This is a genomic window from Candidatus Margulisiibacteriota bacterium (genome assembly GCA_003242895.1).
Taxonomy (GTDB): domain Bacteria; phylum Margulisbacteria; class Riflemargulisbacteria; order GWF2-39-127; family GWF2-39-127; genus GWF2-39-127.
In genome coordinates this window covers 57,672-115,342 of record QKMY01000019.1, presented here as the reverse complement: position 1 = coordinate 115,342, position 57,671 = coordinate 57,672, and the positions used below count along the sequence as shown (strand labels likewise).

Here is a 57,671-nt window from a genome sequence, read left to right as displayed (position 1 = left end):
CCTCAAACTGCCGAGATTGCTTTTCCCGGAGCAGAAGGTTTCGGCGCTAAAACCAGAGGTGCATTCTCTGGTCCAACTCAACCCGAAATCTATCATGTAACCAATTTAAATGACAGAGGACCAGGAAGCTTCAGGAACGCTTTTAAAATTACCGGGCCCCTTCTTATAGTATTTGAAACCGGAGGCATTATTACATTAACAGAAGAGATCAGCATAGACACGCCATATATTACAATTGCCGGGCAAACTGCCCCAGGAGGAGGTATCTGCATTAAAGGAGCACCCATCAGAATAAAAAGCCATGACATAATTGTAAGAGGCCTTCGCATTAGGAACGGAAATGCACGCACCAGCAGCAACGACGAAAATGGAGACGGGCTTGCAATCAATGCCTTTGGAGGACATACCTGTCCTCACGGTCCGCCATACAATATTATAATTGACCACTGTTCAATATCCTGGTGTTCGAATGAAAACACAGAAATATGGTATGCCGCTCACAATATAACCTGGCAATGGAATATAATTTCAGAGCCTATTTGGGATCAGAATTATCGTGCATTAACAGGATATCCATTACTTATCGGTGACAGCGCAAGTAATATCAGCATTCACCACAACCTCTTTGCCCATTACAAACAAAGAGGTCCCGAATGTAACGACGGAACTTCCGGAGAAATCGTCAATAACATTATGTATCACTGGACACATAAGGGGACTAATTTCATAGGTGCTCCCCTGGAAAATCCGGATTCGGGTTTCTATGAATTTCAGCCATCATATTGGAACATTATCAAAAACTACTACAAACGAAAAGGAACAGAGGGTCCGAAGCAGCCTATCCAGATATTCAATTATCCTGGATGGAATAATGAATATTATATTCAAGACACCTCAAGGTTCTACCTATATGGGAATATTGGCCCTGACAAAACTATCGGCAGTAACGGCAGCGACTTAAGCCTGGTTGCATTTTTGGGAGGAGGCGACGGATCGTCCTTCATTTCATACAGCCATGTTGTTATGCCATCAGGGATAAGCGAGGATACGGCAGAACATGCATACAATGAAGTACTCGGTAAAGCAGGTGCAAGAACACCACAACTTGATACAGCGGATGAAAGGGTTATTAATGACGTTATACATTCAACCGGAGCATTGAAAACCAGTATTTCTGCAAGCGACTATCCAGTCTATGAATCCGGAACAAAACCTGCTGATTCCGATAATGACAGCCTTCCCGACAGTTTCGAGAAGCAATATGGAACTGACGACACAAGCCTCACCCCATATTCCCTGGCACCAAGCGGATATACTTGGATTGAAGAATATATCAACTCATTAATCAAATAATTACTCAAAAACGGGGCCGCGGTTTTCGCGGCTCTGCTCTATCTCATTATCCGGGTTAAACCAGCTAAACAAACATATATAGAAAATAGCAGCCATCCCATAGGATAGAAAACCAACTATCATATCCTTGTAATTACCTGGCTTCGAGGCGGTAATTGATTTCAGCACAGTTAATAATCCAGGCGCTTACAGTGCCGGGCTATTGCTGTTGAGTAATGAGCATTTTACTGATGGGCAGTTAAATATCGGACAAGTCCCTCATGACGATTCTCGAAGGAATGATATTTTATCAATTACCAAGCATGAGCATCCGATCTCCGCTTTTTATTTCTCTACAGGATGTCTGTGGGTAGTTCCGGCATTCCCAGAGCAAAGCAGTTAATCAGGAACCCACACACAAAAAACACTCATGCTATGGGTAAAGTTACAGTAGAAATGAACCAAGTTAAAACCTCAATAATTATAGTTATAATAATTATAATAATATCCGGAATCTTCCCTGCGCATTTTGTTGAAAACCATACCTAAAATTGGCAGTTGTTTATTTTTCAATAAGGCATCCATCCCCTTAAGAGCCTTACGTGCAGTATTTTTACTATCAACAACCAGAATAATGCCGTCAACCTTTCTGGCAAATTCCAATGTCTGGGCAACAAGAGTAATTGGAGGAGAATCAAAGAAAACAAAATCATATGATGCTTTTAAATATATTAACAAATCTGACATTCTGCTATTCTCTAATTCGGATTGATTAAGTAATGTTTTGCCAGCAGTAACCACAGTAACTCCACTTTCCGAATCGAGATTGAGAATATCTTTTAATTCAGCTTCATTAGCAAGATAATCAGTAATTCCTTTCTCATTGGGTAATTGAAAATTGGTTTTCATTTTTGGGCGTTGTAAATCTATATCCACGACAGCTACTTTTTTCCCGCTATTGGCAAAAGATATTGCTAAATTTGAAGTTAACAGCGTTTTTCCTTCCTGAGGCAAAGCGCTTGTTATCAGAATGCTCATTGATTTTTTATCCATAGTTTCCTTAAACTTCAAATTAGCACAGATCAATCTGACCGCTTCAGTATTTACCGAATTTGCAGTTGTCCTCATAAATAAAGGATTGACATTATCCTGATAAGCAAGCTGCCCAAGCATATCATATGGCATTATATCCTGCACTTCTTCAAGTGTTCTAGGTACATCCTTCAAATATTCCCTGATTAATGCAAAACCAAAACTCAAAATCATACCAATCATAACAGTAGAAAACAGCAGTTTTTTCTTGTCAGGTGCTACAGGTGCATCAGGGGTAACTGCCGACTCCATAATCTTTATATTGCTTATTATACTAGCCTCGTTAATGCGGACTTCATCATAACGAATCAGCAATCGATTGTATACCTCGTTAGCAATAGTTTGATCACGAACAACCCGGGCCAGTTCAACTTCTTTTGGCGGTAGTTGGCTAAGACTGCCATTAACTCTATTAACATTATTATTGACGCTATTCAACTGAGCCCTAAGCCCTGTAATGCCCTGATTAACTGATTCCAACGACTGCATCCAGCCAGAAACAAATGGATTAGTTTGTGATGAATTGTTGTTTATTTTATTTTCCAGTTCCTGTTTTTGTGCCAGCATTCCTTTCATTCGCGTATCCAGTTCCATTCTGTTCGCCTCTATTTCCCCAAGTTCCTTTAATTTACCTATAGTTTCTTCTTTCAAGGCAACTGTCCGGGCATTTTTTTTATAAGATAACACCAAGTTTTCCGCTTGCTCTAATTTTTCTTTTTGTTCTTTTAACTGATTTTCGATGAACATCCTAGCAGAAGAAAACTTCTCCTGATTCATCTCCTGATCCTGAATAACCAGGTTTTTAGAAAGAACATTGACAACATGGGCAGATAACTCAGGATCTTTATCCCTGTAGCTAATAGAAATCAGATTAGTACCTTTTATTACATTTACCTTTATAGAATTACTAAGCGAATTCAAGCTTAATGAGGAAATAGCCTGTCCTTTATAATACGATTTTATCTCATTTATAGATTTCGTAAGTATGTAGCGTTTCTTAATCAATTCCGACTGAGTATTTATATAATTAGCCCTATCTGCCGATTCAAATAAATAACCGGCATTACCCTTTTCTCCTAAGATACCCATATTTCCCGAGAACTCAGTAATTAACAGAGAACAATTTGCCTCATATACCGGACGGGATGTAAAAATATATATCAAACCGATTACAAGCACCGCAACAAACATACTGATAATTATCTTTTTTTGACGAAAAAATAGATTCCAATAATCACGCAACTCCATTTCAAGCAACTCCATAAAGAGTACCCCTTTCTATTAAACAAACCCCGCTATCAATCATTACATAACAAGATACGGATATAATGCTGTATTACTTTGCAATATTATTTTCTAACTTTTCCTTCAATAATAAATATATAAATTTCAAGTTATCAAGAGTATACCGCTTCCACATCCTGCCAGGCTCCTGCATTAAACGAAAAAACCATTCCATGCCAATTTTCTGCATCCACAAAGGCGCCCGCTTCACTTTCCCTGCAACCACATCAAAGCTCCCCCCGACACCCATAATAAAGTTTACATTTTTCAATAATTTTCTATATTTATATAAGAATTTTTCTTTAAACGGCGAAGTCATTGCTACAAACAATATATTTGCTTTACTTATATTTATCTGCCTGGCAATCTTAGATTCTTCCTCTTCACTGAAATACCCGTTTCTGTATCCGGCAATAATATCAGGGGAATATTTTCTAGAGTATATTTCAACCACCTTTGTTACTACATATTCTTTTGCGCCAAAGAGAAAAATCGTATAGTTTTTCTCTTTGGCTAATCTAGCAATATTTTCCATCAAATCAATACCGGCCACTCTTTCAGGCAATGGGTTACCCAGAATTCTGGAAGCCCAGACAACAGACTGCCCATCTGCATTAATGATGTCGGAACTAATTATGCTCGTATGAAGTTCATTGTCTTTATACATTTTAACTATTTTACCTGCGTTAATTGCAGTATGGTGTAATTGCTTATTGCACGCTATTGACCTGACAATCAAATCCAGAGTTTGTTTCATCGTAATAGCATCAATAGGAATATTAAATATATTAATTTTATTATAATGTTTTTTTATCTTCACCTGTATCCTGCATAAGTACAGGCTTAAAGCATAAAACATCCATCCCTGCGCCCATCTTATATAAGGGATTCGACAAGAAAACCTTTTACGCAGCTGATAATAAAAAAAACCTTTCTTATCCTGCATATTTTCTACAGCCCATCCTGCTACGTTATTTATTAGGTCAATATTTTTTTCAAATCCATTAAGTCTGACAAGTGTCGTTATCAATTGAGCAGGTGCATGTATATCTATCGGATATAAGGAGTTGTGATAGTATTTAGGCTCCCCCTTTGAGGTGAAAAAAGTTTTTAAATAATAATTCAACCCTTTTTCCAGATTTTCCTGGCATGTTGCATCTCCGGAGTATTTCTGGTATTCCGATATGCATTCCAAATTATAGCCGGAATGGAAATTATCTATCCACTGGTGAAAAGGCAGAATACCATAAGTCCATGATCCATCCTCTTTCTGATGGCTGCAGCAAAATTCTACAGACTTTCTGGCTTCGCTTATAAGATTATTTTCTTTTGTATAGGAATAAACCCTCGACAATAACTTTGATCCCAAAAGGGAAGCATTAAATATAGAAGATTTATCCAGAGGTGAATAAGAGAATACATAATTCCCATTTTTATCATATGTCCGGTTCAGATCTTTTAATATAAATTCACATATTGAACGCGACGTATTTAATAATCTATCTTCTTTCAGTATCTCGTAAGCATCCAGCAATGCATAACCAACAAAGACAGAAGCTACAACCGTAGGTGTATTCTTCGGATGAAAAAATGCCCTCGCCTGCCAATCAAAATTATATCCCCAACAACTTCCCGACCATCCCTTAACTTCTAAGCTCATGATTTTTTCAATAAAATATCTTATTTTTTCCAGATATTCTTCATCCCGATTAATCCGGTACAAGTTACAATAACCAGATAAAAACAATCCGAGGCCTTTAGGATTATAGCCTTTTTCAATCAGGACAAGCTTGCGCAGATTAATCGGACATTTTTTGAAAAGCTGGATCCAGGCAAGTCTTGCATAATTATTTTTGTTGATATAAGGGAATCGACGAAACAACCTGCTGTTCAACCCATCAAAAGGATCCCAGCCCATAAAATTTTCAGCTTCACAATACGACTTGAGTTTACAGAAGCTTGTAACTATTTTATCTTGCATAGAGTTCAACCTTTTGTGGCAAAGCAGTCCTCAAACTATCTATAATTCTAAAAGTAGTTAAGGTAGTAAGACAGATAGACTCAAAGCTTATCGGAACAGGACTACCCCCCCTAATAGAACCCAGAAATGCTGTCACTTCCTCCTTGTGTCCTTTCCCAACCATCTTTATTGAAGAATTCTTATTATTCTTATATATCAGACCTTCTTTAAAATCATTTATCACAAAAATTTTTTTTCCGCCAAAAATCTCTATATTCTCTTTTGGCAAAGCTTTATCTCCATTAGCAAGATATGTGAGATTACCTACAGACCCATCGGAAAACTTGATTACCACGACCATATTATCATCATTTTTTATACTATCATTGGCAGTATCTATACATTCGGCATATACCCTGACAGGATCTGCCGCAGTAAAATATTGCATTAAATCAATGAAATGGCAGATTTCGCCAATAATTCTTCCTCCACCGATATTTTCATTCTGGGTCCAATGTTCTCTTGGTATGAATCCGGCATTTATTCTAAAGTTCATAACCAGCGGCTCACCAATTTTTCTGAACTCTTCTTTTGCTCTGACGGACAACGGCGCAAAGCGGCGGTTAAAACCCACCATCAGCCGCGGATTGTCCGATTCCTGATAAACATTTATTATATCTGCCAACTCTTCGATATTAATTGCCAGTGGCTTCTCCACAAAAACATTTTTTCCTGCTTTGAGTCCCTGTATCACGTACCTTGAGTGCGAATTATGTCTGGTCGCAATAAAAACAGTATTAATCCTTTTACTGCAAAAAACATCATCAGACGTAGTAGATGCATGGTTAAAGCCGAATTTAAAAGCAGTGTTTTTTGCGTTTAGTCCACTAGTCGTTATCACAGTGTCCAAGAGGCAATCGTGAGTTTTCACATAAGGAATCAAATAGCTCTGAGCAAAACTACCTGCCCCGACAAACCCTACATTAATATCTTTGATTGGATTCATATTTATAGTATATTTGGCCACGTTTTTTTGTTTTGATTCGCAGTATCGAAGTAAAATTCCTATAAAAAATTCCTTCTCTTTTCCCAACACGAGATCATAAGCTTTTTCTGCATTTTCTATATCAAAAACATGTGTGATCAAAGGGGTAACATCGATAACCCTATTAGCCAAAAGCTTCAGAAATGCTTCCAGATTCCTCTGCTCCGACCATCTCACATATGCATAAGGGTAATCATTTCCGCCTTCTTCATAGTTACCATCGTATCTACCGGGACCATAAGAACAGGACATCCTCAGGTCAAGTTCTTTTCTATAAAAGTGAGGGTCTCTGGGTATATCCATTTTTATGGCACCGACAAGAACGACTTTTCCCTTTTTTCTCAAAATCTCTGAAGACAACACAACAGGATCATTTGTTGGTGTTGCAGCAGTTATTATTGCCGTATCAAACCCATTTCCTCCGGTAAAATTATCAACAGCAGCCTGTAGGTTATCATTATATCTGCTCACCGCTACATGAGCGCTATTCCGGCTTGCTAAATCAACGAGCGACAAGGAAATATCTATTCCGAAAACATTACAGCCATTAGCTTTCAGTATCTGGCAGGTTAACTGTCCGATAAGTCCCAGTCCAATAACGCAAACATTATCTCCAAGTTTTGGGTCCGCCTGCCTTACCCCCTGAAGAGCTATTGCACCAAGGGTCGCAAAACTGGCTTCCTCAAAAGTAACATTATCCGGTATTTTTGCTACCAGGTTTTGAGGTACGCTGACTATTTCGGCATGGGAAGCGTAATCCTGCCCTGCACAAGCCACCCTATCCCCTGGCTTAAATGCACCATTACTATCCATCGATGCAATCACCACGCCGGATGTGCTGTACCCAAGTGCCTTAAGGGAATCAAGTTTAGTCTTAACTTTTTCCAGTGTGGCTTTAAGTCCTTCTTTCCTTACATTCTGCAGTACCTGCGCTACCAGATCGGGACGTTGCTTTGCTTTGCCAAAGAGAGAAGCCTGTGCGGTTATCACCGTCCCTTTCTCTGTCCCGGGACTAATAAGGGAGAATCTGTTCTCAACAAGCACCATCCGTTCGGAAAGTGAAGGCAGCGGCACTTCATCTACATAAAGCTCTCCGCTTTTAAAATTTTGTATCAGTTGCTGCATTTTTCCCTCCAAAAAACATATTCTGTTACTAATTCATCAGGATAAAACGTAGTATTCATAGCAGAGATAAGACATTTGTGAGGTAATGAGCATTATTGGCAAATACAATAAAAAATCTCATTTTATTTAAGAATTGTTTATATCAATATAAGACAATTAATCCAGCAACTGTAATTTCCAACTTGTTTCTTAACAAAAAGCCTACTTAATGTCAACAACCATTTATTATAGTTTTAAAATATCATAATTGAAAAACCAAAAAATATTTTGTTCATGATAATTTCATATTGACAATTTCTAGTCATTAGCCTAAGCTACCAGAGGTTAACGACGTATGATTAAATTATTATATTTATATAGATATAAATGACGATAAAACAAACCAAAGGGGGATATATAAATGAAAAAGTTATTGTTCCTGATCCTGGTATTTTTTTTCATTCCGATTAATTCCCAGGCTATTGACACCAACATTAATTTCTTTACCGGTCCTGCTCATCTTGCGAACAAATTTGACGACAGTTGGACATTAGGTGTCGGAGTTGATTTCATGCTAACCGACAGCATGGCTTTAAGCCTCAAAGCCAATTATATCGAGACAAACAGGACTATCAGCCCTGGATTATTAAGATTAGTCCCCATTGAAGCAGATCTCAAATATATTTTCAATCCTTACGGACAGGTATGCCCATATTTAGCCGGGGGGATTAATGTCAATATTTTATCTTCAACCTATTCAACTCCTACGATTGGCGTTAATCTCAGGGGAGGAGCAGCGTATAAAATTGACCGCTACAATATATTTGTAGAAGCAGAAAAAATCCTCATGCACGATAATAAAAACGACACAGATATTACCCCCTTTATAATCAACTTTGGAGTAGGCATTCTGGGTGCATTTAATTTATTGAATTAATTTTGATTCTCTGACTGAATTTATTGCCTTTCATTATTGGTTCCTTCCATTGCTAAAATATTTATCCAAATGCTGAACGATCCGCGCAGCTGTCCTTCCATCCCAGTATCGGGGAACGGAAGACTGCTTATATACTCCACTCATTATTTGTTCGTAAGTTGTTAAGATTAATTGAGGATCAGTACCCACAATAACATTTGATCCCACCGTTACTGTTACGGGGCGCTCAGTATTTTCTCGTAACGTCAGACAAGGGATGCCCAGAGCTGTTGTTTCTTCCTGAAGTCCACCGCTGTCAGTAAGCACAAGACGGGCATTCAAAGTCAGATTCAGCATTTCGTTATACCCTATCGGATTAATAGCATTTATACAACTTGGAATAATTTTATCAAAAGACAACATAGCGGCCATATTATATGATTGGATCAGCTTTCTCGTTCGTGGATGCATCGGAAATATAATTGTTGTGGTTTTTGATACTTCCAATAATACGTCCATTATTCTTGTAAAAGTCTCTTTAACATCAACATTGCCGGGACGATGTAAGGTGACTAGTGCGTAAAGAGATTTATTGAGCCCCAGCTTTTCGTAATATCTGGACGCATCAGCTATGGATTTTTGAGTATGCAAAGTATCAATCATGATATTGCCGACATGGATAATCTTTTTTTGTTCAATACCTTCTTTAATCAATTGTTTATCCGCGTCCTCAGAAGGAGTATACAGAATATCAGCGATTGAATCTGTAAGTAACCGGTTAATCTCTTCTGGCATGTTACGATCAAAACTACGAAGACCAGCTTCAACATGAGCTACAAGTATTTTCATTTTTTTTGCAGCGATTGCACAGGCCATTGTTGAATTAACATCACCGACAACAATGACAATATCAGGTCGTTCCTTAATTAAAAACTGCTCAAACTTGATCATAACCTTCCCAGACTGCTCAGCATGAGTGCCTGATCCGACTTCAAGATCTATATTTGGAGCAGGTATATTTAATTGCTCAAAAAAAGCCCGGCTCATCGCATAATCGTAATGTTGCCCTGTATGAACTAGAATTGAATTAAACTTATCAGGAAATTTTTTGAGCTCTTTAATTATAGGAGCTACTTTCATGAAGTTTGGTCTGGCTGCAGCAACTAGAACAATTTTAATGCGTGTCATTTTTCAACTCCAAGCATTCTACCAAAACTAAATTGTTAGTTAAGAATACCAAAGCATTTTGTATCTCTGTTATAATACAATGGACTGAGATGTCAAGACAGTTTTTAAGGGAGGCTGAACATTCATAGATTATCGGCTATTACAAATCATATTCGAGTTTTGAAGCTAAGTTACTTTACTTATTAAATGCAAAAATTTACCATTGCTTTGCTTGATCAACTTATCGACATATACAATATTTATTTCGGTATCAGGTTTTAGCTTATATTTATAATATTCAATTATCTTTCGTTCATAATAATCATTATATTTATCAGATTTAATAATCATCACCGTTAACATGCCCTTTTCTTTCTGAACAAACTGTATACCGTTAATAACAGCATAAAGCTCGTCGTGCAAATTTAACGCAGTTGTAGTAACAAAGGTACCGTCCTTGTTATATATTTTTTCGCCACTCCATCTGCCTTTTATGTTCTTAATAACAGATAGCTCCCTACAACATGCTTCACATTTGTGTGAAACATATTCAGCATAATCATCCGTTCTATATCTTATCAATGGCATACCATAATTATCTAAAGTTGTGCCGACAATCTCCCCTACTTTACCAGGCACATCAATTACTTCACTTTTTTCATCAATTAATTCAAAATATCCATATGTTGGTTCCATATGGAAATAATCTGAATACTGACAATAGCCACCAAGAAGCAATTTTTCGCTATGCCCATACCAGTTGTAGAATTTTACTCCGAGCTTATTATTTATTAGGTTTTTTTGATAGTCTATAATATTTTCCGAACCGGATAAAAAGGCTTTGATAAAAGAACAATCCTTTTTGCTGTCGTATAAAAATCTAGAGAATTCATAGGCTGTCGAAGGATAGCAATGAATAAATTGTATATTAAATCGCTTTATTAAAGTATATATTATTTCAAAATAATCATCACAGAGCCTAAAGCCATCAAAAATCACTTCTTTCGTAATAGGATTAATCACGAAATCTTTTTCAGGTAATAGGTGATGATTCCGGATAACCGCTCTTGTCTGATATTTATAGCCTGCCTTACTCCATAAAAAATGCATAGTTCCCAATTCTTTGATATATCTGTCTTTAGGAACTAATATATTTAACGGTTTCCCACTAGTACCTCCTGTAGTAACATTATCATATTGGCATTTATTACTATTTAGAGAGATGAAATCATCATGGCAACTCATTACTATTTGTTTATCAATAAAAGAGATGCCTTTTCTGAAATCATCCAAATTATTCATTCTCAGACCTGCATATAAGTTTTTATAATAAGGGATATTTTGTATGGCATAATTAACTAAATCTATTAACTTTTTTGTGTTATCAAAACCATGATGGTTACTATCAATAAACGTTTGATATGACTTATATTTTTCCCCATAAATCCATTCAGGTTTTTTATTAAAAGCTAACAAAAAATTATTCAATTGTGGTGGAAGCTTAATAATATTTTTTAGAACATTTTTTTTAAAAGACATAAACTTTAGCCCTCATTCCAGACCTGCTATTCCGGCTGCACAAGATACAACTGCAACTTTTGCAAAATATAGAAGCTTATAATAAATTTTATTCATTGCTATCCCTCAATATAGTTTATCCAGCCAAAATGCGGCTTAAACGGAACGATAAAATAACGAGGCAGATCTGCTATCTTAAATTTGTTCTTACCAATATTTATAACAATATCATCATAAGAAAAATTACATATATGATACTGCCTGATCTTAAATGAATTCTTAATCGACAATATTTTCATCGGATTAAATCCCATAAAACGAGCACAAACCGCATCAATCGCTACAGGATTGCTTCCGCAGAAAATATAATTCATTTCCACAGGGTCAGGCGACATAGGGCCATTCCCTTCTCCGGCCAGAATGCCATCTACTATTCCAATATATTTTTTTGCATTGTTCCATTTTCCTTCACGCATGCTGCCGTCAGGATTAGCATAAAAAAGTACTTTATTAAGATCAAGTATCATACGCCAAATAGTATCATTACCATGCCAGTTCCCACTGCGTATAACCGTATTGGTATCCCCGAAAGTTTTTTTTCCGATTTTCTTTAAAGGTTTAAATAATTTAGCCATAATAAGATTTCTTATAAAATGTTGTTTAATAAAAGCCATAATAGGACCTTCCAGTCTAGCGTTCAAATTATCAGAAGGGAACTGATCTCCACCCTCCGAAGGTCCACCTTCGCAGTGATGAGGTAAATAGTTCTTATAAGTATTAATTCCGACAAGGTTTTTTAAACAGCAGGTTATGCCGCTTTTCTTATGTGTTTTTAGCTTTGGCAAGTTAATAAACACATCCCCATTTATTACCGAACGAGAAACGCTGTAAAGATTATTTTTACCGTCATGAGCCCGGTTGGTTTCTGAAATGTCATAATCTGCTCCATAATATCCTCTTTTAGACTTGATATGTTCATGGAACTCACTTTTGTTACCTAATAAATTTACTTCGATCTTACCTCGAGGGTCACCAGTGAGCTTCGTTCTCTTGACTGTCACATCTCCTTCATTAACCCACTCATCATCCCGAAGATCAATAACCTCCAGAGAAACTCCCCTTTTTTCAGCTAATTGCTCCCATTCCTTTACCGGATAATGTCCGATGAGTTTCTTAAATGAAGAATCAGTCTGAGGTCCATCAGTAATGATTACTTTTCCATTATTACCTAACCTATCAAGTACCTTCATCAAAACAGCCATTATTACTGTAGGGTGTGTAATTACATACTCCCAGTCTGCAGGACGAAAAAGGTGTGATTCTTTTACCCAATTTGGCTTCAATATCACAGTATTGTCATGTTTGATAATATCGAATATCTCATCCGGCAAACTATTATAAATTCCAGTTACATCATAGGAATCAATCCTGCTAACCTTAACTTCATTATGCATAATTAATCTCCCATAACAGAAGTGATTTGAAATATAAGAAGCTACAATTCTGCTTAAATATCATCATTCAACACCTCATCAAAAATTTTTTTCATATTTCGCTCAAAAGTTTCTAATGTGTATTTTTCCAGGAACTTTATCCTTCCAGCCCTGCCCATTTTTATACGCATATCTTTATCTTTTATAAGGATCTCTATTTTCTCAGCTAATAAAGTAACATCTCTCTGACGCACCAGAAAGCCAGTCTTACAATCATCCACAATCTCTGGAATAGCACCTTCAAAAGTAGAAACAACCGGCAACCCGAACTGCATAGCTTCTAATATTACCAGTGGAAATGCTTCATTATATGTAGGGAAAACAAATATACTGGCATTTTTTAAAATTTCGTTTTTATTATCATTATATTGGGGACCTGATATTTTGATTTTTTTTATTAACCCATTATTTGTAATATACTCTTTTAAATAATCAATAGAAATAGATTTTGTAGGCTTACCAACCAATACCGTTTCAAAATCAATATTTTTTTTATCTAATATCCTTAAAGCATCTACAAGGTCCAGAATACCTTTTGTTTTTTCATAATTAGATAAAAAAAGTATTTTAATTTTTATGTCCCGGTTATTTTTTTCTTCCTCAAAATAATTACTATCTATTATTCTTACAATACCGTTATTAACAATAAAAGGCTTTTTACCATACACATCCTGTATATCATAAGTTATCTGATCCGACAGACATATAACATTTACATTTTTAAATATAAATTTACATATTACTTTATTCAATTTATGTTTACTGATTATATTTTTGATGCCTTTTCCATGTAAGTGGTATATTATTTTTAATTTAAATATCTTTAAAATAAATACATAGATGATATCTCGATAAAAAGCATAACCTGCCGGGGCTAATGTAAAATACGCGATATCAGGCCTATCGGCTAATAATGTTCGAACAAGCTTTAATGCACAAATTAACATTTTTACAATCTTACCAACAGAAACAACCCCTATGTCACTTATATCACTGGCAAACATCAGAGGAAAAACTCTTGTATCAAAAGAACCATTGATTAATTTACTGTCGGAAATAATTTTATTCATGGTAGAGACCCCATGAACAGGAGGTGGAAGCTGGATGAGAAATAATATTTTTTTCTTATTATTCATTTTGACATCATTGCCTGATAGAAACTTAATGCACTGTTTTTATGATTTATATTATTTGCAATTGATATAGATTTTAAGGCTATTTCTTTAAATACCTCATTATTTAAATTCATCAGTTTAAATAAGGAATCCTTTATGGCATTTTTAGAATTGCTTTTAAAAACAAAGCCATTGCCCTTAACAAACTCCGGATAATTGCCAACCGCATCGGACAACAATAATATGTTACCGGCATTAATTGCTTCAACAACTGTTAATGGATTACAATCACGCAAGGAAGGCAAAACAAACACATGTGAGCTTTTGAATAATTCTCGGTATTCATCACCTTGCAAAAACCCTTTGTAATTAACATGCTGTATTTGATATTCAGGTAGATTACCGCTTCCGGCAACATTTAATTCATATGTATAAGGAAATGAATATCCGGATAAATCCTGAAATGCTTTTTGCAACAAGTGAAACCCTTTACGCTCTATCAAACTGCCCGAAAAAAGGAACCTTAAATGTTTTATATTCTCGAATTTATTTTTTACTTCATTTTCAGTCAAAAGGTATTTTTCCTGATCGATTGTATTCGGCGCAAAATATAATTTCTCCCTATTTTTAATATATTTATTTGAATTTAAATATTCTTCTGTTTTTTTACCAGGAATTATAAAATGATTAATATTTTTAAAAAAATTATATCTTAAATATTTTTTAATTAATGAGATATTTTTTTCAGTTATATTTGTAGATTCCATCCAACTGGCAATTCTATATTTAAAAATATTCTTTAAATAACAAAGAACCATACCTTCGATATTAGGTGAACATATAATCATATCAGGTTTTATTTTTATTAAAAAACGAACCAGTTCTGCAATATTCGGTATTGTAATATTTTTTTCGTAATTAAAGTGAAATATAACCGGATGCAGTTGAACTTGCTTAAACTTACAAATAGGCGTATTATTCCATTTCCTTCTTTCTTCCGTTTTGTTAAAATATAACAAATACAAATCAATATCATCAAAATTATTAATTTCATTAAATAAATTAACCCTGTATGGCGCTATATATGGTTGAAGTATTACTACTTTTTTTTTCATTTCTTTTCCAAGGCATTTGCAGCTTTTGCATTAAATACCAGAATATACTTTATCAAGTTCATTAACATATCTTTGAATACTAAACAATTTACTAGCTCTTTCATATCCCTTTATCGCGACTCTGTCTCTAAGGTTTTTATCATCCAGCAATTTCATTATTTTTTCCGCCCAATCGTAAGGATTATAAGGATCTGCCAGTATACCTGACTCATTATCGGCAATAAGTTCCGGTAACGCACCCGCATTTGACAGGATTACCGGTTTTTTCATTAACATCGCTTCTACCACAGCAATACCAAAACCTTCCTGATCAGCAGGATGAACACATAAAAGGGATTCATTCAAATAGTCAGAGACATTACTTCTATATCCCAATAAATTAATATGACTTTCAAGATTATATATTTTTATTCTATTCTCAATATTAGCCTTTTCATCTCCATCTCCTATTATATTAAGAATAATATTTCTTTTTTTTTCGTTGACTATAATATTCATACAATCTATCAAAACCGGAAGATTTTTATATTTATTCAGACCTGATATTGTCGATATTATTTGCTGATTACTCAGTTTTGTAGTATGTGACTTATATTTATTTGCACCATTATATATAATCTGTTCTTCTTTATTCTTTAACCCAGCAAACACTTGATATTTTGATTCTTTAACATATTTTGATATATATATAAACTTGTCTACTTTTCTATATGCTAATGCCAGCAATGAAATTGTCAAATATCCGGAAGGGCTCGATGAACCCTGAAAAGTAACTATTAATTTTATTTGAGGCCTTAAACATCTGATTATCCCTCCAAGAACAATACAATAATCAAAATAACAGTGAATTATTTCTATGCTGTTTTTATCTATTATTTTAAGCATCTCATATATGTGCTTAACAATATTCTTCCCATATAAACCGTCAAAGAGATTAATATTACTTTTAATGAATTCCACTCTGAATTCTTCGTATTTATCCTTACCTTCCCAACTGCTCCTACAGTAAATATAGTGCATATGTTTTGATTGTGTTACCAAATCTTTAACTATCCGGGGTGTACCCCCATACAAATTCAGACTGGGCAATATATGCAAGATATTCATTTAACCACTCTTTCTTTCAATTATAATATCTATAATCAGGATGCTTACCTTTCAATATCCTTACTGCCATTCTTAAATAGTGATTTTTCTTAAAAGGTTCTTTAATAAACATACACAATAATCTCATGTTATTTAAAGAGAGTACTCTTGCCCCATATTGTCTTTTTATCTTGAGCAACTCCCTGACAAACCGGATCTCATGACTCCCTGTTTTTGACTGCGGATACCGCCGGAACATAGCAATATCTTTATCTATCGTATAGAATCGGAATTGCTTCGATGCCCGCAAGAAGAACTCATGGTCCATTGTATAATGAAATTTATCGTTCAAGCTACCTACTTGATCAAATACGTTTTTTCTGAACACTGTAGATGGCTGCAGAACACACTGTCCATTATTCAATAATCCTTCATAGGTAACCGCCTCTGCAGTTTGTTTCCACAAAAACTGTTTATTTTCATCAACAACAAGAAGGTTACCTGTAACTACATGCCTATCACAATTATCAACAAAAAACCGGTTTATTATTTCGAACACGCCTTCGCATAACAAATCATCCGAATTTAACCAACAAACAATATCTCCTGATGCAATTTTCAGTGCCTTATTTAAGGCATGCGTTTGCCCTTTATCTTTCTCCGACTTCCATATTAAATGAGAATATTTTTTCAAAACTTTCACAGTGTCATCAGACGATCCCCCATCCATTACTATATGCTCAAAGTTAGGGTAGTTCTGATTTAGTACTGACTCGATGTTGTCGACAATATATATCCCTTGATTATATGAAGGTGTTAATACGGAGATTTTTAGTTGTTTTTTCATTTTTGATAATTCCAAACTGAATTTACTGGTTTTTTATTATGATTATTATTATCAATATATTGTCCTTGCTTAAGTTTGATAATTTCTAAAGCAAAAAGGAAGAATACAGTACTATTATAATTTTTAAATATTGCAGTTTGAGCATACATTATTATACCTGGTACAATCATTGCAATTGATATGATATTCAAAGGAATGGTATCTTCTTTTCTTATAAATAAATATTCTTTTATATTTTTTATTAATATAATTATAATCGGCAACATTCTTATAATAATCCCGAATACTCCTTCGGTATAAATAACACCTGCAAAACTGGAATCCCCTCCGAGAGTCAGATCATAATCTCCACTCTCACTAAAACGAACATAACCATTGCCAAACAGCAACGTCCCATTGATAAGGTTCGACTGTATTGCATCATCTATGAGCTTAAGCCTGAAATTATAGTTAGCAACATCTTTTAAACTGCTGCTAACAAATATTTCATTCAATCTCTCAGAAAAGAAATCCGAATAATCCTTAAAGTAATAACTAAATATAAACTGAGAAGTTACTAACATCAAAAACAGATAAATCATAGTCATTGTTTTTGTTTTTTTACCTGTAAATACATACAAAAAACTTATAATAGAAAGGTAAATAACATAACTGAACAGGACCGACCTGGTAGATATCAAAAACATAGACACAATACTTATCATTAGTGGAGCAAACCATTTTATTTTTTTGTTAAACAAAAGATTGATTACCGAAATATTAAAAACAAGAGAATTAAAAATAGGATAAGCCAGAAAATATCTAGCCTTATCCATAGTCTCATAAATACTTACTGAAAAAACCGAAAGCCCGGTAAAGTAGTACACTATAAAAAACAAACCCTGCACAGACATAGCTAAAATAATCCAGTTAAAAAACCTGTTCAATCTAACAGAATCCATCGTGGTCATATATAGCATTAAAGCCAGGCATGATATGGGTGTAAAATAATCTGCCCTAAATATCGTGAACGCTTCTTTAAACGAAACGTTATTCAACAATAACGTTGAAAGAAAAACAAAAGCAAGAAAGCAAACAACCCATAACAAGGAATTGCCGGCAGTAATATTTTTAATATATTTGATATTTCTAAAATAAAAAAATAAAAACAACAAAGATAAAAGCCAGCTTAACAAACGAAGATCAAATAAACCTGGTATATAAAAAAACTTTTCATTAACTAATCCAAAAAAGCTGGATGGCACCCCGGCTACAACCAGAAAAAATAGAAAGTCATTTATTGTTGTTTTTTGAATTGTATCATTCATTTTTCACTTTTTTTCTTCCTGTTTATAGTACTTTTTTATGTATTCTTTAAAGTTATGTATTTATTTTGATATATGTTGTACATAATCTTCCTTATCATATTTTTTATTGCAAATTTAACAACATTTTCTTTAACATAAGAGCCGGTACTACCACTAATATATTCATAATTTGGTTTACTTCGAAAAATTTTAAAATCAAGATTTGAATCTATCAGCTTTCTGTAAAGAACTTTTTCTGCGAATTCCCCTTTTTCATCATCACAATCCAAATAGAATCCAGACAGCTTTTCTTTATAACAATAACTATCGGAACAGAACAACTGAGTTAGTGCTACCTTGTTTTTTGAATTCTGGTCTATTAAGATGCAATTAGATTTTTCTGTTATATATTCCATGAATATTTTCTTGAAATTTTTAATAATATATCTTCCAGTGATTTTAATAAAACGCTTCGGCAGATTTTCATCTGTTCTTATCCATTCATCTATCATTTGAAATTCTTGATATCCTTTACCTTTTCTAAAATGTGCTGATAAAGGAAACTTTATTAAATTAACATTTTCAATTTCAGCAAAATCCGGATCACTCAATAAAGGATAAGAAGAATTTTCCAAAAAATACACTGGAGCAAAATGCTTATAAAAGCTAATCGCTCGCAAATATTCTGCCTTCCTTCTTTGTGCATCACCATACACAGTGTATATTGCATTAGGAATAATGGTTGCGGTCAAAACTATTCCTATTTCATTTGGCATTGCTATACCTTTTATTATCTAAATTTCTATTTAATATATTAAAATACTTACGCATATAATTCTCATATGACAATAGTTTTATTCTTTCATAGCCTAATTTTATTTTTTCTTTTCTCAATTCTTTATTAGCCAGCATAATCATTATTTTATCAGCAATATCCTCGGGCGAATCCGGATCAAAAAGCAAGGCTGCATCTCCAGTCTGTTCAGTTACGCCAGGTATATTTGAAATTACCGCAGGGGTACCATAATAAAAGGATTCAACAGTAGGGATATTGGTGGGACCAAAATAAGTTGGCATAACAAGCATTTGAGCATTTTTGTATAGGACCGGCATATACTTATCAGCAACATAACCATAATATTTAACATCATTTTTTAATTCCAGTCCTTTGATTAATTCAAATATTTTCTCATCACCATTTTTTCTTGAGCCCGTTAGAACAAGCTTCAAATCAGGCATTTTCATGATTATTAATTTCATAGCAAATAGCAAATTCTTATGATTTTTATGCTCCCACAGTTGCGCAGGATAAAATATATACTTTTCAGGTAATTGTTTTTTGAAGGCTATGACTTCTTCATCGCCTTTATCATCTTCATCATTCTCAATATTTTTTGACATGGTTTGCAGTAATACATCTACTTTTTTGCCATTAGCATTGTAATACTTGATAATGTCTTCTTTAAGCTGTTTTGTTTCCACCACAATTTGAGAAGCGTATTTAATACCATATTTAAAAACTAAATTGCGGTACCTAAGATTCCCATTAGCAGACACTTCGGGAAATCTGGGGTAGAAAACATGCATAATATCTGTAAACATAAACATTGCATTACTCCTGCAAAATACAGTTTCTATCATAGCACCAGGAAAAATCATTAAATCGATATTTTCTTTTTTCAGTGCAAAATTAAGCGGATATATATAACGAATAACAGATACAAATACCGGCATATAAATAAACACTTTTGTTAGCCATCTCATTGCACTTGCATCTATATTGCTAATTTCATAAAAGCAAAAACTTGAATATTTTGCTTTATATATTTCTATGGGAAAAGATTTTCGATAGAAAAACACATAGATCTTTACATTATGATTATCATGAAAATAATCATTAAGCACATTCAACATATTCAGCGTCCATTGATATGTACCTCCTCCATGTGGATCCAAACTTAATAGTATTCCTATTCTTTTTATTAATGTAACATTTCCTGCGCCCGTCATGATTTAGTTTCCCCGATCCTTCTTTTAATTTTTTTTACACATTATTGAACAATTTTTTTTACAACCCAACAGACTCCCCAGGTATCTAAGCCAGTGGGTTTCCCACTCATCCATTCTTCATATGCTATGAGTTCGAATCCCTTATTTTTCAACACTTCCTCTATCTCAGGCTTAAACCAGTATCTCATTTTATGCATTTCTCTCACTTCGCTATGGTTACCGCTTAATTTATCAGTTATATATAACTGATAATTAACATCCACAACGTTTTCATCAGGGTGCATAACAGGCTCTGCTATTCTTAGGACAGTGAGCTCATCATTCTCAAGCCGTTTCACTCTTACAACCGGCATATCAGTTAACACAGCAGGACCATACCAGCAGTCAAATATAAATACCCCGCCTTTCTCCAAATGCCGGGATACCGTGTTTACTACAGATGTAATATCTTCATTTTTTATCTGGTAACTCATTACATGAAACAGAGATATGATAACATCGAATTTTTTCCCGCATTTTATATTTCTTATATCTCCGGCAGAAAAACTCAGTCTATCAGAACTTTCATACTGTTTTGCAATTTTTATCATCTCTTCACTCAAGTCGACACCATGTATGCAATACCCTCTTTCCGCAAGTAAAATATCGTGACGTCCTGTGCCACACCCCAGGTCCAATATGGTTTTAGCTCGCGGATTATACTTTCTGATAAGCATATCTATATAGTCAATTTCACCTTTATAATCCTTGTCTTTATAAAGCAGATCATAATAACTCGAATAATCAGCAAAAACACTCATTTAATCACCTCTTTCAGAACTGCCGCCACCTGCTCTATCTGTTCATCGGTCAAAGCAAGTCCGCTCGGAATATAAAAGCCTCTTCTGGCAATTTTTTCTGACACAGGATATTTCTCATTTTTAAACAAGCCCATTTTCTGGAACACAGGCTGTTCATGCATCGGAAAAAAAAACGGACGAGTACCAATCTGTTTATCTGCCATCTGTCTCATTACTTCCTGAGCGTCAAAAGATATTTCGTCATTTAATACCATTCCATAAACCCAATATATGTTTTCCGCAAAATCTGTCTTGATTACAGGTAATTGAATTCCTTTTACATCCATGAATAATTCATTATACTTTTTGCCTATCCTTCTCTTTTTTTCTACAAACTCGTGTAGTCTTTCCAATTGGGCCAGACCAAGAGCAGCCTGAATATTAGTCATTCGAAAATTCCACCCCAACTCTTCGTGCACAAATCTCTTACCAGCCTGAAAACATAGATTCCTTAAAGAACGGCATCTATCTGCCAAAAAGTCATCATCTGTAACCAGCATACCGCCTTCACCGGTCGTAATATGCTTGTTAGGATAAAAGCTGAAGGTACTGATATCACCGAAACTGCCGCACGCTCTACCCATATATGTCTGTCCATGCATCTCAGCCGCATCTTCAATTATTTTAAGGTCATATTTCCTGGCTAGTTCCAGGACAGGCTCCATATCAACTGGCAAACCGTATATATGCACCACCATAATTGCCCTGGTTTTTGCGGTAATTTTCTGCTCTATCTGATTAACATCAATATTCCAGGTTAGTGGATCACAATCAACAAGCACGGGCAGCGCACCTGATCTGACTATCGCGGCAGCACATGAAATTATAGTAAAAGCAGGGAGGATCACTTCATCCCCTTCACCAATTCCCAATGCAACAACTGCCGCATCAAGAGCTACCGAACCGTTGCTGACTGCTATTCCGTATTTGCGCCCGACATAAACAGAAAATGCATTTTCGAATTGCTTGATGAACGGGCCTTCACTTGATATCCATCCAGTATCAATACATTCACCAAGATACTTCTTCTCATTGCCGTTTAACAACGGTTCATTTACCGGCACAAAACTATTCATCACAAGTGTCTCTCCAATCCATACGCTTTAATACTCTCAAATCTGGTTTTATCCTGCTCACCTACATATGGTCCCTGCTTAACCTCAAACATCTCAAGGTCTTCTATGACCTCAAAGCCATGACCGCCTGATGCCAGCAGGATAATATCCCCGGTTTCCAAAGTTCTGCTTTCCAGATAATTCCTGGCGTCATTGTAAAAATCAACGCGGAGCTTCCCTTTTCTTATAAAAAGAACTTCTTTTGTGTAATGGACCTCTCTTGGAACCTGATTGTGAATATGGGGTTCGATAACTTTGCCTGCCGGATGGCTCATGTATGCCAGCTGCTGGGAAAATTCATCAGGAGTAAAAAAATGTATGCCTTTTTTGGAAAAATCACGTGAAATAATAATAGCGAGAATTGCTTCTTTATCAACAATTGTTTGAATCATAACCTACCCCCCGATAGTTATTTATTTAGTTCGCATTGATTACATCCGAATAACCCTTTTCTTCTATTACTTTTATCCTTTCTAACCTAAATAATTTTCAAGAAGAACCCATTCTAATAATTTCGGATCGTTTTTTACTTCATTCTGGTGATACCGATACCCTGCCTTATACGCTTTATTAATTTCATTATGTATTTCATAAAAAATATCTTTTTTAAACTTGTTAAGTTTTACATTTATCAGGTTAATTATAAACAACAACTTACCTTTTACAGTTTTTGCTATTGTTATTATACTTTCATTATTAATATTTCTTTTTTTAATAGGTGTTTTTATATGATTTTTTCTAATTTGTACATAGGAGCTGGAAATCCCTTCATTAAAAGCTCTAATACAAAAATATTCCAAGGTCATCCTTTTTTCCGGTACAAAATGGTAAACAGAAGCCTTTGGATTATATAATGTCATATATCCTTTTTCCAAAATACAACTCGATATATAGCTTTCTCCGTCACCACGGTACTTAATCAGCTTTTGCGGCATGCCATCGGGATGAAAACCGCCGGCTTCTATTAAAACCTGTTTTTTTATGGCAAAATTACAACCAAAAACGAAAAATGGATTTATTTCTTTAATTTCTTCGCCTAAATCAATCAAGCTCAGGTAACCCAGAATCTTACCAACCTTAGTATTCTTATTCCACATTTTTAATAACCATTCTGGCGGCTCCGTTTCAAAAGCAGGCAGATTTTTGCCGCCAACTAGGCCTATATTTTTATCCAAAGCAAAAGACTCCTTAATACCCTCCAGCCAAACAGGAAAAGCTTCTATGTCATCATCAGCATAAACAAGGATATCAGCCATTGCTTCTTTTAAGCCGCGATTTCTGCCTACATGAAGCCCTGGCACATTATCATAAAAACAACGGAGATTTTTAATTTCTCCCTGATAACTTCTTACGACGTCTCTGGTATTATCTGTTGAGCCATTATCCACAACAATCACCTCGAACTCATCTGGTGATAGTGTCTGTTTAGCAAGAGATCCTAGAGCAATGCTTAACTCTTTGCCCCTATTTCTCGTCGGTATAATTACTGACAAATACATTTTTGCTCCTGGCTTTATAAGAATTATTCCCTTTGTGATGTACTATAACTCCCTTGTTATTTTTTAGAATTTTCTCGACTTCTTTAACACCGATTAAAGATTTTTCTTTTAATACAGGTACAATATTCTTTAGCTTTTGCTTAATTATTTGCCGGTCTTTTATAAATTCCTGAATTTTACCCCATACATCATCAAAGGAAGCAGTTTCCATATCTTCATTTATATAACATTGGGGCAAACCACAAAGGTCAGATAATCCTTGTAGTTTTGTCCTCTGATAAACTCCACTCGCAATACCGCAATACGGAACAAGCATGGAAGCCGCGAACACACAAAAATGATACCGGGCGCCAATGGCTGCATCAAACATGCCTATTAAACTTTTTAAGGTAGTATCATTATATTCCCCCTCGATTGTCTTTACGGCATGTTTATTATGCATTTTTTGCACGACATCCGTATGTAACTCCCTATCATCTACTCCGTCGCAATAATCTGTAGGTATAAATACAATCTGAGCATCATATTTATCTATAATTGAATCTGCAATAATAGCCATTAATTCAATTTCATTTTTTACTTCAGTTTTTTCCCCTGCTTGCTTAAAAATCTTCAAAGAACCTTTCAGATTCATTGCTACCTTGAGCCGTTTATCATTCTTCACCCAGTTAGCACCTAATTCCCTTATCAGTATCTGCTTTGTTTCATAAACATCGATCAAGGGAATAGTCATTGCGTCATCAGCAGCGTCAACCATAACAGGCCCGGATACACCGATTTTCAGTAATCTCTCATGGGATGTTTTTTTATCCCTGAAGGTAATCATATGAACTTTATTTAAACAGTATCTTGAAAAAAGCCTATCTACCAATTTCGTATATGGACCGGCTGTCTGACCGGAAAGGATTATCGGCTTATTTAAAATATCAGCTGCTATATAAGTTAATCCTTTCTTATAAAGCTCCTGTGGAATAACACTATTTAAATTCCCGCCTCCAACATTAAACAAAAGATCACATGAAGCCATTTCATCAAGTACATTTCTGGCATTAGGCCAAAGCCTGATAGATATTCCATGCTTATATAAAAACGCCCCCCAAAGAAAATATAAAGACATAATAATTTTTACAATACTTATTACTCCGTTTAAAGGAAAAGGGGTTAATTCATTAATATCCTTTATAGATCTTTCTTTATGAAATTCCCGCGTATACTCAGGGTCCGGAGACAACATAACAATATCTAACCTGTCTCCAAACATACTTCTCAAATTGATTATATCTGCATGAGGCATAGCTTCATCCCCGATATCCCGACATCCATAGCCGCCTATCATAACTATTTTATATTTACTATTTTTTTCTAACTTCTTTTTTGAAATAAACAATAACGGACTTATTAAGTATTTATATAAATAAAAAGGAGTCTTTAATACTTTTTTCATTATCCCAGATATCTTATATCCAAGCTGTTCAACCATCCAAAATATCCTTGCTCTTCTTTTAAGCAATTTAAAATTATATTTCCTGCGGCTTAGAAAATATTTAATAAATTTAGGGATTATTACTATTAACTTGTTAATTCTGCAATTACAGGCATATTCTAGTGTGCCATAATCCGGCAAGGCCCCCCCCAACAACTTCCATAGTTTTGCCCTCGAAGCAATATTACATTTATTTGTTAAATCCTGGCTGTGAATAAGAACATCAATGCCTGTTTCCTGCAAAATAACCAACTTATCCCGTTCCATATTTCTCAAGATATCCAGGCAGTCACTATCTCTCACAATAATAGTTGAAGTTCCACCTCTATACTTCATCAAAGCAGACCAATTATCCCCTACCGATATATCTGCCAGGGCAGCGACCTTATCCGCACAAAGAAAACATCTTGTAGGAATAAAAAAATTAAAAAACATATATCCCCAATAATCATAATCCAAATGAGGTACATTAATGCTTTTTCCATCTTTCAAATTAATTGTCATTAAACCAGGATGTCCATTCCCTCTGTAAGAAATGGAAGATACGGCATCTGAATTTATACCTTTATTCTCCAATAGAAAACGGGTGGCATTATAACTTGGGGTCCGACTGCAAAATAAACCTATGGTAAATACAATCTTCCCGACAAGTTCTTTTTTCAGCTTCTGCATTTTCCTGATAGCATGTATATGGCAGGGAAGACCTACTACCGCGTACCGTCCCGGACTATTCTGAAGTGTCTTCATAATGAGCCCTAAAGGAACAGGGCAATAAATCGATTTCTGGGCTGATATTATTTCTTCCTTCGACCTCGCAATAAATGTTTCGGCAACTAATGGTTCATTTTTACTCATTCTTGAGACTACTACACCATCAACCAGTTTCTTTTCAAGTATATGCAAAAGAAAAGCTGTTACCATTCCACCTGAAGCGCCATTAAACCTTATCTCATTATCGTTAGTGCATCCAAAATAAATATTATAATATTTTCCTACATAAGGATGACTTAACAAACCAAGCCTTTTATCCGGCATATCCCGGTTAAAATCAACTTTCTCACCTGGGCATACTTTTACACATATACCACAATGATTACAGTTGCTTTCATCCACAAATGCATGCATGATTCCTTTATCTTCGTCTTTCCTGACAGAAATACACCCGGCAGGACAAACACTTGCGCACATGCCACATCCCGTACATAATTCATTTTTATAAACATTTGATACATTAACTGACATAGAATAAGAACCTTTTTAAATCCGGAATACGCGTTAAAACTCTATATTAATTGCCCACCATCCAGCCATTGATGATCAATAAAAACGCCTTGCAAATGAGCCGCAGGCAATTTGCCTGTCTGATAATAATCTCCACTTTCAACATTAAGATCCTCAACATCAACTATCCTGTCACTCATTATCCCATTCGCCTCGGTGTATATATTGTATTTATATATACCTGCATTTAAAGGCCACTTCTGTATCTTGCAGTATATCTTTCCTTTCTCTATCAGCCGAAAATCCACACCCACAGCTGAACTTCTGCAAGCAAATAAAAAAGTTTGCATTTGTGTCCAAAAAGAAATAGAAATATCAAAAGATTTTACCTTTTTAGAATTTTGACAAAAATATTCAACTTCTATCAAAACAGGCATTCCGGAAACCAGCACATCAACCCTGTCTCCAGTTAAATCGTTATAAAATTTTATATTGGTAATTTTGACGGCTTGATTTCCTTCCCTATCACACCGGCTAGATAGATCCAAAACAGATTTCTTGTTAAATTCCTGTAAATACTTCTGGATCGCATCTTTAGATGCACCATCGAATGCAACTCTGCCGTTCAACAATAACAACCCTTTGTTACATAGTGACTGAAGCGCTACCATATTATGACTGACAAACAGCACAGTTCGTCCTTCTTTTGCCGACACATCCTCCATTTTTCCTAAGCACTTTTTCTGAAATTGTGAATCTCCTACGGCAAGTACCTCATCAACCACAAGTATCTCCGGCTCAAGATGTGCCGCTACGGCAAAAGCAAGCCGCACATACATACCGCTGGAATACCTCTTTACAGGTGTGTCTAGGAACTTTTCAATTTCCGCGAAAGCTACAATTTCATCAAACTTCTTTTTAATTTCTGTTCTTTTCATCCCAAGTATAGCGCCGTTAAGAAAAATATTTTCTCTGCCGGTTAGCTCCGGGTGAAAACCAGTCCCAACTTCCAACAAACTAGCCACACTTCCTTTAATAGAAATATGTCCTTTTGTAGGTTCGGTTATGCGGCTCAGTATTTTGAGCAGTGTCGATTTGCCTGCACCATTCCTGCCAATTATGCCAACCCTGTCACCCTGTCTAATATTAAAAGACACATCATTAAGTGCCCAGAATTCTTCATGGAGCGGTTTTAATTCTTTAAAAGCCAAAAACGGATGCAGAATTCTGCCGGTTATTTTTTTAGTTTTTTCTGAGATGACATCCCTAAGAGCAACGTATCGTTTCCCCGGCTGATGTGAAAGAATATAGCTTTTACTTAAGTTCTCAACCTTAACAACGGCATCCATAAAGAAAATCCTTTAGCTATCAAATAATATCAACAAAACTTCTTTCCATATTACGGAAATAATATATACCACCTACAAACAGAGATACAGAAATAAGACCTGACAATAGAAAACCAGGCAAGTAAATATTACTATTTCCACCAACAATCGCCCACCTGAACCCATCAATTACGCCCACCATCGGGTTAAGCGAATATAATAATCTCCATTTTTCAGGCACTATATTACTACTAAATCCAACCGGCGATATATACAACCCGAACTGGACGATGAAAGGAATGATATATCTGAAATCCCGATATTTCACATTCAATGCTGCCACATAGAATCCGGCACCTAAAGAAGTAATCAATGCCAGAATCAGAAATATCGGAAGAGTAAGTATCCGGTAGTCCGGCACAAAACGAAACCAGACCATAAGGGCTATCAGTATTACAGAAGATATGAGAAAATCAACCAGGCTTACTATTACTGCGCTTGAAGGCACTATGATTCGGGGAAAATAGATTTTTGTAAGCAGATTTGCATTTGAAATCAGCGAATTACCGGCTTCGCTAAAAGAATTGGAAAAAAACTGCCATGGTAGCATAGCAGCGTAGACCAGAACAGGATAAGGCACACCTTCCGAAGGCAATTTAGCCAGCTTACCAAAAACGAGAGTAAATACCACCATAGTCAGAACAGGTCGGATAACACTCCAGGCCACTCCTATGAATGTCTGCTTATATCTAACAAGAATATCCCTCCACGAAAGAAAAACAAACAATTCCCTATAGGACCAGACATCTTTCCAATAACGATTCTTTTTTCGCCCCGTCCCTATTTCAATTACCAAAGAATTTTCTGAACAACTACCCATTAGTCTTCCACATTCCCTCAAACCAAATACCGCATCTCATTATCATAGCTTGATATTATTATAGACAACTATTAAGGCATAATCAGACATTCCCATACTCAACTGCATATATACAACTGCGCTACATACCTGTCAATACGAATAAACATTCATTACAATGAAATAATTTCTCAAAAACAAACAAACAAATAAATTCCATAATCTGGAATATTTAGAACAGCATACTTTTGCTAACTATATTCCATACATATTTGCAAAACAAAATATTATTAGATATAATATATAAGAAATCGTGTAAAATAAAAGGATTAAGATGCTAAAAGAACTTTCCCTGGTTGTCTTTATCGTCGTTATTCTTCTCAGCGTAATGACATTTATCTATACCCGAGTGCTAAAACCATCAATTGCAACACAACTGAGAATCTGGCTTATTCCCGGGATTTATCTAACCAATTTATTCTCGTATATGTTCGGTCGTATTGGTGGCGTACCTATGGGGGTAATCCAGACTGCGAGCTATCTAATTCTTTTAATAGTCGTTGTCGGCCTCAATTTTAAGGTAGTTGGCAGAAGGATTGTCAAACCGATCAACCTATCCATCACACAGCTATCCAACTGCACAGCAAACATAGATAAAGTGTCAGATCAAATAAACACCTCCAGCGAACAACTAGCTAGAGGCACATTGGAGCAGGCCTCCAGTATAGAAGAAACCTCAGCCTCCCTACAGGAGATGTCCTCGATGGCAAGCAAGAATGCGTCCCATGTCAGCCAGGTAAACAAGCTCATGATCGCCAGCAAAGAAAGTGTTAATCAGGGACAAGCAGCTATCGAACGTGTAAATGACTCCATGAAAAACATAAAAGAATCTTCCTATGAAACAGCAAAAATCATTAAAACAATCGACGAGATCGCCTTTCAAACTAATCTATTAGCCCTTAACGCAGCTGTCGAAGCTGCCCGCGCCGGTGATGCAGGGAAAGGGTTTGCCGTTGTTGCCGAAGAAGTCCGAAGCCTTGCGCAACGGTGTACCAGTGCTGCCAGGAATACTTCAGAACTAATTCAGAAGTCGGTTATGAACGCGGAAAGCGGGGTCACAGTCGCAGTAGATACTCTCATCACAATGGGGGCCATCGCCGAAAATGCCAACAAGATTGCAGATTTAGTCCATTCTATTGACAAAGCCATCGAACATCAAGCCAGAGGTATTGAGAATATCAATATCTCTATCACTCAACTCAATAAACTAACAACGCATAATGCCCAGACTGCCGAGAAATCGGCCAGCGGCTACAGAGCTCTCTCGCAACAAACACAGAGCCTTACAGCTGTAGTACAGATACTGGACAATCTGGCCTTTGGGAAGACAACCTAGCCACCTTGTGATACATGATCATTCTAAAGCAATAATTAAAATGCACCCGGGAAGATAATCTCAGCAAATATATTTGAATTAAAATAGGGATAACTTATTTTATTAATTATTATTAGAAAGAAAGCTAAATTTTTTTTCGTCAATAATGAATTCAAATTTTGTCCAAACAACAATCGGTTCCCGACTCAAAGTCCGCTCAAGGATATGAGCTACTAATTCTTTACCTTTTTTCACCCTCAAATCCCTCCTTATATTGCTAAATAGCGATAATTTTATCTATTATTATCCCTATTATTCTTTCCAATCAATTCCATCCTTCAAAAAAACAACAAACACAATTAATTCATGTATATTTTCGCAATTCACCAAATTACTTCCCGCATTAAATTGAAGGGGGGTAATCTAACGACGGGAAGTAATTTGGGAATTGCGATCTATGACATAGATGAATAACATATTATAACATTAATTATTTTTTTTTAAATATTTTTAATACTTCATACCTACAGCAATTCCGGCAACAAACCAGTAACCACATAATGTCGATGCACACTCCTTTACACAAAAGGACAAATTACTGGATATTACTCTGTAGATATAGAATATTATATTTAAAAAAAACACAGATCCCGGCATATTTATTGCCGGGAAAGCTATAGAAACCACAAATATATATATGGAATCAAAGTCTGAGTACTCACGCTAATTACAGGCTAAAGCTAATCAGGAGTCAGGTTCAGACAATTAAATCACAATAGTCTCCTGAGCCTTGATACCTCCATAATTAGCCGTTACCGGGACATCGTCGGAAATAGATACAGTATTTATTTTACTCACCAATAATGACTGGCCTTGTACTTCATACATTTTCAGAAGTGCAATCAGCCATGATAGAGAAGATTCTGCCCCTTGATTCGAATTTACCCCGTGAGGTTTCAGTCCGTCACAACAACCTCCGGTTTCGAAATCACAAATACGCATATTTATGTCATTTCCTCCCAGGAACCACGCCAGGCATCGTTGCGCTTCCGATAACCACTTTTCATCTCCTGTCGACTTGTACGCTTCAACAGAAGCTTCAACCAGACATTTTGCTTCTATAGGCTGTTGATCGAAGGCTGACATTTCACTTCCCTTTTTGAACCAATCTTTGTTCCCTATTATAGAAAGATGTCCCGCCGGAGCAGTTTGAATTTTGAGAAGCCATTCTAATGAACGAAGCCCCATATCATACATTTCACGATTCGGGATCCATTGTCCTGACAGAAGAAGAGCATGTGACAAATTAGCATTTGCATACGTCACTTTTTCTTCGCACCATATCCAGTCAGGCGAACTATTAGCGTGAAAAAGATCAAATAATTTTTCAGCAAGGATTGTTCTCATTCGTCGCGCATAATTATCCCCTCCGTAAATCTCAAGATAATTATGCAAGCCAATAATTGTAAATGCCCAGGAACGAGGCGACAAGAAATTTTCTAATTCTGACAAGCCCTCAACGAATATTTTCATGGCCATACTTCTAATTGAGTTATTCGGCGCATATTTCACTGCTACACCCAACCCCCAGAGAGCTCTGGCATGAGAATCTTCACTTCCAAGCAACTCTAACCACCTTCGATCATAGGACATAAAATTCCTGAACCGCGCGTTCTCAGGATTAAATGCATAATACAAAAATGCCAGATATTTCTGAATGAGCGGAATAATTTTTTCATCTTTATAGAGCTGGTAATACATACTTACAACAATTAATGCTCTGGCATTATCATCGACACAATACCCGTGATGCAAGTTAGGAACAGTATACAAAGCGTGTTGCATAACACCGGTATCATCAGTAAGTGCCTTCAGATGAAAAAGGTTAATTTCCGGCAAATTATCAAGGACCTTACTATTATGCCAGTCATGAACGTGTATCTTCGTTGATTGCTTCAATTCTTCGACAATTTCAGACGCTAATCCCAGATAATTACGAGCAACCTCTTTCCAGATCATTGACCGGCCATACTGATATGCCAGGAATCTCATTTTTTCACGGTCATCCTTATCTCTCAAAATATCATTAACAACCCTTGATAGAGACATCGAATCATTAAAGGGTACGAGTATTCCTCTCCCATCAGAAAGAAGTTCCTCCGCATACCAGTAAGGAGTTGATACAACAGTAGTTCCAACACCTAATGCATACGCTAGCGTCCCTGAAGTTATCTGTTCTTTCTGAATATATGGAGTTACATATATCGCCGATGTCTGGAGATATTGCAGCAAAGTATCTATTGTAACAAACTGATTATGAAACCTTACATAATCCTCCAAATGCAGATCAGTAACTAATTGCAGTAAACTATCACGGTATATATCGCCATAGACTTGCTTAATATGCGGGTGCGTTTGACCAAGGATAAGATAAATAACTTCAGGATGATTCTTAATGATATCAGGCAATGCTTTGATAACATATTCAATCCCCTTATTCGGTCCTAACAAACCAAAAGTGAGAAGTAACTGACGGCCGGGAAAACCAAATAATTCATTATATACACCTGGATTTTCAAAAGATGAGTCAGGTATGCCATGAGGAATAAAAGCTATCTTTTTTTTGTTGATCCCATAAATATCGACAAGCATTTTTTCCGCTTTATGGCTCATTACGATAAGCCTGTGCGAATATTTCGCTAATTCCTGAATAATAGTTTTTTGGTCGTATGATGGTTTATTCAAAACCGTATGTAACGTTGTTAACACCGGCATGCGCAACTGCTTAATCAGTTGAAGTATATAAGAACCGTTTTTACCTCCGAATATTCCATATTCATGCTGCAATATTGCAACATCACACTGTTTCGTATTCAAAAAGTTTGCAGACCAAAAATAATCTGATTGCACATTAGCCCTCACCCGGAATTTAACATTATCAGGATAATCATATCCTTCCGGAACATCATCCATTGCGACGACAATCAGATCATCTTCACTCTTGATCTCATTTAATAATGCCATGCTTAAATCAGTAGTAAAGGTTGCAATACCACACTGCCTTGGCAAATAATTGCCGATTACAGCTACCCGGTTAATTTTATTTCTATCAGAAACCATAGATGTATCCCCCCTATTCTTAATTCTTTATTCATATAATAGTCGTCAGCGTAATGCTAGCTTTCTAAGGACCATCGCTATCACGATGCATTTTCGATGGAAATCTATATTAGAATAAAGGCAATAAGTTTATATAGGATGTCTCGAACTATTAATACACAGATCTACCAGATCGGATATAAGGGCAGTCCCAACGCACATAACACTATCTGCCCCTCCCCAGTATATTTTGACTGTTCCATCGGATTCTGGTATAGCACCACAGCTAAAAACCACATTTGGAACATATCCGGTTACTTCCCAGGTATCTTCCGGCTGAAGTATCCATTGGTCGGAAACCGCAATTATCTTAGCCGGATCATCCTTATCATGCAGTGCGACACCGAGCCGGTATACCGCGCCTGCCATAGTGGAAAAAACTCCATGGTATATATGTAGCCATCCCCTGTCAGTCAAGAATGGAGTAGCACCGGGACCGATTTTCATCTCATCCCAGTGGTAGGTGACTGGCTTCATCACAATTTTAGAATCTCCCCAATAAACTAGATCAGGAGAATATGACACCCATATAGCCCAAGGAGAAATGTCCGAATGAGGACGATCAAGACGGGCATATTTTCCGTCAAACTTTTGAGGAAAAATAACAGCATTCCTCATATCTGGCTGGCTTATCAAAGAAACCCGTTCAATCTTCTGAAAATCTCTGGTACAGGCCAATCCAATCCTCACCCCATATCGGGAATAGGCACTATAGGTCAACAAATATTCGCCTTCAATATTGGAAATACGGCAGTCTTCAACTCCGTACTCTTCGTATATGGCAAACATCCCTGTTTTTTCCGGCACAATAAATGGCTCAGGCCGCACTTGAAAATCATAACCATTTTCGCTTTCTGCAATACCGATTATCGATCTACCTGTACGCAAATGAGAGCGAAACAGCATAATATACCGTCCCTCAAATTTTGTTACCCCGGCATTATGAACAGTATGAACTGAATAAGGAACATCTTTTTTTGTAAGAATAGGATTTTTATCATAACGAATAACAATGGAATTGGACATAATAGACTCCTTGTAAGATGTCATTTATAAATCCAATAAAGAATACCACTATGAAGCTTTATCTTGTTTACGCAGCCCTACCATAATCATCTTCAAATCGACGGATATCGTCCTCGCCAAAATATTCACCCACCTGAACTTCCGTAAACACCAGATTAGCCGGACCACTATTCTCAATTCTATGAACATCTCCTCTTCGAATATCCACATTATCTCCAGCTTTCAGCTTTATTTTCCGATCGTTTATGGTAACAGTTCCTTCACCGGATACTACAAACCAATGTTCGGACCGTTTCTGATGACTTTGCAGACTAAGACGCATCTTAGGATAAACAGTGATCTGCTTAATCTTGGCATCAACCGCATCGTGCAGGACCTTATAAAATCCCCAGGGCCGGTGATCTTCCCTTTTGCTTGTAACCAGTATCTGTTCATATGCCTTAATATAGTCATCCACCATTCGATCTGCATTGAAATATTTTTTTGCAAAATCGCGACAATATATCCTGCTGATAGTGGGAGATTCTTGTACAGCAATAACTGCTTCTTCAATACTGGATACAAGAAAACCATTCTTTCCATGAGTAATAAGTTCAGGCATACTACCACGATTAAAAGCGATGACAGGCGTACCACACGCCATAGATTCAATAACAGAAAGTCCGAACGGTTCATTAAAGTTGATAGGATGGAGAAGTGCTAGTGCTCCCCCTAATAATTCATCTCGTTTTTGAGGATCAGCACTTCCGATAAATATAACATTTTCTCCGTCAATCAAAGGCTTTATTTCCTGCTCGTAATATTCAGCATCTTGAATTATACCTGCCATTATCAATTTTCGACCACTTTTTTTTGCAATCTCGATGGCCTCGCGGGCACCTTTATCTCTATGCATCCGCCCAAAAAACAAAAGATAATCCTGAGGTATTTCATTAAAAGTAAACTGTTTTATATCTATTCCGTGATAAATATTTGCAAGATAATGTAACCGAGGTGAGCGATCTGCGTGACTTATTGAAATGTAATTAGACTTACCATCATATTTTTCGTAGACCGGTATAATTCCTTGAGATGAAAACCCATGAATCGTAGTAACCATTGGAGTAGATATAAGACTGCTATAAGTTAGTGGTAAAAAATCGAAATTATTATGAATAAGATCAAACTCTTCAGCGTGTTCTATAAGCTCAGATATATGTAAGCATTCCCAAACCTTCGGGATTAAACCCTTATCTTCCTCGTAACCGATAGGACAAGCTGCCCGAAGGTTTGCTTTGGTAATCGAATCAGCAGTTGCAAAAAGAGTTACGTCGATGCCTCTAGCAACTAATCCTTCAGTCAGTAGAGATACAAAACTTTCCCAAGGGCCATAATGATGTGGGGGAGTTCTCCAGGCAACCGGAGATAACATGGCAATCCTCATAATATCCTCCTATTTCTTCTCACAGAACAATTCTCAACATGAACAGTTCTTCCTGAGAAAAGCAAAAAAACGATATTAGATCTATGGTAAGTAAAAAAATATTAGGCCATATAATAGCTCGCAACAAGCAATGTGGCAAGTCGTAGCAGAATGAAGCTCGCGATCGCTAATAATTGATTATTATTTATCTATCGCAAGAGGTATATTAGTGGGAAAAAATTAATTATATGAAATGTAAGGTCATGCTCTATCATGTTTCTACGGATACTAATCGGAAAATGAATAAAGCACCAACATTAGATTATTTTATAGGCTACAAAACTAACTGAATATTAATCCGGATTAAGACTTTATTGGTGCGGTCAATACGATACGGGTTCCGCATTGCGGCTTCGAATCTATGTCGACTTTGCCACCCATGTAACTGAGTCTTTCGCAAATACTGAATAAACCAAAACCTGCAGTCCGATCAACAACACTATTACTTCCGATGTGGTCAAAACCAATACCATCATCAGTTATCTCAATAACAATTTCATTGTCTTTTCTCTTGATTGAGATTACTGCGTTTTTAGCCTGAGCATGTTTAATCATATTCATAAACAATTCTCGTACTGACTGAAATAACAATACCCGGATATCATCTTCAAGCGGTTTTGGCTGCATATCGTCCTTGAATTTTACAGAAATACCATACAGGAGAGGAATCCTTTCTATCAGCCATTCGACTGCCGCCTCAAATCCTAATTCATAAAGAATCGGAGGACTAATCTCAAAGGTTAAAGAACGAGTATCCTGTATAGTCTGCTCTATAAGACTAATTACTTCATTAAGAAGGTCTTTTCTGCTATTGGAACTATCAGAATTAACTATAGATTTTAGCTTTATTTTTGATATCGCCAATGTTTGGCCTATGCGATCATGAAGTTCAGTTGCAATTCGCCTTCTTTCACGCTCCTCTGTTAATGCGAGTTCGGAGGCCAGAAACCTAAGCTGGTTTTGATAGATGATAATACGCTCCTCCATTCTCTTGTGTTCTCTTCGAACTTCAGCTTTTTGAAGTTCTCTTTCAATAGCAGGAACTAACCGGGAAATATTGCTTTTCATAACGTAATCATGGGCGCCGGCTTTCATTACCTCTACAGCTTTCTCTTCCCCGATTACCCCTGAAACAATAATAAAAGGGATGTCTAGACCGCTTTTCTTTAATATTTCCAAAGCGCCAAGAGCACTAAAGCTGGGAAGATTATAGTCAGCGATAATCAAATCCCAGACCCTTTCTCTCAGCAAATATTCCATTCCGCTGGAAATATCTACCTTTTCATAAATAGTCTCATATCCTTCCTTCTTGAGTTCACGGACCATCAAAAGAACATCATCGTCAAAATCCTCAATTATCATTACTCTAATAAGTTTATTCATGTTTAATTCCCTTTAAGCTACAATGAAGTCAATCCTTCACGTATCGCGTATTTGGTCAGTTCCGCGACACTATGGATGTTTAATTTTTTCATGATCTGCTGCCGGTAAGTCTCTATGGTTTTCGTACTCACGTAAAGAAGCGTCGCAATTTGTTTTGTAGTTTTTCCTTCAGCTAAAAGCTGGAGCACTTCTCGCTCTCGAGTTGTCAGGACCGGTGACTCGGGATCTTCCGGCGCGGACAGTCGACCGACATAATCTTTGATAACAATAGTCGTGATTCCCGGGCTAAGATATATCTGGTTTGCAAAAACAGTATGGATAGCAGTTATCAATTCTTCAAATGCACAATCTTTGAGGATATAACCAGATGCCCCGGCGCTTAACATCCCGGTAACGAACCTTCTATCAGAATACATAGAAAGCCCGAGCACTTTAATAGCCGGAGAATTAGCGATAATTTGCCTAGTAGCCTCTATTCCATTCAAATCAGCCATGGAAGCGTCCATAATTACGAGGTTAGGTTTCAGTTTAGCTGCCAGATCAACAGCACTTCTGCCATTTTCTGCCTCGGAGATGACTTCCATTTCCGACTCTTTTTCGAGCAGCGCACGAAGACCTTCTCTCATTATCTTATGATCATCAACCATAAGGATCTTTATCTTCATTCATATCCTCCACTCAATGCAGATGTTTATATATTAACGAGCATTCTCTGCATAAACAAAATAAATTATGCTTTACAAATTTGAGCATTTATTTTAAATCATAGCTATATTATAGAACAATAAGCAATTAATACATAGATGTTGATATGTTTGCCTTGCGATTGTAAGAGCATACCGCAGGCAAGACAATGTGATTAAATCAACAACAGATTAATAAGACAAAACAAAGACACATAAGAATCGACATATTAATCGATTCCAATCATTATTATCAGGCATAATTTACTCGGGGTTAATTAAACAGAAAGCTTATACACCAGGCCAACACCATCTTAAATTAAGTCATTATTACATTGTAGTCATTACTGACTATATTGAACCAATATAAAGATATTGCCGGCCCAGCAAATAAGGCCAATACCCAATCCTATCAATACCCAATTCCAACCGATGCATCTCTTAGAAAAAAACATCACACCAGTATCATCACAATATATTATATAATAATTTCTTTTAACTTACATATCTAATATTAACAGACCATAATAAATAAAAAAATCGGGACTACTCCCAGTTTTACACTTCGAATTTCCTGAATTGGCTCACTTAAAAACGAAAATGGAGCACTCATATGGGTGCTCCATTTTCTGAAGATAATAAAGTTCAAAAATCTATAGGCTATTTAATAACTCCTGATATTTTGCCATCGGCCAGAATTCATCAGCTACAATCAACTCAGATGAATCTACTGCCGTTCTTAAGGTTTCAAGCGATTCAACACCCTTTGTAGCAAACAAATTAGCACGTTTAAAAATGTCAGATTCCGCTTCACAGGAATTAAGAGATTTCTCTAATCCGGCGATTCCGGTCTTAACATCGGCATAAAGCTTATCAGATTTCTCAAGGTCGCCCAAGAGAGCAGGAGATTTAATACCGGCAGAAAGCGTAGCTGCAGCTGCTTTACCGATAACAGAAATGTGCTTGGCTATCGCAGGCAACACAAGTGTATTTGCGATATTAATAGCTGTCTTGAATTCAATCTCTTTGATCTTAATATAGTTCTCAAGCTTGATTTCAACTTTAGAATGGAGTTCCCGCTCTGAAAGAATATTATATTTCTCATATAATTTAATTGCTTCCGGTTTGAGATAATGCGCAAGAGCTGCAGGTGTATTCTTCTCATTTGGAAGGCCTCTTTTTGCAGCTTCTTTTTGCCACTCATCAGAGTAGTTATTACCTTCGAAACGAACATGCTTCGTTTTCTTTAAAACATCTTTTAATACCATAATGGCATTTTCTTTGACATCACCTTTCATTAGCAGAAGCTTATCAGTCATTACCTCATATCCATAGGCTACCATCAGATTAAATATCGTTGCAGCTTCAGCACAGTTATGTGAAGAGCCCACAGCTCTGAATTCAAACTTGTTTCCGGTAAAAGCAATTGGAGATGTTCTATTACGATCTGAAGTATCTTTAGCAACTTTAGGAAGGTTCTGGATACCAAGATTAATATGAGCCATTTTTTGTTCTGTTAGCTTGCTAATACCTTCGATCTCGTTTAATAGGCCATCAAGATATTCGCCAAGATAAACCGACATTATTGCAGGAGGAGCTTCGTTTGCACCTAATCGATGATCATTTCCAGCATCTGCAACGGAAGCTCTCAATATTCCGCCGAACTTATCAACACCAAGGAATATAGCGCCTAGTGTCATCAAAAAGCTAATATTTTTTAATGGCGAACGTGATGGCTCCAGGTAATTGGAACCTGAGTTATCGCCAAGCGACCAGTTAAGATGCTTTCCTGATCCGTTTACGCCGGCAAAAGGTTTTTCAGAAAGGATTGCAACCATATCATGCCTGTCGCCAACAGTTTTCATGATGTCCATAAGTTGCAAGTTATGATCAATTGACAAGTTAGCTTCTTCATAAAGAGGAGCTATTTCGAATTGGTTAGGAGCAACTTCGTTATGTCTGGTTTTTGCTGGAATCCCTCTCCTATATAACTCGATATCCAGTTCTTCCATGAATCTGATTACTTTCCCATTAATGTATCCGAAATAATGATCTTCCATTTGCTGGCCTTTTGCAGGAGCTGCACCAAACAGAGTTCTGTTACACACTTGGATATCAGGTCTTGTTTCATAAAGATCTTTTGATATTAAAAAGTATTCTTGTTCAGGTCCGGCATATACCTTGATTCTCTTTGCGACTCTGTTGCCTAATAATTTTTGTAATTTTATTGCAGAATCATTAAGTGCTCTCATTGAACGGAGCATCGGGGTCTTAATATCGAGAACATCCCCAGTCCAGGATAGAAAAACAGAAGGGATAACAAGCGTTCTGGTATCTTCTGCTTCAATTAAAAATGCCGGAGAAGTAGGATCCCACGCAGTATAACCTCGTGCTTCGAAAGTAGATCTCATCCCGCCAGAAGGAAAGGAAGATGCATCCGGTTCAGATTGAATCAGCTGCTTTGCAGAAAATCTTTCGATCATCTCTCCATCATCGCCATAACTGATAAAAGCATCATGTTTCTCAGCAGTACCGCCTCTTCTTGGCTGAAACCAATGAGTGAAGTGAGTTGCCCCATTATCCATCGCCCATTCTTTCATCGCATGAGCGACATCAGCTGCTATCGCTTCATCAAGCTGGTCCCCATTTTCAATAGAAGCTAAAAGTTTTTCAAATGAAGACTTATTGAGCTTCGCTTTCATTACCCCTTTACTAAACGTTAATTCTCCAAAAATACTAGAAGCCATTACCATATTAATTTCTCCCTTCTTGTAATAAAAAACTATCACACAAAAACGTCTTACATTATATAAGACCACAACATTCATTGTCAAAGCATTTTTTGCATTATTCTTGTATTTTTCATTTTTAAAGTTATTATATTTCGCATTTTCTGACTTTTCTAACGTTTTACAACGTCTATTTTACATCATTTTCACCGGAAACAGCCCAACCCCTCCTTCCATTTATCCATCATCGACAAACTGCTAAATCGATAGAAGGATTATTGGATACTCCCCAATCGCAAAATGCATTTTTTATGCCAAGACTTTTTATAACGAATTCACTCGTCGTCCGCAAATAAAAACCCAACATAATTGTACTTTTTAAAAAAAGCAAAACACAATTATGTACCATTTTAGGTTATAACAGATGAATTAATAGATAATGGCGGCATGTGGACATCATTTCTTTTGAGGTAACATTGAAATACCGATGTTGGTTAAAAATGACTGAAATAGCGAAGTTTTTGAAAGCATTTCGATAAGCTCAAACTTCTTGATTGGTTTCTTTATAAATTCACTTTCTCTGAGAAAACTGTAGTAAATATTCCTACCTTCAGGCGTCTCGAGAAAAGCGTACACCTCATTTATTGGCATCAAGCCTTTAACCGGGGGCGCATTTATTAGTGGAATATTGATTGTACTCGTATCACTTGCTTCAGTATTATTAGATACGGAAACCGACATGGATTTCTCACTAACGTAAGCAACAAACTGTTCTTTTTCTTCAGGCGTAAATATATAATCAATCATAAATTGCTTGCCGTTGTCTATATAATCAAGGAATTTCGCCTGTTTAAGTGTGTTTACATAAGGATACGACCAATTATCCCTATCAACCCATACCACCTCATTGTTAACATCCGTAACAACCTTTTTCCTTGATTTTTTGTCTGACAAACGTTCAACTCTGGCAATTATTGTCATAGCTTCAGCACGAGAAATATAACTCTTCTGACGTAACGTCATATCCGGATAGCCGACAATAATATCCTCTTTTTTTGCCTGTGTAAGATATTCTCCAGCCCAATCCCGATTATCAAAGTCGAGCAAATCACTCACTTGCTTGAACGAGTGGTCTTCTTTGCGTTTTTTATCAAAATATACTTTAGTGACCTGCCCTTTTAACTTCATAACCGAAGCCGTAAAACTCGACCGGTCAATATTCTCTTGAGGAAAAAAATTTCCTTGCTCATTACCTTGTACAATATCATAGGCATACATGACATCAAAAGCTATACGGCCTTTGTAATCATCGGGGATATCGTTGAACTGCCTCAATCTCAGAACTTTTCTCTCATAATGATGATTTTCACCTCGTTTGGCACCAGCATCTACGATAATTTTGTTCTCTCCATAATTGAGCATTACCGGAACGACAAATACGTCATCTTCAACAGTAACTCTTGCATTATTGATTGTTAGATTATTAATATTCAGATTTGCCACTCCTTCTATTAAAATGAAGGGATCATAAACAACCTGATTATCAGTAGGCAAATTAATTACAAAAACCTCTTGTTTAGTTTGGAATGGAACAAATGAAATTGATAGATAATGAGAAGTATCCTCAGGTATCAGATAATAAGGAACATAGGCATAATCCAGGTTAAAATCACCAATCTTTATTCCTGCTCCAAAAGATAACGTACCGGACTTTTCCGGCTTGTTATTAATACTTGCATAAGGCCTGTCTTTATAACCCGCCCTGAAAGTAAATGTATCTTTATAGGTATATTCAGCACCGCCCATCAAATAATAAGAAGCGTTTGTCAGATTGTATTCAACGTTACCTGCTACATTCATATCAGCATTGAACCAATCCGAAGTAAACCCGGCAAGCAACGACCTATCAAGCGACTCTTTTCTTCCTGTTTGCCAGGATACCTTAGCGTAAGGATTTTTGAGAACAAAAGCCAATGCCAGATTTTTACGCAATTCATAGATCATCCCAAGATCGATTCCAATACCTGAGCCTGATAGAGGGGCGACACCAAGAATACCCTGTTGAAAATATTTCAGGGAGCATCCGAGAGTTAACGGCAGTCCCTGATCCCAAACACTACCAAAAGAATGAGAGATAGAAACCTGGTAAAGATTGTTAGAATAATCTTTTTGGGCCAAAACAGGGTTTCCGTTTACGGGATCAAAGGAAGTCGCATACGGTACTTGCCCGACGGATATCGAATTGATTCCGAAACCAAGAGTGCTGCCCCACAATGGGAAAGAAAACCCAAGTATCCTATAATCAATTTCGGATATTAATCTACTATAGACGGATAATGCCTGACAGGAAGAATAATGGTTAATACCGGCAGGATTATAAAACAAATTATTTATGTCCCCCTGATATGCTACAGGCGACAGTCCCATAGCTTGATAACGGGCCGGAAGTCCCATGGCATCAGGACTTATGTCCGCATTAATTGGAGTTATCATTAAAAATATAATAATAGTAATTGTATAGATACAATACATATTAGCCTCTTTTATATTAAAAACAAACATACAGAAACTTAATCCGAACCTACCTTACGACCAACAATTTCCCAGTATACTTCATTTTAGGCATTCCACTATTCTTCTGAAGTATCCGGTACAAATAAACGCCATTCGGGACTTCTTTGTTATACATATCCCTCAAATTCCACAAAACAATATTTTGGTCACTTTTTAAAGCACCTTCATTGCTTGCAAAAAATTGCTCACGCCAAATAACTTCTCCTCGCAGATTATAAATCCAGATTTCAATATCACTGTATTCATCCAACATATAACGGATAACAGCCTTATCCTTATTCTGATTAAGGTATGCAATATGAGTACCGATAAAACCCATACGTTCGATGTCCAACAAGGCATATTTTTCAACAATATCATCTAAATAATAGAGGTCTTTATATACCACTTTAAATTCATTTTTATATGTCCCTTCAAGAATATTATTCGATAATACCGGAAATCCAGTTACAAAATTAGTTGAAACGCCTATCCCTATATTATTAAAAACTCCGGTATCAACGCCAGTCTCCTGCAACATAACATTTTCCGTATCCGGGAGGGCAAGATTGATGATATTAACTGAAACTGTATCCATTAAAAAACTGTCAACATTCCTATTAGCATCAGAAATTTCTATGAATATTTTGTCTTTACCAAGAACGAATCTTTGCGCCGCCACACCATCTTTGTCTAATAACTGCATACTCGCAGTAATCGCAGGATTGGAAAACTCCACGGTAGTTTTTCCAATTTCAATCCCTGTCGGGTTATGCATGGCCGTTATATAACTCGTTCCGGCATAACGCGATCGCAAAAGGAATCTCGCCCTGCCAAAGGAGTCTGTAACAGTTGAAGTTGGGATTAGTACGTCGTCCATTCTATTTGAAGTTGCAATAATAAGATCGTTAATTAATGGATTATGGAACCTATCTTTCACGGATACGTTAACATAGGTTTCATTCTTTTTACCCACACTAAATACATAGACATCACCATAATTTGCTTTTACTTCGGAATTTATAGTAGACGGGATTGGTTCCGCTTTGAAAGTTAGCTTTGCTTTATCATAGAGTGTACGCTTTGCAATATTATCCATACAGCTCAAAAACACATCTCCGTATTCGGTTGAAGATACCGAAAATGTAACAATTCCTTGTGCGTTGGTAGTTGCCCTTAGCGGTAAAATAAAATCTTTATTTAACCGGTCGGATTGCAGAGTAATCTCATTACCGGAGATAAGATTGCTGAGGTTGTCTCGCAAATAGAGCGTAACAATAGCTTTTTGGTCACCATTTGCTATAACGAGGTTTGGACTAATAATCAGAGTTGAGGCCTCTGGACTTGGATCATATCTATCTGCCGCAAAATTAAGCTCTACTTTCTGATTCAAAGTAACCTGTGTTTCCGGATCAACGCACTGGATAATAGGACTACCTAGTCTAATAGAGGAAATGTAGAATACGCCTTCGCCATTATGAACCATATCATAACCGGTAATATTACTCGCGTTTATAGCTTTTATCTGATCAAAATCACCCCGGGTTGAATTAGCTGTTAGTACTTTGTCGTTAACGAGATTTCCGTATAAGTCCCTTATTGTTACCCGCAGGGAGGTCAAACTTTTACCATTTGCATAAGATTCTATATATGGCTGCCCAGGTATAGAAGAAATAATCTGCATAGTAGATAATGTTGGGGATATATGTAAGCGGTCCGGAATCAATCGGAGTGCTGCAGTTTGATTGATCGTTACCGTATATGTAGGAACATATGCGGTTATGACTGTATCACCTGCAATAATTCCTTTCACATAAAAATCCACTTCACCATTGGCAGTTGTACTATTCACTGAAGGCACAATAGATAGAGTTACTCCCTTGGCTGAAAGCCTTACTGAAGAGCTATCGATAGGATTATTATAAATATCATTCAGCTTAACGGTAATCTTAGATACCTGAAAATTATCTGCAATAATAGAGTTCGGAGTAATTGATACAATTGAATTAAAAGAACTAACCAATGACTTATCTACAACAAAAGAGACAGTCAAATTATCAGTAATGGCAATACCTGTTTGAGATTCTCTGATATTAATCGTGCTATTGCCAATTTTTGTAGAAAAAACCTTAAAACTGACAATCCCATTACTATCGGAAATAATAGTATTTGGAGTAATAAAATCAGGTCCCCGGGAGGCATAGGCATTTATCGTAATACCATCCAAAGAATTGTTCATCCTGTCATGTAGCAATAGATTTATATGGATATAATCGTTATTATTTGCCAGAGCAATGTTTTTTGTGATAGCAATTATACAATTATCGGGTATAATTTTTCCTTTTATTACTGTCATCTGTTGCGTTTGAGAAAGCAACGAATCACGGACAGTAGCTGAAAGAGTGCTTACCCCTAAACCAATTGAGGAAACCGTAAAATATCCGAACCCTTTTATATCCGTATTTGCATTCAAAGTGATAATACTGTCAAGCGAAGGTCTACTGCTAACTATATTTACACTGACACCATACACAGGATTGCCAAAACTATCCCCGGCAAAAACAGAAACTGTCGCAACAGATTCTCCATCCCCTCCGATTATGTTTGGAGTAATCATAAAATAACACTTACTGAGTGTTAAAGAAGCAGGTAAGTACCTAAAATCGTTTCCAGGAATACTTAACAGCTCACCTGTTTTTGAATATTTCACAAACACATTGCCTGAACCGGTTGCAAATGACCGCATTTCAAAAAAAGCATAATCCTGCCCGCTAATTTTACCTGGCAAATTATTTCGATTATAAATATTATCGATACTACCTCTATTGGTTTCTATACTTAACGAATTGCCGGTAATCAGGTTTCCCCATCGATCATAAATTGTCGCTTCTACTCTAATTAGTTCACCGACTTCTCTTACCTTTGGAATAATCTGGATAATCGAATTTCTTGAACTCGGGTGATCATAATCAACCGCGAAGCCCAGGTTAATGCTTGGGGTCAACCAATCACCGGAAACAAGATTACGGGCACGAATATTCGAAGTTCCGGGCAAAGAGGAAAATACCTTAAACGTAGCGTACCCTGAGTCATTTGTTACATCATTAACTATAACAATATTGTCAGACGCTCTGGAAGAAGCAAGTAGTATTTTCTGCCCTTCCAGTGTATTACCAAAAATATCTTTACAAAACACACGTATCGAATGGGCATCAGGACTGTTTGCCCATACCTTAACTAGCGATTCAGTGATATACGATAGAGTTGTAGAAAAATTTGAGGAATCACCAACAAAATGAATAGTATATTCCTGGTTTAGCTTAGTATTGCTCGACGGATCAATTGATTCAACTATATATTTTCCCTCACCGGCTTTTGTAGAGGATATAGTAAAATACGATTCCCCATTTTTCGAAGTTATTGCATTTACGGTAACAATAACGTCACTTGCCAATCGATAGCTATAGTCAGGATGCAGCTTGATCGTAATACGCTGATCATCAACATAATTGTAAATCGGGGGAGCATAATTAATATATTTATCTGCTATCGTTACCGTTACCGTGCTGACGTTAAACCCGTTCGCAGTAACAAGAACATTACCTGTTGTCAGCATAACAAACGGAACTCCATGGTCAACTTCTACTCCGGGGTCTCCTTCATTGATCAAATAAGATTTATTGGACAGCCAATTCTTTTCTGTTACTGATTTGACCTTCAACTTAGCATTATTAGTAGTTGCTTTTACTGGTGTTATCGAAAAAGTAGCAACACCACCAACAAATAATTTGTTTGTATCATCAACCTCATAAGAAGATAAACGATCGATCTGAACAGTTTTATTCATGGTTGGAATAAGATTATAAAATTGATCCGTAAGGTTGACCGTAACGGTAAATGGCTCTCCTGCTTTTTGCTGAATCGGCAATCCAGCCTTCCCTTTAGCAGGTGCATTCGTCCAGTAATTATCTCCAGGAGTATGCACTTCTCCAGGGTAGATTATCTGAAGATCTTTTATGGCATCTGGCTGCACCGTAATCGATGTAGTTGCTTCAAGGGACTTATTGATTATAGTCTGCTTTGCAGTATAAATTATTTTGCCGGACTGATATTCTTTAACTGTAAAATAAGCAGTCCCATTAATCGTATATTGGTCCGGATCAATAGTCCTGATACCGTAATTTGCTGTCAGCTCAAGTTTCTCAGTGTTTTGAGCTGTCACAACATTGTAATAATTATCGACAACAAGCACTGATAGAGCATATGATACACCCGCAGTAGGAGTGTACGGAATTACAGGCTTTCTTTTTCCATCAGGATATTCCGTACCCGGAACGTTCACTTCAAGTGGCAGCAAGACCTGAAGTCTGTTAGGAGTTCCTACTAATACATCGTATACGGTATTAGAAGTTAAAGTTTTTTCGAAAGTTCTCATCGTAAATATGCTTGATGCATTTGATGTAGAAACATACTCTGTAACAGAAAAAGTTGCGGTTCCAGCCTTCAAGGATTTTCTGGCATTAACAAATTGAATGCAGGAATTAGTCCCATAGACCTCTACTTCGTTATCAATATTTAAAATATTATTTCTTATATCTACGGCGTTAACAGTTACTACAAATGGATAACCCGCAGTAACATTCTCAGTTACTCCGACAATCTCTGATCCGCTTCCGGGGATGGAGTATCTGCCTGGCATAAGCAGTTGCAATTGATAAATATCACCAACTGCTACCTTGACGTTAACAGTAACCGCAGAAACATTATTAGCAGTCGCCCGGATCCATGTCAGATCGCTTTGGGTATTACAAGTTACGATAACTGTCGATTTTCCCTGATTAACTAAAACAGTGGAAGGATAAGCTGCATATATATCACTAAGTGAAAGACCTACGGTTATATTGCTATTGATCAAGTTAGAATACTGGTCTACCGCATAAACATTAAAACTAAATGGTTTCGATGCCATCTGCTCGCGGGGAATCCCGGACATACCAACGAAGGGTGAAAATGTCTGCCCTTCCATCTCTAGTAATATCCTATTCAAACCGCCGGGCAATATCTGCTTTATCTCTGTATCAAAATCAAGCAATCCTTCTTTAGTAACGGCTCGTAAAGTATAGGTGCCGGCTTTGTAAAAAGTTACCGAAAAAGTTGCCACTCCGTTAATAAACTCCGGGTCCAGCGGATTTATAGCATAGGCGTTTGCTGGGATCGAACTGGCAAGGATCAAGCCCGGAACATCCTCTGTATATGCTCTTACATTATTTGAAGGGTCCAGAACATTTACCGTAACCGTAAAAGCTGTACCGACATAAATGGCTTGAGGGGGCAGTATGAGTTCAACTGCACACGGATCATTAGAGTTACGTGCTTTATATACCACAGATTGATCGCCAATAAGTGTATTACAGGTAACTGCCAGTCCATGTTCCTTTATTTGTATCTCGGTAACGGAAAAAGTAACCATTCCATTCACCATCTGCTTCTCGGTATGATTAACTGTAGTATAATTCTGTTCCAGGTTGACAAATCTAACAATATCTTCTGAATAAACTCTATTAGTATATGTATCAACTGCATAGACTGTTACAGTAAACGGTCTATCTTTAATCGGTTGATTTGCTTTTCCCTTTTTAGAGGTACCGAATCCGGGGTCCAACTCTTCTCCCGGAAGTAGTATCATCAGCTTATAAGGATCTTTAACAAGCACATTATAAGTATTGCTTTCTACATCTGACAACCAATGCTCTTCGTCAGCTATAAGTGCTGCTTTTAACCGGGTATCCTCCGTGGCGACATATTCGGTAATCTGGAAAGTACATACGCCGCTTATCATCATCCGTTGAGAAGGATTGATCGATACCTTGCTTTCCGGGTCCAATGATGCCAATTGGATTATGTTGCTCGTTGATCTATCAATATTATAAAACTGATCAACTGCATTTATGGTTACAATAAAAGACGTCCCAGCTATATGCACGGGAACATTTCCGGTAGTCCCTGTCAGCAAAACATTACGCTGATCAGGAATTAAGACCTGTAATTGAGTCGCCGGACCGGCATTGATATTGTAGGGAGATGTATATGAAGGGCTCAAAACCCCAGCCACATCTTCAATTCTGATAGTTTTCCCATCTCCCGGAATAAATTCCTTGATAATAAATGACCGACGGTCACTCAACGATATCTGGCTCGCCGGACTTATTGCCGTAAGTAAATTACCAACACAACGTACAGTCGCGGTAGCGGAATCAACTCTATTGAAATAAGCATCAGTAATATTCACCCTAATCTCCATATCCGTGTTCATATTCCTGGATAGCTGGTTCTCCACCCTGCCACCAGGCATACTTGCACTAGGAACCTGATCGGGAAGTAATGTAAGTAATTTAGCTGGTACATTACAGGTAATTGCCAATGAACCTGCAACCTCAATGTTTGAATGCGTTAAATCAGTTACAAAATAGGTTTTGTCTCGAGCTATACTTTCATAGACTTGAAAAGTGTAAGCCCCATCATTATTGCAGGTCACCATTATGGCCGCGGTAGGATTATTATTAACAACAGAGAATGGATCATTTGAGTATAGTTTGATCTGGTCAGCGAGGTCCTTGAGAAGATGAGCGTAGGCATCAAAAGCGTATACCTTGATATTGAAGGGTATGCCGGCTTTTTGCACAGAGGCCTGCCCTACAACTTGCATTGACGATGTATTCATTGTTTGGCCCGGCATAACCATAATCACCCGATTAATAACATCAGGGATAAAATTACATCGATAATTATCAAACCCAATTCTGGTATATGCTCCATCCGAAGCTCCATCCACTCCGCCGCTCCACGCGCGGACTGCATTAGCAGTACCTGTAGCATTACTTCTCAATTTAAAAGTAAAATTTCCACTATCATCCTTTGTATATATCTGTATACCTGGCAACGACGGAGATTCATCCTGATCTTCACTGATAAACCCGAAGTCAGTAGCAACATGCACCATTGTTCCTTTTTTTACAAATTTACCTGATTTAGTCTTGATCGGGCCGCCGGTAAATGTATAAAAAGCCTCGCCATTTGCAGTTACATTTTTATAAGGAGTCCTATTTAAAGGAAAAAGCCCGAACGGCGGATCATATTTAATCTCATAATCCAATATCTGGTCTAATCGATTTTCTGCATTATCTATAGCCCTAACTTTTAGTTTGTAGGTACCAATTGTTCTTACAGGATCATAAGGTATGGATAATAAAGTGGAGTTACCCCATGTTTCATAATACGTTGGTACCGGATAAATAATGTAATATTTCTGGTCAAGCAGTAACCCAGAACTTTCATTAACCGTAACAATAACATTTCCTACTCCGAACTCGTTTATAACAAGCCTAGCCTGATTAGCGACAACCTGTCCGTCCTTGTCCCATATTTCCAGAATAGTACCGGGAGTGATTTTTTTCCCGGCATGATTAACAAAAACACTTTGAGTAGCTAAGCTTTCTGTTATGTCGACAAAACTATTTGGCAGCACTGGCAGGAATGTCAGATTATTTCCTGACGGTTTCTCATAAGCTAATACCTTATATATTTCTAACTGGCAATAATTGTCCTGCTTGACAGTCGATATTTTCGATCCTGCCCCGGAAGTACCGTCGTCAAGTACGGGATCAAGAAATTTGGCACTGAAAAGATCCAGGCTATTGACCGTTGTCCCGCTAGCCGGTTCAATAGCATCCAGCCCAGGAGGCTTGTTATCAATCAAAAACACCGGCAACTGTCGTACAGCCTGCGGCGCATGGACTAGACTATTATTATTTAAATAAACATCTTGTAGATAGAGGTCCAGAAAGTACCTGTCATTCGTATTCTTAATCGTGGACAATGTATCCTTTAATCCCATTATAACTTTATTATTACCGTCACCAAAGTCGGTCCAGGTTATTTGATCATTACCTAAAGGGATAGGATTGTTAAGGTCACTTCCTTTAAATAATCGTGCCTTACTGCCAGTAGAGCTAAAATCAAGTCCATAAAAAGGATATTCAACATCATAAGGTGATTCAGTCGCATAGCCAATAATATTCAACACATTTTGACTGACAAGCGAGCCAGCATTAAACCACGGTTGAACACCAGGTGGAAGCTCTGCTAAAGCATTTGTGTAGACAGGATTAGTGTTGTCACACCATGCTATGTAATTGTAATCATACGGACCCTCACCGAACTGTGGATTCGAAGCAACCCGGTAAAGTGTAGTTCTTCGATTTTGGTTATATCGAACTGGGGGCAGGTTAGTGTTAGAGACTGTCCATGTAGGCTTCTGCTCAAATTGATTGCTCGATGGTATGGTATAGTATGGAAAAGGGTGTGGACTTGCATTCCTATCAATCTGGTCTTCGAACCATAGCTTAATAGTCTGAGGATCACCGGACTTTTCTTCTACGCCTGTGTACTTTGTGGGCTTGCGGACATCCTCACCTTCATTCACTAGCCAATCAGGCGGGATTTTCAACGGATTATTCACTTTGTCAAACATGCTGTCGAACTTACTCTGCGATATAACCGGATCTGCCTTATAGGTCCAGCTTACGTCTCCAGGCAGCTGCTGACCGCTATTATTAATATACGGAGTTTGAGGGGGACCGGAAGTGCAGATATAAGAGATATCGTAGATCCCCCTTCCATTCCGTGACTTATCATAAGTATAAAACCACTGATTGCATCGATATCCCTGGGGCCTCAGCCAAACTGTACCGGCCATCCATCCATCCGGTCCTTTTTTTAACCAGTTATCTAAATTAGTAGCATTTCCCGTTCCTACAGGAAAAACCTTCGAATCATTATACTGCTGAAAATATCGCCAGTACCCGCCGCCTGCCCTAGAGGGGATTACGTAGCTCCACGAATTGAGATACTCAGTAATGAGTTCCAGGTCCTGGTCGCTCTGAACTAGTTCCGGGTTGAATTTCAGTACCAATCGCGTCGGATTCGTCTGGATTATCATATCCCGGTAATACTTAACATATCCCACAAGTATGTCTGACGGCGTCCCGAACTCACCGGTTATCTCCATACTCTTGGCTGAATCAACAATCTTATTATTTGTAGGCTCTGTACATCCGTATGCGCCAGGATTAGTTGTTGGAGAGAGATGTTTCGGGTCATAAATATAAATATGCGCTCGATTGATCAGAGGTGGTTCAACACCATCATACTTAAACCTTTTTACACCCACTGCATTTGACGAATTGGGATCAAGCCGACTAAGGTTCCCGCTTCGGTCCATGATCTGGAACCTTGCCTCGTAAAAATGACCAGGGGACAATTTTCCCTGCCATCCTTGCAAATAAATATATGAGGTAGTCCCATTAAATGTATAAGTGATATTGTTCATTTTAATTGGACCGGCTGCATCTCCCCATCCATTTGCAGGAGCAGTACTATCAGCGGCAATCCCGCTCCCATAGTCATAGAGTTCATACACGGTAACAGTAGGACTGGATCCAAAGGCACTGCCATCATAATAATCAGTATCTCTATCACCGTTATCATCTTTTGCCAAAGCAACGATATTAAGCAACTGCGACGAAGCAACCCAGTATGCGTTTCCTATCCACCTGGTAAGTACCATTGGGGACAATACCGGCGGTGTTCGATCAACACAAATTGGTCGCTCAGAACCAAATGCAGAATATTGCGGAGTTGGTGCATCTGATGTAGTCCAGGCACGGGACTTGAATCGATAATGACCTTCATTAAACGTCTTTGTAAATACATATTTGTTATCAGCGTTCGGCTGAATATCCACATCGGATAGCTTTACCAGCGTTCCGGCTTCATTGACATTCCACAATTGCACCAAGGTATTGATCTGCGTACTGCCGGTTATAGTTAATTGAGTCTCTGTCGTATAGATCTCGCTGAGCTGAGAAGAACCATTAATGAACTCAATATTGGGGGATTGGGGTGGCATCGAATATGCAATCCCTTGGATAAGAAGCAGTATCAGAAATAATAGTATCGGTTTTATTTTGGTCATTATTGCCTAATCTTATTGTTATCATATTTAATAAGTTTATTTTTATGAGCTCAACTTATTTGAATAATTGCTAATATATCATTTCATCCAATATGCCTTATAATTCCGATTAACCAGTTCTTCAAAAATACTTTTAAGTTCTTCGAACGTTTTCCCTTTACCATTAACATATACTCTATACATCCCATTGTTCTTGCTAATTTCCACCGGGATATTATTTTTTTCTAATTCTCTAACTCTTTTTGCAGCACTTCGCTCATCCTTAAACGTTCCGATAGATATTCCCTTTATCGTTGTCTCGGAATTATCAGTTTCTTGATTATTATCGTTACCGCTATCATCATCAGAGCTAAGAGTAGCCCGAGTTTTCTTGAGATTTTGTATAATTTTCTCAATTTCTTCTTTCATGTTAGGGTTGATCTCTAATACCTTTTGCCAGGATTCAATAGCTTTCTCTTCTTGCAGAATCATGAAATAAGCTGAACCCTTTCGTAAATAAGCATCAATGTTATTCTGGTCTAACTGAATAACTTCGTCACAGTTTTTAATAACTTCATCATATTTACTGCCATAGAAGTTAACTAAAGATTCCTTCATTTTTTCGCCAACAATATCTGACCCGGCTAGTTTATTTTCATCCGTCGTATTCAATAGATAAGCAAGCAGGTCTTTTGCAATCGAATTATGCTCCGGTTGCAGGAACAAAACGTATTGAAGTTTATTAACAGCTTTAGTTTCATCTTCTACCAAATACTCTTTTACTGCATAAGTAATTAGTTCGCGAACTTTATCAGATGAATATTCTTGAGACTTCGCGTTTATATCTACAATATCGGTTACTTTCTTAAGTCGTCTGACCTTATTGCGAACTGCATTATTACCTGCATCAAGGGATAGTATATAATCTCCTGCTACACCTGCTTCGTGATACTTTGCATCAGCAATTTTCGATTCCATTTTAGAAATATTTGCACTGATCACATTCTCTCTCTCTACAATTCGCGAATCGCCAAAAGCATAATTAATCGAGAAAAAATACGAATTGGCAACTTCGCTCATGTGCAGAGCAAGATCGACTTTAACATCGCTATACCCAACCCCGATTCCGCCATAAAGATCGCCGCTATTAAATCCAGCTCTTAAAAAAAATCTTTCCAATAACTTGTACTCACCACCAATAGCCCATTCAATCGCCGAACTATTCTCTATCCTGTTCATATCAATCCCAATAAGTAATGAATCATCAAGTGTATAAGCAGACATTCCCAATTTAATAATTAAAGGATAGTTATCTTTACTAAGAGAACCTAAAGAATATGAAATAATATTTTTAACTGCGCCGGACATCCTAATATTTTGCAGCCTATAATATGTAGCAATGTCACACAATATTGCTGAATCTCCAATACTGTCTACGGTATTCGATAACGAAGTAAAAGAAGTTCCAAAAGAAAGCGAATCAGTTAATTGGCGTGAATAAGCTAGAAGCAAAGCACGATGTGCAACTTCAAACGAACCCAGAGGACTGCCATTGGAGTCTCTTTTATCGAATTCTCCGGAAGATAATTGTATAAATGCGCCTCCCCAGCTCTCGGTCCCAATCGTTGGATAAACAAACCCGAAATAAGTATACTGAGATAACCCGAGAAGAGAAGAATACATAGAACTAATAGATTTCCTATCAACAAGGTTCATGTTAGCAGGGTTCCAGTAACAAGTACTAGCATCATCAGCTATTGAGAGATACATCCTTCCCATTCCAATAGCCCGGGCATTGACTCCCCACAGCATCATCTGACCGGCTATCCCGCCACTTTGCGAGACAGCACAAACCTGTTGAACAGTTACCGTAACTATTAATATTAGATAGATCAATACGTTTCTTATTATTTTTTTGTTCATAATATCAGCGAATAACCCCAATCTTTCTGATTATTTGTATTTCTTTTGAATCAGCTTTTGCTCTGATTATTGCAATATAACCGCCTTTAGCAACGACATTCTCAAATATATTTTTTCCTGACCATTCAATAATATTATAGCCTTCCGTCCCTCCAGGTCCTCCGGGAGAGAAACTGAGATCTTTCACCAGGTTTCCAAACAGATCATATATTTTAATCACAACCTCAGCAGGGGCATTCAGGACATACGATATAAAAGTCTTTTCTTTGTCAGGATAAAATGGATTCGGATAATTAATCACATCAGATAATAGGGCTGAAGGCTTGTCAGGCCCATAAGTAATACCTGCGGATTCTTCTGAGTACCCACTCATATCACCGGCATTATTCTCTACTTTCACTCGAAAATAGTAAGTGTCAAAATTATATGATGGGACAACTATATAACTGGTCTGATTGCTGACATTAATAAGCTGCCATTCCGATGCAGATCCTTTTTTCATCTGCAGATAATATTTCGCAATCCCTGATTCAGAATCATTTGAACTACCCCAGCTAATAATTATGTTAGCAGTAGAAGAACTAAGCTGTGCAAATGGCCTTCCCGGTATCGATGGAGGAGAGAGATCGACCAGTATCTTATCAGAGATACTGAGCTCACTCCATAATCCTTCCGAGCTCATCACCTGAAATGCAATATAATATCCTTGTCCGGGGATTAACGTTATATTATCAACTACAATATTTGAAGTAACCGCATTATCGGTAACGGTATTCGCATGAACAGAATGTAGAGTCGAAAGATCTATTATTTTCCAGTCGACAATATCTGCTATTCCTGGCATCGTTCCGATAGCATACTTAACATTTTTTACTCCATTAAGAGCAAAGCTTTCAAATGAAAAACTTAATTGGTTTGTTTTGTTGATAAACGGGGAAAAATTAATTGTAGGTCGTTTAGGCTGTCTTTCATCTAATGTATTTGCTGTAATAAGTATACAATTTGCAGTAGTAAATATCATTGCTTCTTCATTAAGCATTACATCGAGAGTCGGGCTCAACTGAACAGAAAAAAGGGTATTAGTCGTTGTATTGTTTTCATCGAGCTTAATTAAAACATAGTATAGTGATTCTTTATCACTCGTTATTTCAGTATTTCCGGTAGCAACCAAATAGTTCTCATAGGAAGCAAAGGAACTATTGTAGAGTTCATCAGTATCATCGAAACCATCAACAATGCCAGTTTCTTTATAGATGTTCAATTTAGAAATACTGATCGGATTAATTTCACCATTTAGATTTAAAATAAGTCCTTTCAGAGAAGACGTATTATGAAATGTTTGTAAATATAAACGACACAATTCAAATTCGTTAATAACACTGATACTCTGATTTACTGAAGTTGCAAAACTGAACTGAGTTGTCGTCTGGTAACGGACAATGTTGATAAGATGAGGCTCCCAATTAAAAGTCTCATTAGCAATAGTATCCGGAGGAAGAACATTAAATGTCTTAAAGAGGTCTGAGTTCTGTACTTCAATACCCAAAGTCTGTCCCTTAGGCGCGTTTGGATCAATATCAACCACAACAAAGTAATTAACAGTACTAGAATGGAGCAATTGCAATTCAATCGGTATAACAGCCCATCCGCTACCGTTAAAGGTATTGATCAATTGTGTTGATACTTTTGTATTTGTTGACGGGTTAAAAATGCAATCACTATTATCATCACGATATATCTGAACGTTCTTAATATATTGGCTATCTAAAGTGCCGGTTTTCTTGAATACTATTTCCTGCGCAATAGAAGCGTACCTAATAGATGTTTTTAGCCCAAAGGTCTCTATTACGTAATTTGAAGCCTCTTGCGCAACATTCCGGGTTACCGCAACAGGATATTGGAACATATACAGCTTATCATTCGTATTTACAAGGGAATATGGTCCGCAAGCAGATGGGAATTCACCGGTAACATTATCCGAAGGCTCATCAGGAGTAATACTTGAAGGAGCGGACAATGATAAAGAAAAAGTCTCATTTGATCTGTCAACTTCAGCAATATCAACAACAATCAAATAGTTAATTGATGTCGTCCTGATACGCTCCTTAACTGCAAATGGCAAATTGATAATAGTGCTGCTACCCTGGACCGATGTATTAACGGATGCTATTAGTTTATCAGAAATGATAGAATTTGATGAAATAACCAATTGTCCGCTATTACCTGAACCATCATCCCGATAAAGCTTAATGCATTCGATATTACTCAAATCCAAACTTCCGCCCTTAGAAAACTGTATTGTGCTGATATCGACAAAATTACGGTCCGTCGCCATTTCCACCGACGCCAAGGTTACATTCCTGCTTCCAGGAATAAACTCAGCGTTTTGAAGTCCGTGCATTACTACAAGCAACGTATCCATGGAAGCCTCTACAGTCAGTATCTTAGATAGTATAGGCGCTTGTATAATATTACCGCTAATATTCACAACCTCCTCATCTGCGGACATTCCAGACAGGCTGTCAGGACCGGCAATCGAAAATCCTAATGAAGATCCGGGGATTAGGTCGTCTGCTAAATCGCAGATAACCAGATAATTTTGGGTCGTACTGTTTAGAATTTGTTTATAGGCACCAAAATTCATCAGAACAG

At 37.0% G+C, this 57,671-nt stretch carries 32 protein-coding genes and 1 pseudogene (2 of these 33 cut by a window edge); 3 read left to right on the top strand and 30 right to left on the bottom strand.

What is annotated here, in order from left to right; translation table 11 throughout:
- On the top strand, window positions 1–1,353 hold the final stretch of the coding sequence (locus DKM50_01970) for a hypothetical protein (GenBank protein ID PZM83670.1). Its footprint begins 1,437 nt before the window's first position; 1,353 of the gene's 2,790 nt are visible here — the last part of the coding sequence; its start codon lies off the left edge, out of view; it ends in the stop codon at window positions 1,351–1,353.
- 453 nt (window positions 1,354–1,806) lie between these two features.
- Here DKM50_01970 and DKM50_01965 read toward each other — a convergent pair whose 3' ends face one another.
- From DKM50_01965 to DKM50_01955, 3 genes and pseudogenes are all read right to left on the bottom strand, one after another.
- Window positions 1,807–3,687, bottom strand: a complete 1,881-nt coding sequence (locus tag DKM50_01965) for a hypothetical protein (GenBank protein ID PZM83669.1) — start codon at window positions 3,685–3,687, stop codon at window positions 1,807–1,809.
- An 853-nt stretch (window positions 3,688–4,540) separates the two neighbouring features.
- Window positions 4,541–5,689: pseudogene (locus DKM50_01960) on the bottom strand (delta-aminolevulinic acid dehydratase).
- A complete protein-coding gene (locus DKM50_01955; protein PZM83668.1) occupies window positions 5,679–7,838 on the bottom strand; it encodes an oxidoreductase in 2,160 nt (719 codons plus the stop codon). Before DKM50_01955 ends, DKM50_01960 begins: the two are co-directional and overlap by 11 nt.
- Before the next feature lie 400 nt (window positions 7,839–8,238).
- Between DKM50_01955 and DKM50_01950 the strand changes: the two genes are divergently transcribed.
- Complete coding sequence (locus tag DKM50_01950; protein PZM83667.1) at window positions 8,239–8,754, top strand: hypothetical protein; 516 nt, start codon at window positions 8,239–8,241, stop codon at window positions 8,752–8,754.
- Window positions 8,755–8,787: 33 nt separating this feature from the next.
- Here the strand turns inward: DKM50_01950 and DKM50_01945 are convergent, their stop codons facing one another.
- The 17 genes from DKM50_01945 to DKM50_01865 form a co-directional block, all read right to left on the bottom strand.
- Window positions 8,788–9,921, bottom strand: coding sequence for a UDP-N-acetylglucosamine 2-epimerase (non-hydrolyzing) (locus DKM50_01945; GenBank protein ID PZM83666.1), 1,134 nt, complete (start codon window positions 9,919–9,921; stop codon window positions 8,788–8,790).
- Between the two features lie 165 nt (window positions 9,922–10,086).
- A complete protein-coding gene (locus DKM50_01940) occupies window positions 10,087–11,439 on the bottom strand; it encodes a phenylacetate--CoA ligase family protein (protein ID PZM83665.1) in 1,353 nt (450 codons plus the stop codon).
- A gap of 98 nt (window positions 11,440–11,537) precedes the next feature.
- Complete coding sequence (locus DKM50_01935; GenBank protein PZM83664.1) at window positions 11,538–12,872, bottom strand: DUF362 domain-containing protein; 1,335 nt, start codon at window positions 12,870–12,872, stop codon at window positions 11,538–11,540.
- A 53-nt stretch (window positions 12,873–12,925) separates the two neighbouring features.
- Window positions 12,926–14,047 (bottom strand): glycosyltransferase family 1 protein, encoded by a 1,122-nt coding sequence (locus DKM50_01930; protein ID PZM83663.1) that lies wholly within the window; start codon window positions 14,045–14,047, stop codon window positions 12,926–12,928.
- Window positions 14,044–15,141: a hypothetical protein gene (locus DKM50_01925; GenBank protein ID PZM83662.1), complete on the bottom strand. Its 1,098-nt coding sequence runs from the start codon at window positions 15,139–15,141 to the stop codon at window positions 14,044–14,046. Before DKM50_01925 ends, DKM50_01930 begins: the two co-directional genes overlap by 4 nt.
- Window positions 15,142–15,171: 30 nt before the next feature.
- The gene (locus DKM50_01920) at window positions 15,172–16,248 is read right to left on the bottom strand and encodes a hypothetical protein (protein ID PZM83661.1); all 1,077 of its coding nucleotides are present in this window, start codon (window positions 16,246–16,248) and stop codon (window positions 15,172–15,174) included.
- Between the two features lie 16 nt (window positions 16,249–16,264).
- Window positions 16,265–17,074, bottom strand: coding sequence for a hypothetical protein (locus DKM50_01915; protein PZM83660.1), 810 nt, complete (start codon window positions 17,072–17,074; stop codon window positions 16,265–16,267).
- Complete coding sequence (locus tag DKM50_01910; protein ID PZM83659.1) at window positions 17,071–18,381, bottom strand: hypothetical protein; 1,311 nt, start codon at window positions 18,379–18,381, stop codon at window positions 17,071–17,073. The genes DKM50_01915 and DKM50_01910 overlap by 4 nt, the downstream gene beginning before the upstream one ends.
- Before the next feature lie 35 nt (window positions 18,382–18,416).
- A complete protein-coding gene (locus DKM50_01905; protein PZM83658.1) occupies window positions 18,417–19,136 on the bottom strand; it encodes a hypothetical protein in 720 nt (239 codons plus the stop codon).
- Window positions 19,126–20,370 (bottom strand): hypothetical protein, encoded by a 1,245-nt coding sequence (locus DKM50_01900; GenBank protein ID PZM83657.1) that lies wholly within the window; start codon window positions 20,368–20,370, stop codon window positions 19,126–19,128. Before DKM50_01900 ends, DKM50_01905 begins: the two co-directional genes overlap by 11 nt.
- Window positions 20,371–20,411: 41 nt before the next feature.
- Window positions 20,412–21,170 (bottom strand): SAM-dependent methyltransferase, encoded by a 759-nt coding sequence (locus DKM50_01895; GenBank protein ID PZM83656.1) that lies wholly within the window; start codon window positions 21,168–21,170, stop codon window positions 20,412–20,414.
- On the bottom strand, window positions 21,167–22,285 hold the full coding sequence (locus DKM50_01890) for an aminotransferase DegT (GenBank protein PZM83655.1): 1,119 nt from the start codon (window positions 22,283–22,285) through the stop codon (window positions 21,167–21,169). The genes DKM50_01895 and DKM50_01890 overlap by 4 nt, the downstream gene beginning before the upstream one ends.
- Window positions 22,285–22,716 carry a hypothetical protein gene (locus tag DKM50_01885; GenBank protein PZM83654.1) on the bottom strand — a complete coding sequence of 144 codons (432 nt, stop codon included), beginning with the start codon at window positions 22,714–22,716 and terminating at the stop codon, window positions 22,285–22,287. Before DKM50_01885 ends, DKM50_01890 begins: the two co-directional genes overlap by 1 nt.
- A gap of 81 nt (window positions 22,717–22,797) precedes the next feature.
- Window positions 22,798–23,823: a hypothetical protein gene (locus DKM50_01880; GenBank protein PZM83653.1), complete on the bottom strand. Its 1,026-nt coding sequence runs from the start codon at window positions 23,821–23,823 to the stop codon at window positions 22,798–22,800.
- On the bottom strand, window positions 23,789–26,548 hold the full coding sequence (locus tag DKM50_01875; protein PZM83652.1) for a hypothetical protein: 2,760 nt from the start codon (window positions 26,546–26,548) through the stop codon (window positions 23,789–23,791). Before DKM50_01875 ends, DKM50_01880 begins: the two co-directional genes overlap by 35 nt.
- A 41-nt stretch (window positions 26,549–26,589) precedes the next feature.
- Window positions 26,590–27,876, bottom strand: coding sequence for an ABC transporter ATP-binding protein (locus DKM50_01870; GenBank protein PZM83651.1), 1,287 nt, complete (start codon window positions 27,874–27,876; stop codon window positions 26,590–26,592).
- 19 nt (window positions 27,877–27,895) lie between these two features.
- Window positions 27,896–28,735 carry an ABC transporter permease gene (locus tag DKM50_01865; GenBank protein PZM83650.1) on the bottom strand — a complete coding sequence of 280 codons (840 nt, stop codon included), beginning with the start codon at window positions 28,733–28,735 and terminating at the stop codon, window positions 27,896–27,898.
- A 313-nt stretch (window positions 28,736–29,048) separates the two neighbouring features.
- On the opposite strand from DKM50_01865, the gene DKM50_01860 reads away from it, so the two are divergent.
- Window positions 29,049–30,110, top strand: coding sequence for a hypothetical protein (locus DKM50_01860; GenBank protein ID PZM83649.1), 1,062 nt, complete (start codon window positions 29,049–29,051; stop codon window positions 30,108–30,110).
- Window positions 30,111–30,854: 744 nt separating this feature from the next.
- On the opposite strand, the gene DKM50_01855 is transcribed toward DKM50_01860, so the two are convergent.
- From DKM50_01855 to DKM50_01810, 10 genes are all read right to left on the bottom strand, one after another.
- Window positions 30,855–33,209: a glycosyl transferase group 1 gene (locus DKM50_01855; GenBank protein PZM83648.1), complete on the bottom strand. Its 2,355-nt coding sequence runs from the start codon at window positions 33,207–33,209 to the stop codon at window positions 30,855–30,857.
- 129 nt (window positions 33,210–33,338) lie between these two features.
- Window positions 33,339–34,274 (bottom strand): glycosidase, encoded by a 936-nt coding sequence (locus tag DKM50_01850; GenBank protein ID PZM83647.1) that lies wholly within the window; start codon window positions 34,272–34,274, stop codon window positions 33,339–33,341.
- Between the two features lie 67 nt (window positions 34,275–34,341).
- Window positions 34,342–35,697: a mannose-6-phosphate isomerase gene (locus tag DKM50_01845; GenBank protein ID PZM83646.1), complete on the bottom strand. Its 1,356-nt coding sequence runs from the start codon at window positions 35,695–35,697 to the stop codon at window positions 34,342–34,344.
- Between the two features lie 342 nt (window positions 35,698–36,039).
- Window positions 36,040–37,119 carry a hypothetical protein gene (locus DKM50_01840; GenBank protein PZM83645.1) on the bottom strand — a complete coding sequence of 360 codons (1,080 nt, stop codon included), beginning with the start codon at window positions 37,117–37,119 and terminating at the stop codon, window positions 36,040–36,042.
- Window positions 37,120–37,136: 17 nt separating this feature from the next.
- On the bottom strand, window positions 37,137–37,784 hold the full coding sequence (locus DKM50_01835) for a DNA-binding response regulator (protein PZM83644.1): 648 nt from the start codon (window positions 37,782–37,784) through the stop codon (window positions 37,137–37,139).
- 671 nt (window positions 37,785–38,455) lie between these two features.
- On the bottom strand, window positions 38,456–40,630 hold the full coding sequence (locus tag DKM50_01830; protein PZM83643.1) for a glutamine synthetase type III: 2,175 nt from the start codon (window positions 40,628–40,630) through the stop codon (window positions 38,456–38,458).
- Window positions 40,631–40,987: 357 nt separating this feature from the next.
- A complete protein-coding gene (locus DKM50_01825; protein ID PZM83642.1) occupies window positions 40,988–43,093 on the bottom strand; it encodes a hypothetical protein in 2,106 nt (701 codons plus the stop codon).
- A gap of 19 nt (window positions 43,094–43,112) precedes the next feature.
- Entirely contained in the window at window positions 43,113–53,117 is a 10,005-nt protein-coding gene (locus DKM50_01820) for a hypothetical protein (protein ID PZM83641.1), read from the bottom strand.
- Window positions 53,118–53,195: 78 nt separating this feature from the next.
- Window positions 53,196–55,019, bottom strand: coding sequence for a hypothetical protein (locus DKM50_01815; GenBank protein ID PZM83640.1), 1,824 nt, complete (start codon window positions 55,017–55,019; stop codon window positions 53,196–53,198).
- A gap of 4 nt (window positions 55,020–55,023) precedes the next feature.
- Window positions 55,024–57,671, bottom strand: partial view of a hypothetical protein gene (locus DKM50_01810; protein ID PZM83639.1) — the 3' end only. The gene runs 8,521 nt beyond the window's last position; the window shows 2,648 of its 11,169 coding nt (coding positions 8,522–11,169); the start codon falls outside the window, past its right edge; it ends in the stop codon at window positions 55,024–55,026.

Bases quoted from the DNA above. Each gene is read 5' to 3' on its own strand.
- DKM50_01965 (PZM83669.1), bottom strand. From the start codon at position 3,687: ATGGAGTTGCTTGAAATGGAGTTGCGTGATTATTGGAATCTATTTTTT.
- DKM50_01955 (PZM83668.1), bottom strand. From the start codon at position 7,838: ATGCAGCAACTGATACAAAATTTTAAAAGCGGAGAGCTTTATGTAGAT.
- DKM50_01950 (PZM83667.1), top strand. From the start codon at position 8,239: ATGAAAAAGTTATTGTTCCTGATCCTGGTATTTTTTTTCATTCCGATT.
- DKM50_01945 (PZM83666.1), bottom strand. From the start codon at position 9,921: ATGACACGCATTAAAATTGTTCTAGTTGCTGCAGCCAGACCAAACTTC.
- DKM50_01940 (PZM83665.1), bottom strand. From the start codon at position 11,439: ATGTCTTTTAAAAAAAATGTTCTAAAAAATATTATTAAGCTTCCACCA.
- DKM50_01935 (PZM83664.1), bottom strand. From the start codon at position 12,872: ATGCATAATGAAGTTAAGGTTAGCAGGATTGATTCCTATGATGTAACT.
- DKM50_01930 (PZM83663.1), bottom strand. From the start codon at position 14,047: ATGAATAATAAGAAAAAAATATTATTTCTCATCCAGCTTCCACCTCCT.
- DKM50_01925 (PZM83662.1), bottom strand. From the start codon at position 15,141: ATGAAAAAAAAAGTAGTAATACTTCAACCATATATAGCGCCATACAGG.
- DKM50_01920 (PZM83661.1), bottom strand. From the start codon at position 16,248: ATGAATATCTTGCATATATTGCCCAGTCTGAATTTGTATGGGGGTACA.
- DKM50_01915 (PZM83660.1), bottom strand. From the start codon at position 17,074: ATGAAAAAACAACTAAAAATCTCCGTATTAACACCTTCATATAATCAA.
- DKM50_01910 (PZM83659.1), bottom strand. From the start codon at position 18,381: ATGAATGATACAATTCAAAAAACAACAATAAATGACTTTCTATTTTTT.
- DKM50_01905 (PZM83658.1), bottom strand. From the start codon at position 19,136: ATGCCAAATGAAATAGGAATAGTTTTGACCGCAACCATTATTCCTAAT.
- DKM50_01900 (PZM83657.1), bottom strand. From the start codon at position 20,370: ATGACGGGCGCAGGAAATGTTACATTAATAAAAAGAATAGGAATACTA.
- DKM50_01895 (PZM83656.1), bottom strand. From the start codon at position 21,170: ATGAGTGTTTTTGCTGATTATTCGAGTTATTATGATCTGCTTTATAAA.
- DKM50_01890 (PZM83655.1), bottom strand. From the start codon at position 22,285: ATGAATAGTTTTGTGCCGGTAAATGAACCGTTGTTAAACGGCAATGAG.
- DKM50_01885 (PZM83654.1), bottom strand. From the start codon at position 22,716: ATGATTCAAACAATTGTTGATAAAGAAGCAATTCTCGCTATTATTATT.
- DKM50_01880 (PZM83653.1), bottom strand. From the start codon at position 23,823: ATGTATTTGTCAGTAATTATACCGACGAGAAATAGGGGCAAAGAGTTA.
- DKM50_01875 (PZM83652.1), bottom strand. From the start codon at position 26,548: ATGTCAGTTAATGTATCAAATGTTTATAAAAATGAATTATGTACGGGA.
- DKM50_01870 (PZM83651.1), bottom strand. From the start codon at position 27,876: ATGGATGCCGTTGTTAAGGTTGAGAACTTAAGTAAAAGCTATATTCTT.
- DKM50_01865 (PZM83650.1), bottom strand. From the start codon at position 28,735: ATGGGTAGTTGTTCAGAAAATTCTTTGGTAATTGAAATAGGGACGGGG.
- DKM50_01860 (PZM83649.1), top strand. From the start codon at position 29,049: ATGCTAAAAGAACTTTCCCTGGTTGTCTTTATCGTCGTTATTCTTCTC.
- DKM50_01855 (PZM83648.1), bottom strand. From the start codon at position 33,209: ATGGTTTCTGATAGAAATAAAATTAACCGGGTAGCTGTAATCGGCAAT.
- DKM50_01850 (PZM83647.1), bottom strand. From the start codon at position 34,274: ATGTCCAATTCCATTGTTATTCGTTATGATAAAAATCCTATTCTTACA.
- DKM50_01845 (PZM83646.1), bottom strand. From the start codon at position 35,697: ATGAGGATTGCCATGTTATCTCCGGTTGCCTGGAGAACTCCCCCACAT.
- DKM50_01840 (PZM83645.1), bottom strand. From the start codon at position 37,119: ATGAATAAACTTATTAGAGTAATGATAATTGAGGATTTTGACGATGAT.
- DKM50_01835 (PZM83644.1), bottom strand. From the start codon at position 37,784: ATGAAGATAAAGATCCTTATGGTTGATGATCATAAGATAATGAGAGAA.
- DKM50_01830 (PZM83643.1), bottom strand. From the start codon at position 40,630: ATGAATGTTGTGGTCTTATATAATGTAAGACGTTTTTGTGTGATAGTT.
- DKM50_01825 (PZM83642.1), bottom strand. From the start codon at position 43,093: ATGTTTGTTTTTAATATAAAAGAGGCTAATATGTATTGTATCTATACA.
- DKM50_01820 (PZM83641.1), bottom strand. From the start codon at position 53,117: ATGACCAAAATAAAACCGATACTATTATTTCTGATACTGCTTCTTATC.
- DKM50_01815 (PZM83640.1), bottom strand. From the start codon at position 55,019: ATGAACAAAAAAATAATAAGAAACGTATTGATCTATCTAATATTAATA.